49 protein-coding genes (2 of these 49 running past the window's edge) are annotated in these 57,671 nt (G+C 52.4%); 36 read left to right on the forward strand and 13 right to left on the reverse strand.

All coding sequences use genetic code 11. The features are described from left to right. The 6 genes from gatZ to ACK8NJ_RS08835 all read left to right on the forward strand — a co-directional run. Window positions 1-1,185, forward strand: partial view of a tagatose-bisphosphate aldolase subunit GatZ gene (gene gatZ, locus ACK8NJ_RS08810; RefSeq protein ID WP_411962361.1) — the 3' portion only. It extends 78 nt beyond the left edge of the window; the window shows 1,185 of its 1,263 coding nt (coding positions 79-1,263); its start codon lies off the left edge, out of view; the stop codon is at window positions 1,183-1,185. Window positions 1,186-1,194: 9 nt separating this feature from the next. Beyond that, window positions 1,195-1,647 carry a PTS galactitol transporter subunit IIA gene (gene gatA, locus ACK8NJ_RS08815; RefSeq protein WP_089567850.1) on the forward strand — a complete coding sequence of 151 codons (453 nt, stop codon included), beginning with the start codon at window positions 1,195-1,197 and terminating at the stop codon, window positions 1,645-1,647. A gap of 30 nt (window positions 1,648-1,677) precedes the next feature. Then, the gene (gene gatB, locus ACK8NJ_RS08820; protein WP_000823282.1) at window positions 1,678-1,962 is read left to right on the forward strand and encodes a PTS galactitol transporter subunit IIB; all 285 of its coding nucleotides are present in this window, start codon (window positions 1,678-1,680) and stop codon (window positions 1,960-1,962) included. Window positions 1,963-1,965: 3 nt separating this feature from the next. Further along, on the forward strand, window positions 1,966-3,321 hold the full coding sequence (locus ACK8NJ_RS08825; RefSeq protein WP_411962362.1) for a PTS galactitol transporter subunit IIC: 1,356 nt from the start codon (window positions 1,966-1,968) through the stop codon (window positions 3,319-3,321). 47 nt (window positions 3,322-3,368) lie between these two features. Then, complete coding sequence (gene gatD / locus ACK8NJ_RS08830; RefSeq protein WP_411962363.1) at window positions 3,369-4,409, forward strand: galactitol-1-phosphate 5-dehydrogenase; 1,041 nt, start codon at window positions 3,369-3,371, stop codon at window positions 4,407-4,409. Window positions 4,410-4,514: 105 nt separating this feature from the next. Continuing rightward, entirely contained in the window at window positions 4,515-5,288 is a 774-nt protein-coding gene (locus tag ACK8NJ_RS08835) for a DeoR/GlpR family DNA-binding transcription regulator (RefSeq protein WP_001295426.1), read from the forward strand. 81 nt (window positions 5,289-5,369) lie between these two features. On the opposite strand, the gene yegS is transcribed toward ACK8NJ_RS08835, so the two are convergent. Further along, the gene (yegS, locus tag ACK8NJ_RS08840; RefSeq protein ID WP_000807362.1) at window positions 5,370-6,269 is read right to left on the reverse strand and encodes a lipid kinase YegS; all 900 of its coding nucleotides are present in this window, start codon (window positions 6,267-6,269) and stop codon (window positions 5,370-5,372) included. 405 nt (window positions 6,270-6,674) lie between these two features. On the opposite strand from yegS, the gene yegR reads away from it, so the two are divergent. Beyond that, window positions 6,675-6,992, forward strand: coding sequence for a protein YegR (gene yegR / locus ACK8NJ_RS08845; protein WP_001308758.1), 318 nt, complete (start codon window positions 6,675-6,677; stop codon window positions 6,990-6,992). A 329-nt stretch (window positions 6,993-7,321) separates the two neighbouring features. Here yegR and yegQ read toward each other — a convergent pair whose 3' ends face one another. The 8 genes from yegQ to mdtA form a co-directional block, all read right to left on the reverse strand. Next, a complete protein-coding gene (yegQ, locus tag ACK8NJ_RS08850) occupies window positions 7,322-8,683 on the reverse strand; it encodes a tRNA 5-hydroxyuridine modification protein YegQ (protein ID WP_000476012.1) in 1,362 nt (453 codons plus the stop codon). A gap of 147 nt (window positions 8,684-8,830) precedes the next feature. Next, the gene (locus ACK8NJ_RS08855) at window positions 8,831-9,163 is read right to left on the reverse strand and encodes a YegP family protein (RefSeq protein ID WP_000929408.1); all 333 of its coding nucleotides are present in this window, start codon (window positions 9,161-9,163) and stop codon (window positions 8,831-8,833) included. Between the two features lie 179 nt (window positions 9,164-9,342). Beyond that, window positions 9,343-10,065 (reverse strand): two-component system response regulator BaeR, encoded by a 723-nt coding sequence (baeR, locus tag ACK8NJ_RS08860; protein ID WP_000137877.1) that lies wholly within the window; start codon window positions 10,063-10,065, stop codon window positions 9,343-9,345. Beyond that, a complete protein-coding gene (gene baeS, locus ACK8NJ_RS08865; protein ID WP_059328004.1) occupies window positions 10,062-11,465 on the reverse strand; it encodes a two-component system sensor histidine kinase BaeS in 1,404 nt (467 codons plus the stop codon). The genes baeR and baeS overlap by 4 nt, the downstream gene beginning before the upstream one ends. Beyond that, window positions 11,462-12,877, reverse strand: a complete 1,416-nt coding sequence (locus ACK8NJ_RS08870) for an MFS transporter (protein WP_370925865.1) — start codon at window positions 12,875-12,877, stop codon at window positions 11,462-11,464. The genes baeS and ACK8NJ_RS08870 overlap by 4 nt, the downstream gene beginning before the upstream one ends. Then, window positions 12,878-15,955 carry a multidrug efflux RND transporter permease subunit MdtC gene (gene mdtC / locus ACK8NJ_RS08875; RefSeq protein WP_255377625.1) on the reverse strand — a complete coding sequence of 1,026 codons (3,078 nt, stop codon included), beginning with the start codon at window positions 15,953-15,955 and terminating at the stop codon, window positions 12,878-12,880. Next, window positions 15,956-19,078: a multidrug efflux RND transporter permease subunit MdtB gene (gene mdtB / locus ACK8NJ_RS08880; protein ID WP_247792587.1), complete on the reverse strand. Its 3,123-nt coding sequence runs from the start codon at window positions 19,076-19,078 to the stop codon at window positions 15,956-15,958. Next, window positions 19,078-20,325: a multidrug efflux RND transporter subunit MdtA gene (gene mdtA, locus ACK8NJ_RS08885; RefSeq protein ID WP_411962364.1), complete on the reverse strand. Its 1,248-nt coding sequence runs from the start codon at window positions 20,323-20,325 to the stop codon at window positions 19,078-19,080. The genes mdtB and mdtA overlap by 1 nt, the downstream gene beginning before the upstream one ends. Window positions 20,326-20,603: 278 nt before the next feature. Here mdtA and ACK8NJ_RS08890 point away from each other — a divergent pair, with 278 nt between their 5' ends. The 6 genes from ACK8NJ_RS08890 to yegI all read left to right on the forward strand — a co-directional run bounded on the left by ACK8NJ_RS08890 (window position 20,604) and on the right by yegI (window position 24,895). Then, window positions 20,604-20,660, forward strand: a complete 57-nt coding sequence (locus ACK8NJ_RS08890; RefSeq protein WP_012767742.1) for a type I toxin-antitoxin system Ibs family toxin — start codon at window positions 20,604-20,606, stop codon at window positions 20,658-20,660. A 271-nt stretch (window positions 20,661-20,931) separates the two neighbouring features. Continuing rightward, window positions 20,932-20,988 carry a type I toxin-antitoxin system Ibs family toxin gene (locus tag ACK8NJ_RS08895; RefSeq protein ID WP_100249772.1) on the forward strand — a complete coding sequence of 19 codons (57 nt, stop codon included), beginning with the start codon at window positions 20,932-20,934 and terminating at the stop codon, window positions 20,986-20,988. A 272-nt stretch (window positions 20,989-21,260) separates the two neighbouring features. Continuing rightward, the gene (locus tag ACK8NJ_RS08900) at window positions 21,261-21,320 is read left to right on the forward strand and encodes a type I toxin-antitoxin system Ibs family toxin (RefSeq protein ID WP_106372457.1); all 60 of its coding nucleotides are present in this window, start codon (window positions 21,261-21,263) and stop codon (window positions 21,318-21,320) included. 220 nt (window positions 21,321-21,540) lie between these two features. After that, window positions 21,541-22,200, forward strand: coding sequence for a vWA domain-containing protein (locus ACK8NJ_RS08905; protein WP_000003160.1), 660 nt, complete (start codon window positions 21,541-21,543; stop codon window positions 22,198-22,200). Beyond that, window positions 22,197-22,958 (forward strand): protein-serine/threonine phosphatase PphC, encoded by a 762-nt coding sequence (gene pphC / locus ACK8NJ_RS08910; protein ID WP_411962365.1) that lies wholly within the window; start codon window positions 22,197-22,199, stop codon window positions 22,956-22,958. The genes ACK8NJ_RS08905 and pphC overlap by 4 nt, the downstream gene beginning before the upstream one ends. Further along, window positions 22,955-24,895, forward strand: a complete 1,941-nt coding sequence (gene yegI, locus ACK8NJ_RS08915; protein WP_411962366.1) for a protein kinase YegI — start codon at window positions 22,955-22,957, stop codon at window positions 24,893-24,895. The genes pphC and yegI overlap by 4 nt, the downstream gene beginning before the upstream one ends. A 12-nt stretch (window positions 24,896-24,907) precedes the next feature. On the opposite strand, the gene yegD is transcribed toward yegI, so the two are convergent. Continuing rightward, a complete protein-coding gene (gene yegD / locus ACK8NJ_RS08920; protein WP_411962367.1) occupies window positions 24,908-26,260 on the reverse strand; it encodes a molecular chaperone in 1,353 nt (450 codons plus the stop codon). A 133-nt stretch (window positions 26,261-26,393) separates the two neighbouring features. Here yegD and alkA point away from each other — a divergent pair, with 133 nt between their 5' ends. Beyond that, on the forward strand, window positions 26,394-27,251 hold the full coding sequence (gene alkA, locus ACK8NJ_RS08925; protein WP_411962368.1) for a DNA-3-methyladenine glycosylase 2: 858 nt from the start codon (window positions 26,394-26,396) through the stop codon (window positions 27,249-27,251). 37 nt (window positions 27,252-27,288) lie between these two features. Here the strand turns inward: alkA and ACK8NJ_RS08930 are convergent, their stop codons facing one another. After that, entirely contained in the window at window positions 27,289-30,606 is a 3,318-nt protein-coding gene (locus tag ACK8NJ_RS08930; RefSeq protein WP_282647466.1) for a diguanylate cyclase, read from the reverse strand. Window positions 30,607-30,923: 317 nt separating this feature from the next. Here ACK8NJ_RS08930 and udk point away from each other — a divergent pair, with 317 nt between their 5' ends. From udk to asmA, 3 genes are all read left to right on the forward strand, one after another. Continuing rightward, window positions 30,924-31,565 carry a uridine kinase gene (udk, locus tag ACK8NJ_RS08935; RefSeq protein WP_001295424.1) on the forward strand — a complete coding sequence of 214 codons (642 nt, stop codon included), beginning with the start codon at window positions 30,924-30,926 and terminating at the stop codon, window positions 31,563-31,565. Between the two features lie 91 nt (window positions 31,566-31,656). Continuing rightward, entirely contained in the window at window positions 31,657-32,238 is a 582-nt protein-coding gene (dcd, locus tag ACK8NJ_RS08940) for a dCTP deaminase (protein ID WP_001234777.1), read from the forward strand. 21 nt (window positions 32,239-32,259) lie between these two features. Then, complete coding sequence (gene asmA, locus ACK8NJ_RS08945) at window positions 32,260-34,113, forward strand: outer membrane assembly protein AsmA (RefSeq protein ID WP_059341181.1); 1,854 nt, start codon at window positions 32,260-32,262, stop codon at window positions 34,111-34,113. A gap of 292 nt (window positions 34,114-34,405) precedes the next feature. On the opposite strand, the gene ACK8NJ_RS08950 is transcribed toward asmA, so the two are convergent. Next, the gene (locus ACK8NJ_RS08950) at window positions 34,406-35,989 is read right to left on the reverse strand and encodes a TerC family protein (protein ID WP_001543934.1); all 1,584 of its coding nucleotides are present in this window, start codon (window positions 35,987-35,989) and stop codon (window positions 34,406-34,408) included. A gap of 200 nt (window positions 35,990-36,189) precedes the next feature. Beyond that, window positions 36,190-36,339, reverse strand: a complete 150-nt coding sequence (locus ACK8NJ_RS08955) for a hypothetical protein (RefSeq protein ID WP_158003987.1) — start codon at window positions 36,337-36,339, stop codon at window positions 36,190-36,192. Window positions 36,340-36,647: 308 nt separating this feature from the next. On the opposite strand from ACK8NJ_RS08955, the gene wza reads away from it, so the two are divergent. From wza to wcaL, 19 genes are all read left to right on the forward strand, one after another. After that, on the forward strand, window positions 36,648-37,787 hold the full coding sequence (gene wza / locus ACK8NJ_RS08960) for a polysaccharide export protein Wza (RefSeq protein ID WP_000978094.1): 1,140 nt from the start codon (window positions 36,648-36,650) through the stop codon (window positions 37,785-37,787). A gap of 5 nt (window positions 37,788-37,792) precedes the next feature. Further along, the gene (wzb, locus tag ACK8NJ_RS08965) at window positions 37,793-38,236 is read left to right on the forward strand and encodes a low molecular weight protein-tyrosine-phosphatase Wzb (RefSeq protein WP_072692542.1); all 444 of its coding nucleotides are present in this window, start codon (window positions 37,793-37,795) and stop codon (window positions 38,234-38,236) included. A gap of 2 nt (window positions 38,237-38,238) precedes the next feature. Beyond that, window positions 38,239-40,401 (forward strand): tyrosine-protein kinase Wzc, encoded by a 2,163-nt coding sequence (gene wzc / locus ACK8NJ_RS08970; protein ID WP_411962369.1) that lies wholly within the window; start codon window positions 38,239-38,241, stop codon window positions 40,399-40,401. A 92-nt stretch (window positions 40,402-40,493) separates the two neighbouring features. Next, on the forward strand, window positions 40,494-41,333 hold the full coding sequence (wcaA, locus tag ACK8NJ_RS08975; protein WP_000654503.1) for a colanic acid biosynthesis glycosyltransferase WcaA: 840 nt from the start codon (window positions 40,494-40,496) through the stop codon (window positions 41,331-41,333). Between the two features lie 2 nt (window positions 41,334-41,335). Further along, entirely contained in the window at window positions 41,336-41,824 is a 489-nt protein-coding gene (wcaB, locus tag ACK8NJ_RS08980) for a colanic acid biosynthesis acetyltransferase WcaB (protein ID WP_000888729.1), read from the forward strand. Continuing rightward, window positions 41,821-43,038 (forward strand): colanic acid biosynthesis glycosyltransferase WcaC, encoded by a 1,218-nt coding sequence (gene wcaC / locus ACK8NJ_RS08985; protein ID WP_001023881.1) that lies wholly within the window; start codon window positions 41,821-41,823, stop codon window positions 43,036-43,038. The genes wcaB and wcaC overlap by 4 nt, the downstream gene beginning before the upstream one ends. Further along, entirely contained in the window at window positions 43,013-44,230 is a 1,218-nt protein-coding gene (gene wcaD / locus ACK8NJ_RS08990; protein ID WP_001764680.1) for a colanic acid polymerase WcaD, read from the forward strand. The genes wcaC and wcaD overlap by 26 nt, the downstream gene beginning before the upstream one ends. Before the next feature lie 10 nt (window positions 44,231-44,240). Beyond that, the gene (gene wcaE, locus ACK8NJ_RS08995) at window positions 44,241-44,987 is read left to right on the forward strand and encodes a colanic acid biosynthesis glycosyltransferase WcaE (RefSeq protein ID WP_097481838.1); all 747 of its coding nucleotides are present in this window, start codon (window positions 44,241-44,243) and stop codon (window positions 44,985-44,987) included. A 15-nt stretch (window positions 44,988-45,002) separates the two neighbouring features. Next, complete coding sequence (wcaF, locus tag ACK8NJ_RS09000) at window positions 45,003-45,551, forward strand: colanic acid biosynthesis acetyltransferase WcaF (RefSeq protein WP_001153581.1); 549 nt, start codon at window positions 45,003-45,005, stop codon at window positions 45,549-45,551. Between the two features lie 26 nt (window positions 45,552-45,577). Continuing rightward, window positions 45,578-46,699 (forward strand): GDP-mannose 4,6-dehydratase, encoded by a 1,122-nt coding sequence (gmd, locus tag ACK8NJ_RS09005; RefSeq protein WP_096885066.1) that lies wholly within the window; start codon window positions 45,578-45,580, stop codon window positions 46,697-46,699. A gap of 2 nt (window positions 46,700-46,701) precedes the next feature. After that, window positions 46,702-47,667, forward strand: a complete 966-nt coding sequence (gene fcl, locus ACK8NJ_RS09010; protein WP_000043615.1) for a GDP-L-fucose synthase — start codon at window positions 46,702-46,704, stop codon at window positions 47,665-47,667. Window positions 47,668-47,669: 2 nt separating this feature from the next. Beyond that, on the forward strand, window positions 47,670-48,149 hold the full coding sequence (gene gmm / locus ACK8NJ_RS09015; protein ID WP_179151291.1) for a GDP-mannose mannosyl hydrolase: 480 nt from the start codon (window positions 47,670-47,672) through the stop codon (window positions 48,147-48,149). Continuing rightward, window positions 48,146-49,369, forward strand: coding sequence for a colanic acid biosynthesis fucosyltransferase WcaI (gene wcaI / locus ACK8NJ_RS09020; protein ID WP_034173159.1), 1,224 nt, complete (start codon window positions 48,146-48,148; stop codon window positions 49,367-49,369). Before gmm ends, wcaI begins: the two co-directional genes overlap by 4 nt. A gap of 2 nt (window positions 49,370-49,371) precedes the next feature. Further along, window positions 49,372-50,808 (forward strand): mannose-1-phosphate guanyltransferase, encoded by a 1,437-nt coding sequence (cpsB, locus tag ACK8NJ_RS09025; protein WP_000079265.1) that lies wholly within the window; start codon window positions 49,372-49,374, stop codon window positions 50,806-50,808. Between the two features lie 101 nt (window positions 50,809-50,909). After that, window positions 50,910-52,280: a colanic acid biosynthesis phosphomannomutase CpsG gene (cpsG, locus tag ACK8NJ_RS09030; RefSeq protein ID WP_411962370.1), complete on the forward strand. Its 1,371-nt coding sequence runs from the start codon at window positions 50,910-50,912 to the stop codon at window positions 52,278-52,280. Between the two features lie 54 nt (window positions 52,281-52,334). After that, window positions 52,335-53,729 carry an undecaprenyl-phosphate glucose phosphotransferase gene (wcaJ, locus tag ACK8NJ_RS09035; RefSeq protein WP_000183130.1) on the forward strand — a complete coding sequence of 465 codons (1,395 nt, stop codon included), beginning with the start codon at window positions 52,335-52,337 and terminating at the stop codon, window positions 53,727-53,729. 1 nt (window position 53,730) lies between these two features. Beyond that, on the forward strand, window positions 53,731-55,209 hold the full coding sequence (gene wzxC, locus ACK8NJ_RS09040) for a colanic acid undecaprenyl disphosphate flippase WzxC (RefSeq protein WP_001578583.1): 1,479 nt from the start codon (window positions 53,731-53,733) through the stop codon (window positions 55,207-55,209). A 71-nt stretch (window positions 55,210-55,280) separates the two neighbouring features. Continuing rightward, window positions 55,281-56,561 carry a colanic acid biosynthesis pyruvyl transferase WcaK gene (gene wcaK / locus ACK8NJ_RS09045; protein ID WP_000770798.1) on the forward strand — a complete coding sequence of 427 codons (1,281 nt, stop codon included), beginning with the start codon at window positions 55,281-55,283 and terminating at the stop codon, window positions 56,559-56,561. Continuing rightward, window positions 56,558-57,671, forward strand: the 5' portion of a protein-coding gene (gene wcaL / locus ACK8NJ_RS09050; protein WP_411962371.1) for a colanic acid biosynthesis glycosyltransferase WcaL. 107 nt of this gene lie beyond the right edge of the window; 1,114 of the gene's 1,221 nt are visible here — the first part of the coding sequence; it begins with the start codon at window positions 56,558-56,560; its stop codon lies off the right edge, out of view. Before wcaK ends, wcaL begins: the two co-directional genes overlap by 4 nt.

Consider the following 57,671-nt stretch of genomic DNA (forward strand, 5'->3'; position numbering starts at 1 on the left):
ATCGAAGCGGCGCTGGCATTTGATCGCAACAGCACGCGCAAAGTGCTGATTGAAGCAACGTCAAACCAGGTCAATCAATTTGGCGGTTATACCGGAATGACACCGGCAGACTTTCGCAAATTTGTTTTTACGATTGCCGATAAAGTCGGATTTGCGCGCGAGCGCATTATTCTCGGCGGTGACCATCTGGGGCCAAACTGCTGGCAGCAAGAAAATGCGGATGCGGCGATGGAAAAATCCGTCGAGCTGGTAAAGGCATATGTTCGTGCTGGCTTCAGTAAAATTCATCTTGATGCGTCAATGTCCTGCGCGGGGGATCCCATACCGTTAGCACCAGAAACGGTTGCGGAACGAGCTGCTGTGCTGTGCTTTGCTGCGGAAAGTGTGGCGACAGATTGCCAGCGTGAGCAACTGAGCTATGTCATTGGCACCGAAGTTCCGGTTCCGGGCGGTGAGGCCAGCGCCATTCAGTCAGTACACATCACCCATGTTGAAGATGCCGCCAATACTTTACGTACGCATCAAAAGGCCTTTATTTCTCGTGGGCTGACAGAGGCGTTAACACGCGTGATTGCCATCGTGGTGCAGCCGGGTGTGGAATTTGATCACAGCAATATTATCCATTATCAGGCGCAAGAAGCGCAGGCGCTGGCGCAATGGATAGAAAACACCCGAATGGTTTATGAAGCACATTCTACCGATTACCAGACCCGGACGGCTTATTGGGAATTAGTTCGCGATCATTTTGCAATTTTGAAAGTCGGTCCCGCATTAACCTTTGCTTTACGTGAGGCGATATTTGCGCTGGCGCAAATTGAGCAGGAACTTATCGCCCCCGAAAATCGCAGCGGTTGCCTGGCGGTAATTGAAGAAGTGATGCTCGACGAACCGCAATACTGGAAGAAATATTATCGCCCGGGTTTTAACGATTCATTACTGGATATTCGTTACAGCCTGTCGGATCGTATTCGTTATTACTGGCCGCATAGTCGGATTAAAAATAGCGTCGAAACGATGATGGTGAATCTGCAAGGCATGGAAATCCCTCTGGGCATGATTAGTCAGTATCTTCCTAAACAATTTGAACGCATTCAGTCCGGGGAATTATCAGCAATACCGCATCAGTTGATTATGGATAAAATTTATGATGTTTTGCGCGCCTATCGCTACGGCTGTGCGGAATAAGGACGGTATATGACTAACCTGTTTGTTCGTAGCGGAATTTCTTTTGTCGATCGTAGCGAAGTTTTAACCCATATCGGTAATGAGATGCTCGCGAAAGGTGTGGTTCATGATACCTGGCCACAGGCATTAATTGCCAGAGAAGCAGAATTCCCTACCGGGATAATGCTTGAGCAGCACGCCATTGCAATACCGCATTGTGAGGCGATTCATGCTAAGTCGTCAGCCATTTATCTGTTAAGGCCAACAAATAAAGTTCATTTTCAGCAAGCGGATGATGATAATGACGTGGCGGTATCGTTGGTTATTGCGTTGATTGTGGAAAATCCGCAGCAGCAATTGAAACTTTTACGCTGTTTATTTGGCAAGTTACAACAGCCCGAGATCGTCGAGACACTAATTACTCTTCCTGAAACTCAGTTAAAGGAATACTTCACAAAGTATTTTTTAGATTCAGACGAATAAATCCCTCTGTAACAATAAAAAGGACTATTTATGAAACGCAAGATTATTGTCGCTTGCGGAGGCGCGGTTGCGACCTCCACGATGGCGGCGGAAGAAATTAAAGAGTTGTGTCAGAGTCATAATATTCCTGTTGAATTAATCCAGTGTCGGGTTAATGAAATAGAGACCTATATGGATGGTGTGCATTTGATATGTACTACCGCCAAAGTTGACCGTAGTTTTGGCGATATTCCGTTAGTTCACGGCATGCCTTTTGTTTCTGGTGTCGGTATCGAAGCATTACAAAATAAAATTCTGACTATCTTACAGGGGTGACCTATGTTTTCAGAAGTCATGCGTTATATTCTCGACCTCGGCCCTACGGTGATGCTGCCGATTGTCATCATTATTTTTTCTAAAATATTAGGCATGAAGGCAGGCGATTGCTTTAAAGCGGGTCTGCATATCGGGATTGGCTTTGTTGGCATTGGCCTTGTGATTGGCTTAATGCTGGATTCCATTGGTCCGGCGGCGAAAGCGATGGCGGAAAATTTCGACCTGAATCTGCATGTGGTCGATGTCGGTTGGCCGGGCTCTTCACCAATGACCTGGGCGTCGCAAATTGCGCTGGTGGCGATTCCGATTGCGATTCTGGTTAACGTGGCGATGCTACTGACCCGTATGACGCGGGTGGTAAATGTTGATATCTGGAATATCTGGCATATGACCTTCACCGGCGCGTTGCTGCACCTGGCAACCGGTTCATGGATGATAGGGATGGCAGGTGTGGTAATTCACGCGGCGTTTGTTTATAAGCTCGGCGACTGGTTTGCCCGCGATACTCGAAATTTCTTTGAGCTGGAAGGCATTGCTATTCCGCACGGTACGTCGGCGTATATGGGGCCAATTGCGGTGCTGGTCGATGCTATCATCGAGAAAATCCCAGGCGTTAACCGAATTAAATTTAGCGCCGACGATATTCAGCGCAAATTTGGTCCGTTTGGCGAGCCTGTCACCGTGGGTTTTGTGATGGGGCTGATTATCGGCATCCTCGCGGGTTACGATGTCAAAGGTGTATTGCAGCTGGCGGTAAAAACGGCGGCGGTGATGCTGCTGATGCCACGGGTGATTAAACCCATCATGGATGGTTTAACGCCCATCGCTAAGCAGGCCCGTAGTCGTTTACAGGCGAAGTTCGGCGGTCAGGAGTTCCTGATTGGCCTTGATCCGGCGTTGCTGCTGGGGCATACGGCGGTGGTATCGGCAAGCCTGATTTTTATTCCACTCACCATTTTAATTGCTGTTTGTGTGCCGGGTAATCAGGTGCTGCCGTTTGGCGATCTTGCAACTATCGGCTTCTTCGTGGCGATGGCGGTCGCGGTGCATCGTGGAAATCTGTTCCGCACCTTAATCTCGGGTGTCATCATTATGAGCATCACCCTGTGGATCGCGACGCAAACTATTGGTTTGCACACCCAACTGGCGGCTAATGTTGGGGCGTTAAAAGCCGGAGGTATGGTGGCTTCAATGGATCAGGGCGGTTCTCCCATTACCTGGTTACTGATTCAGCTTTTCTCCCCGCAAAATATTCCCGGTTTCATTATTATCGGCGCAATTTATCTTACCGGTATTTTCATGACCTGGCGTAGAGCGCGTGGTTTTATTAAACAAGAGAAAGCCGTTCTCGCAGAATAATTTTTACCTGAGGGGGAGTTTATCCCCCTTAATAATCAGGAGTTTTTATGAAATCAGTGGTGAATGATACTGATGGTATCGTACGCGTTGCCCAACGAGTCATTCCTGAAATTAAACATCAGGATGAGGTGCGGGTAAAAATTGCCAGCTCGGGCTTATGTGGTTCCGATTTACCCAGGATATTTAAAAATGGTGCACATTATTATCCAATAACGTTAGGCCATGAATTTAGCGGCTATATTGATGCGGTGGGATCCGGTGTTGATGATTTACACCCTGGCGATGCGGTTGCCTGTGTACCGTTATTACCCTGTTTTACTTGTCCAGAGTGTTTGAAAGGGTTTTATTCCCAGTGCGCAAAATATGATTTTATTGGCTCACGGCGTGATGGTGGATTTGCTGAATATATTGTCGTTAAGCGAAAAAATGTCTTTGCTCTACCCACGGATATGCCTATTGAGGATGGGGCTTTTATTGAGCCGATTACCGTTGGCCTGCATGCTTTTCATTTAACGCAAGGTTGTGAGAATAAAAACGTTATTATTATTGGTGCCGGAACCATTGGCCTGCTGGCTATTCAGTGCGCTGTCGCGCTGGGAGCAAAGAGTGTGACGGCGATCGACATTAGCTCAGAAAAACTGGCACTGGCAAAATCTTTCGGTGCGATGCAAACATTTAACAGCCTTGAAATGAGCGCGCCGCAAATGCAGGGCGTTTTACGCGAGTTGCGCTTTAATCAGCTTATCCTCGAGACGGCTGGCGTCCCGCAAACCGTCGAACTGGCGGTAGAGATTGCCGGGCCTCATGCCCAGCTGGCGCTGGTGGGTACGTTGCATCAGGATTTGCATTTAACATCGGCAACGTTTGGCAAAATATTACGTAAAGAGCTGACGGTTATCGGCAGCTGGATGAACTACTCCAGCCCTTGGCCTGGGCAGGAGTGGGAAACGGCGAGCCGGTTGCTGACAGAACGTAAGTTAAGCCTGGAGCCATTAATCGCTCACCGTGGAAGCTTTGAAAGCTTCGCCCAGGCGGTGCGTGACATCGCTCGTAATGCTATGCCGGGCAAAGTGTTGCTCATTCCCTGAAACCGCGGGCCAGCGTGATGCTGGCCCGGTATTGTGCAAAACAGATCATTCACCAATGGTCCCCCTTCGTTTACACTAGCCACAATTGAATATGGGTAAATGACGATGAATTCATTCGAGCGAAGGAATAAGATCATCCAATTAGTGAATGAACAGGGAACCGTGCTTGTTCAGGATCTGGCGGGAGTATTTGCTGCCTCGGAAGCGACAATCCGTGCCGATTTGCGCTTTCTCGAACAAAAAGGCGTGGTTACGCGCTTTCATGGCGGTGCGGCGAAAATAATGTCCGGTAATAGTGAAACCGAGACACAGGAAGTCGGGTTTAAAGAGCGATTTCAGCTCGCCAGCGCGCCGAAAAACAGAATAGCGCAGGCGGCAGTCAAAATGATCCACGAAGGGATGACCGTTATTCTCGACAGCGGAAGTACGACAATGCTTATCGCCGAAGGATTAATGACCGCCAAAAATATCACGGTGATTACCAACAGTCTCCCGGCGGCGTTTGCCCTTTCCGAAAATAAAGACATTACTCTGGTCGTCTGTGGTGGCACGGTCCGCCATAAAACGCGCTCGATGCATGGTTCCATTGCCGAGCGTTCATTACAGGATATTAATGCCGATTTAATGTTTGTCGGTGCTGATGGTATTGATGCGGTTAATGGTATTACGACCTTTAATGAAGGTTATTCGATTAGCGGTGCGATGGTCACAGCCGCTAATAAAGTGATTGCCGTTCTCGATTCATCGAAATTTAACCGTCGCGGTTTTAATCAGGTACTGCCAATCGAAAAAATTGACATTATTATTACCGATGATGCCGTGTCAGAGGTGGATAAACTGGCATTGCAGAAGACACGGGTAAAATTAATTACGGTGTAGTATTGCTCTGTATGCCGGATAAGGTGTTTACACCGCATCCGGCATTACGGATTCTCCCTGGTTCAAGAGAGAATAGTTTGATTAACGCAATAATGGACAATCCGGTGGTAATCGACAACGCAACGCCGCCGGAAGTATTTCAATATGAAAATTTTGCCCACTCAACGGTTCGCCATCAAGATTAAAAGTGATTTCGTGTGGGGCTTGTATATCAAACCACGACGAAGCGCCTTCGATAATATTCGGGTTATCTTCGTCAGATTTTAAGGTTGATACGAGAGCTGGAAGAATTTCATCGCCGGTAAAAATGCGCAGTTGCAGCAGGCCATCGTTAATTAACGCGTTCGGGCACAATTGCTGACCGCCACCGGCCTGACGCCCGTTACCAATACCAATGACCAGGGCGTCACCTTGCCAGTGAAAGTTTTCACCGCGGATCTCACAACGGTCCGGTTGCAGAGTATCCATGCGCATTAAGCCATGAATGATGTAAGAGACGCCACCCAGCGCGGCTTTTAATTTTTCCGGCGTTTCTGTGGTAATACGCGTCCCAAACCCGCCTGTCGCCATATTAATAAAACAGGTTTGTTTGTTGACCTGCGCCATATCTATCGCAATGGCGTTACCGGCAATTGCCAGTTTCAGCGCCTTATCCAGAGCCTCAGGAATCCCTACACTAGTGGCAAAATCATTGGCGGTTCCTAATGGCAAAATTCCCAGCGCGGGTATGTCATCCCCCTCACACTGAATCAACGCCGTAGAAACTTCATTAATGGTGCCATCGCCACCACCGGCAATCACCGTTGCGACGCCCAACTTCCGTGCCTCCTCTACATATCGTGCGGCATCGCCTTTCTCCCAGGTGACCCGCACATGGATCGTCATTCCTTCCTCACGCAACAGCATAATTGCTTCGCGCAAGGGTAGATTGTCAGTACTTTTGCCATTAAGAATCAGTAAGCTGGCGGGAAATTCTGCCATGATCGTATGTGCCTTTATGATTGGTCTGTAGATAGTGTAGAGCAGAAAAGAAAAGGTGGAGTCAGAACAGGATGAAAGTCGGAGGATAAAAAGTCAGTTCAAGTATGGAGGATTCAGTGGTTACCACCAGGAGCTTGCAATGGGGACATTGAATGTTAACGGTAGCCATAGGTAAATTTCAAAAAAGAGCATATACCTAATATTCAACTAAACAGTGGCATCTTCAATATAATATATTAAAGCCCTCATGGGGGTACCTGGGCAGGGCTTCATGTCCGTAATTCCTACTTATGTAGGAAATGTTGTACAGAACATTTATTATAATCCTATTCAATTATAATAATCATGCCATTATTATATTTAAACACCAGAGCGTGTCGTTGGTATTTAATGGGGGAAGGTGAGATGAAAAAGATAGCTGCTATATCATTAATTAGTATTTTTCTTATGTCTGGTTGTGCTGTGCATAATGATGAAACAAGTATCGGTAAATTTGGTCTTGCATATAAAAGTAATATTCAGCGTAAACTCGATAACCAATACTACACCGAAGCCGAAGCTTCTTTAGCCAGGGGCAGAATTTCTGGTGCAGAAAATATAGTAAAAAATGATGCAGCTCATTTCTGTGTTACTCAGGGCAAAAAAATGCAGATAGTTGACCTGAAGACAGAAGGTGCAGGATTACATGGCGTCGCTCGTCTGACATTCAAATGTGGAGAGTGAGAATATTTTTTGGTAAGCGTCAAACATGCGCGTTCTGGTTGTGCTTAGCCGGAACCAGTGCGAGCACGATGCCGTTACGTGAAAGGCATCGTGCTATGAAGGGAGATTCTATCGATGTGGTCAATGGAAGACGGTGACCAGGGATAGGGCTTATGCATAAAAAATAAGCCCGTGTAAGGGAGATTACACAGGCTAAGGAGGTGGTTCCTGGTACAGCTAGCATTTTATGGGTTATGTTTTTCAGCGAAACGGATGATAACCTTAATAAATGCAGCTGTATGTGATCGGTTTCTAAGAATTTTCCATCCGGGAAAAATAATCGAAATTAATCACTTACCGTGGGGGTTACGCGTGGTTTCCCCGGAGAAATTACGCATCAGCAGCGCGTAATTTAGCTCAAGATCCTGCGGCACCGGGATCCACACAGTATAACCATCGCCTGGTGCGACCGGCATAGCTTCACCTTTGGCGTTTTCCATATGCTCAAGGGTAAAGTTAATGTTGCCTTGCGGCGTCATCAGCTCAAGGCTGTCGCCAACGGAGAATTTATTTTTCACCGCTACCGCCGCGAGGTCGCCCTTGCGCTCACCGGTAAACTCACCAACAAACTGCTGGCGGTCAGAAACTGAATAACCGTATTCGTAGTTCTGATAATCGTCGTGAGTATGACGACGCAGGAAACCTTCGGTATAGCCACGATGCGCCAGACCTTCCAGAGTTTCCAGCAGGCTGGTATCGAATGGTTTTCCCGCAGCTGCGTCATCGATAGCTTTACGGTAAACCTGCGCGGTGCGTGCGCAATAGTAGAAAGATTTGGTACGGCCTTCGATTTTCAGCGAATGCACTCCCATTTTGGTCAGGCGTTCTACATGGGCGATGGCGCGCAGATCTTTCGAGTTCATGATGTAAGTGCCGTGCTCATCTTCAAACGCGGTCATATACTCGCCCGGACGCTGGGCCTCTTCGATCATAAACACTTTGTCGGTTGGTGCGCCGATACCCAGCGTCGGCTCAACATTTTGCACCGGAATCGGCTCGTACTTGTGTACGATGTTGCCAACGTCATCTTCTTTCCCTTCCTGGACGTTGTACTCCCAGCGGCAGGCGTTGGTGCAGGTGCCCTGGTTCGGGTCGCGCTTGTTGATATAGCCAGAGAGCAGGCAGCGACCGGAGTAGGCCATGCACAGAGCGCCGTGAACGAAGATTTCGATCTCCATATCCGGCACCTGATTGCGGATCTCTTCAATCTCTTCCAGCGACAGCTCGCGAGAGAGGATCACGCGGGTCAGTCCCATTTGCTGCCAGAATTTCACCGTCGCCCAGTTCACGGCGTTAGCCTGTACCGAGAGATGGATCGGCATTTCAGGGAAGTGCTCGCGCACCAGCATAATCAGCCCCGGATCGGACATAATCAGCGCATCCGGCCCCATCTCCACCACCGGTTTCAGGTCACGGATAAAGGTTTTCAGCTTGGCGTTGTGCGGTGCAATGTTGACCACGACATAAAACTTTTTCCCCAGCGCGTGGGCTTCATTGATGCCGAGCTGAAGATTTTCGTGGTTAAATTCGTTGTTGCGCACACGCAGGGAGTAACGCGGCTGGCCCGCATAAACAGCATCTGCGCCATAAGCGAAAGCGTAACGCATATTTTTCAGCGTTCCCGCCGGGGAAAGGAGTTCCGGTTTAAACATAATTCTCTCGTTCTGATGACAGGTCAGATCCGCTTCACCTGATGAAGCGGTTAGGGGAGTGCCCCCACTTTAAGGGCGGGCATTGTAGCGCTGTAGGGGGGATCTGGTAAAGCGCCGGACGCCAACAACACGCGCCCGGCATCGTAATTACGTATTGTCTTTTACCGTCTGGCTTGTGCCATTGGCTTTAACGGAGGCAATTCCGGTTTCACGAGATTGCGCGGTGGCGTACATCTGGCTGGAGCCGATAATTTGATGATTGGCGGCTTTCAGATTGAAATAGAATTTGCCGTTGCTTGCCGTTTTTTTCTCATAGCGTTCTTCTTGCGGGCTGTTGCTACGCACCGACGCGATACCCTTTTCCGCAGAGGCTTTTGAGGTATATAGCTCGCTGGTGAGGATAGTCTCACCATTGCCCGCTTTTAGCACAAACCGGAACTGATTATCACTGCTCTTACTGAGTTCAAACCAACCAGCCATAATGACTCCTTGATTGAAATTGCGTATCGAAAACAGCATCTAAAAGGACTGTTTACCGATTAAAGTATGAGCGATTTTCAGGCGGTTGCCAGGGCGAAGAGATAATGTCAGATAGCCGACAATGCATGGGATAATGTTGCCGGATGCGGCGTGAATGCCTTCTCCGGCAGGTAAAAATGTTAAACGATGCGGCAGGCGTCGGCTTCCCAGCGGTAACCGACGCCGTAAACGGCACGGATAAAGGACTGTTCGGCGTCGAGAGATTCCAGCTTGCGACGCAGGTTTTTAATGTGGCTGTCGATGGTGCGGTCGGTTACTACGCGGTAGTCGTCATAAAGATGATTGAGCAATTGCTCGCGGGAGAACACTTTTCCTGGTTCATGAGAGAGCGTTTTCAGCAGACGAAATTCCGCAGGCGTCAGGTCAAGCATTTTTCCGCGCCATGAAGCCTGAAAACGACCTTCGTCGATAATCAACGGGCTTTCAGCATCCTGTTGCTGCAACTCACGCTGCGGTTTGCAACGGCGCAAAATGGTTTTGACGCGCGCTACCACTTCCCGTGGGCTGTACGGCTTGCAGATATAATCATCTGCGCCAATTTCCAGCCCGAGCAGGCGGTCGATCTCTTCGATTTTCGCCGTCACCATCACGATCGGAATGTCAGAAAAACGACGAATTTCCCGACACAGCGTCAGGCCATCGGTGCCAGGGAGCATCAGATCCAGCAGGATCAGATCCGGTGGTGTCTGGCGCACATACGGCAGTACCTGATCGCCGTGGCTAATCAACGTTGGCGCATAGCTCGCAGCACGCAGATAATCAATGAGTAACTGTCCCAGCTTCGGTTCATCTTCCACGATCAAAATACGCGGTGTGTTTTCGTCGATTGGTAACTCGGTCATACTTCTCTCTGTAAATCCCGTTCCAGCGGTAACTCTACTGTAATGCTTACCCCGCCAAAAGGCGAATGGGCAGCAATAATGCGACCATTATGTGCTTCAACAATGTTCAGGCAAATCGCCAGCCCCAGCCCGGAACCGCCGCTGGCTCGGTTGCGGGAGCCTTCGGTGCGATAAAAACGTTCAAACAATTTTTGTAGCTGATCGTCACTGACGCCCGGCGCGCTGTCGGCAAAGGTCAGTCGCACCGTTTTGTCGTGCTGCTCGGCAGAGATTTTCAGGCTGCCGCCGCTGTCAGTGTAGCGCAGGCTGTTTTCAAGTAAGTTATTGAATAACTGCATTAAACGGTCGCGATCGCCAAATACGGTAATACTGTCTGGCAGGGAAAATTGCAGTTTCAGGCCACGGCTGGCAAATCGTTCGCGAAATGCGCCGCCCGCCACTTCCAGCAGTGGGATCAAATCTACCGGTGCTTTTTGATAGGCGAGAGCGCCTTCATCAGACATCGACAACTGATGAAGATCGTCAACCAGTTTGGTCAGTGTACCGACCTCCGCCTGTAAAGACGCCACCGTCTCCGGCGTGAATTTGCGCACACCATCCTGAATGGCTTCCAGTTCACCGCGCAGCACCGCTAATGGCGTACGCAGTTCGTGAGAAATATCGGCCATAAAATCGCGCCGCATTTGCTGGTTTTTCTCCAGCGTGCTGGCGAGCTGGTTGAAGTCCTGCGCCAGTTTGCCCAGTTCATCTTCACTGGTGGGCGTTACGCGGGTAGTGAAATCGCCCGCAGCCAGTTTGTGCGTGCCGTCCACCAGCCGTTTTACCGGTGCCAGCAAACCACGCGCCAGCAGAAAAGTAGCGAGTGCCGCGAGTAACGTTGCCAGAGCGACAATCAACCAGCTGGTTTGCCGCTGTTGTTTATCGAAATTGATATCAGTATTGCGCGTTAACCGCTCAACAGGGGAGGCAATCACCGCACCCACTTCCGCACCGTTGACCAGAATGGGTCGCCGTGTACCGTCAGGTGGAATCGGCGCTCGCGGACCAACCAGCACTTTGTTGTTTTGATCGATCACCCAGAACTGAGTACGCCAGCCGTGCGGCGGCATACCCGGGCCGGGTTTATCTTCCGAATTATCGTGTTCAAATGAACGCAGGATCTGAAAGACAAAGCGATCGTTGTTGCGCAGGAAGCGCCAGTTGCCATGCTGCGCATACTGCTCGCCAAGCGCATCACTTAACAGCTGTAATCGCTGTTCATTGCCGTGTTTGATGTAATCAATAAAGCCACGCTCAAAACTGATACGCACCGCCCAGTGCATACTGATCAGCAAGACAATGCAGGTGGCGAAAATCGCCAGAAACAGTTTGCCGGTAATACCGGGTCGCCAGAACTTCATTGCGCGCTCCTTTTTCGCCGCGAAATAGCTACATTTTGATGCGTATCGTTCGGCACTCTGGCAAAGATGAACGCCGGAAGGGCGATGATAAACGCCATGCTAAGCCAGGTGTACATAAAGACGGTTTGTGTGGTGCCGCTGTCGACGCTGACATGCTGCGAACCAAAAAGCCCCAGCAACAGCCCGGCGATGGTGACGCCGATACTCATCGACAATTGCATAATCATCGACAGCAGGCTGTTTCCGCTGCTCGCCAGATTGTCCGGGAGATCTTTCAGCGTCAGGGTGTTCATGGAGGAGAAACGGGTCGAGTTGACCATCCCTTGTAAAAACAGGACGAACGGCAAAACGTAGTACCAGCCCAACAGAGCGGTAGTCATAAACAATAGGGTGACCAGCGACAGACCCAGCGTGGTCGCTACCAGTACCCGACGATAACCAAAGCGATTCACTACCTGTACCACAATTCGCTTCATCCCCATGCTGCCGAGCACCATCGGGATCATCATCAGTCCGGCATGAAACGGTGAGAAGCCAATGCCAATTTGCAGGAAAACCGGCGTCATAAAGGGCAACATGCCGCTACCGATACGTCCGGCAAAACTCCCCGCCAGGCCCAGCGAAAAGGTACGAGTACGGAACAGTTTCAGACTGAAAAGAGCGCGGTTGTTATTTCTGGCGTGCAGCAGATAAAGCACCAGTGCTACCACGCCAACTGCGACCAGGCCAGCAATCGCCAGCGGCGATAAACCTGTACCTTTACTGCCGTCCAGCGCCAGGGTTAATACCGCCATGCCAACCGCCAGCAATAAAAAGCCGGAGAGATCAAAGCGCCGCGTCTGCATGGTGTAGTTCGGCATTAACATCAGTGTGGCGATCGCACCGATAATCCCCACCGGAATGTTGATCAAAAAGATCCAGTGCCAGGAGGCGTACTCCACCAGCAGGCCGCCGAGCGCCGGACCGAGCAGCGGCCCGACCTGACCGGGTAACGTGACAAAGGTCATCGCCGCCATATATTGCTCGCGCGGTACGATTTTCATCACCGTAAGCCTTCCGACCGGCACCATCATCGCACCGCCAACGCCCTGTAACGCGCGTGCCAGCAACAGTTCGTTCAGCGTGCCGGAAAGCGCGCAAAACAGTGAACCGAGAGTAAACAGCACGATGGCGGTAAAGAAAATATTGCGCACGCCGACTTTGTCCGCCAGCCAGCCGCTGGCGGGCAGCATCACCGCCACGGTCAGTACATAAGAGACAATGACCATGTGCATATGCAACGGACTTTCCCCGAGACTTTGCGCCATTGAGGGAAGCGCGGTGTTAACGATGGTGGTGTCCAGCGACTGCATAAAGAAGCCGAAAGCCACAATCCACAATTGCCAGCGGGTGCTGTCGGGAAGATCTGTCATTTACTCGGTTACCGTTTGTTTAGGTTTACGCGAAAAACGCAGCCGCAGACGGTCGAAAAAGAGATACACCACCGGCGTGGTATACAGCGTCAGAAGCTGGCTCATGACCAGACCGCCGACAATGGTGATCCCCAATGGTTGCCGCAACTCCGAGCCGTCACCGCCTGACAATACCAGCGGCAGCGCACCAAACAGCGCCGCCAGGGTAGTCATCATAATCGGGCGAAAACGCAGCAGACAGGCCTGGAAAATAGCTTCCTGCGGCGTCAGGTTACCGTGCCGTTGGGCTTCAAGCGCAAAATCGACCATCATAATGGCGTTTTTCTTCACGATGCCGATTAATAGCATGATCCCTATCAGGGCGATTAGGCTGAACGGGGCATTGAACAGCTCCAGCGCCAGCAGCGCTCCAACGCCCGCCGAGGGCAGGGTGGAGAGAATCGTCAGCGGATGTACGTAACTCTCGTAAAGGATACCCAGCACGATATACACCGTGGCGATGGCGGCGATAATCAGGATCACCTGCGAGTTCATCGTCTCCTGGAACACCTGCGCCGTGCCGGCAAAACTACCGCGCACCGTCGAAGGCACGCCAAGCTGGGTCATTGCGCGATCGATCGCCGCACTGGCGTCCGAGAGCGATTTCCCGGTCGGCAGGTTAAACGAAATGGTCGAGGCCGCCGATAATCCCTGATGATTCACCGACAGCGGAGCATTCGCCGGTTGCCATTTAGCGAAATACGACAGCGGGATCGCTTTTCCTTCGTTATTGATAACGAACATTTTTTCCAGCGCGCTGATGTCCTGGGTATAGCGCGGATCCACTTCCATCACCACTTTATACTGGTTCATCGGCTGGTAAATGGTCGAGATTTGCCGCTGACCGAAGGCGTTATTTAACAGACTGTTGGCGGCTTGCACGTCGATTCCCAGCCGTGCCATAGTGTCGCGGTCGTAAACCAGATTCATCTCCGCGCCGTTATCCTGCTGGTCGGAGTTCACGTCCGCCAGTTCCGGCAACGTCGCCAGTTTTTTGCGAATTTTCGGCTCCCATTCGCGCAGTGCCGCCAGGTCGTCGGACAGTAACGTGTACTGATAGCTGGCGTTCGACTGACGCCCACCAACGCGAATATCCTGTACCGCCATCAGGAACAGATTCGCCCCCGGTTCTTTCGCCAGTTTTACGCGCAGACGGTCGATAATTTGCTGCGCCGTTTCGCTGCGTTCGTCGCGTGGCTTGAGGGTGATAAACATCATCCCACTGTTCACCCGCGAACCGCCGGTAAAGCCGGTGACATTATCCACCGCCGGATCGTCACGGATAATTTTCATAAAATCCTGCAACTTACCGCGCATCGCCTGAAACGAAATACTCTGATCCGCCTGTATCCCGCCCATCAACACGCCGGTGTCCTGCTCCGGGAAGAAGGTTTTCGGGATCGAGATATATAGCCAGATATTCAGCGCAATGGTGCCAAGCAGCACCACGCCCACCAGACGGGTATGATTGAGCACCCATTTCAGCGACTTGCCATAGCCTTGTTGCAGGGCTACCAACATGCGACCAAAACCACGCAGTCGCTTTTGCTCGCGCGGCTTGCTGGCTTTCAGCATCCAGCCACACATCATCGGCGTTAGCGTCAGAGAAACCAGCAACGAAATACCAATGGCGACAGAAAGCGTCACGGCAAACTCGCGTAACAGTCGGCCCGGCAATCCGCCCATCAACAGCAGCGGCAGGAACACCGCCACCAGTGACAGACTCATCGACAGCACCGTAAAACCGACTTCGCGAGTACCTTGCAGTGCGGCTTGCAACGGTTTCATTCCCGCTTCCAGATGACGGGCAATGTTTTCCAGCACCACGATGGCGTCATCCACCACGAAACCAGTAGCGATGGTGAGCGCCATTAACGAAAGGTTATTGAGACTGAATCCGCACAGGTACATCGCCGCAAACGTACCAATCAGCGAAACCGGCACCGCAACGGCGGGAATAATAGTGGCGCGACCCGAGCGCAGGAATAAAAACACCACCAGAATCACCAGCGCCACCGAGATAATCAGCGTTTGCTCGACTTCTTCCAGCGAGGCGCGAATGGTGGGGGAGCGATCCTGAGCAATTTGCAGATCAATCGCCGCCGGAATGGTTTCCTGCAACTCCGGTAATTTTGCCCGGATGCTGTCTACCGTCTGGATAATATTGGCTTCCGGCAGCTTGCGGATCATCAGCAAAATAGCCGGTTTGGCGTTGGTCATCCCGGCGTTGCGCACATCCTGCACTGAGTCGGTCACCGTCGCTACATCGCCCAGACGAACCGCGCCGCCGTTGTTGTAATGAATAATCAGCGGCTGATATTCAGCGGCGGTTTTTAGCTCATCGTTGGTCTGGATCTGCCAGCGGTGAGTGCTATCTTCCAGCGCCCCCTGCGGTTTACGCACGTTGGCATTGCTGATGGCAGTGCGAACATCGTCCAGCGACACGCCCTGATTAAACAGCGCTTGCGGGTTCAGCCCAACGCGCACGGCGGGCAGTGAGCTGCCGCCGACATCGACATCACCGACACCGTCGATTTGCGAAATCGTCGGAGCCAGCTGCGTCGAGGCGAAATCGTACAGTTCACCCTGCGAATAAGTATCGGATGTCAGCGTGAGGATCATAATTGGCGCATCCGACGGGTTCGCTTTGCGATAGGTCGGACGGCTTGGCATCCCGCTGGGCAGCAAACTTTGCGCGGCGTTGATCGCCGCTTGCACATCGCGCGCTGCGCCGTTGATATCGCGGTCAAAATCAAACTGCAAAATAATGCGCGTGCTGCCGAGCGAACTGCTGGAGGTCATTTCACTGACCCCGGCAATGCGCCCAAGCGAACGTTCCAGCGGCGTGGCAACGGAAGACGCCATTGTTTCTGGTGATGCACCGGGCAGCGAGGCGCTGACCATAATCACCGGAAAATCGACCTGCGGCAGTGGGGCGACCGGCAGCATACGGAAGCCCAGTATGCCGCACAGGGTAATGGCGACCGACAGTAAAATCGTCGCCACCGGGCGGTAAATGAAGAGGGCAAAAAACTTCACTTACGCCTCCTCTTCATGACGAGCAAAGCGGCTTTTGGTCCACAATGCCAGGCGGTCGAATAGCAGATAAATCACCGGCGTGGTGAACAGCGTCAGCACCTGGCTGACAATCAGACCGCCGACCATGCCGATACCTAACGGACGACGCAGTTCCGCGCCGACCCCGGTACTCAACATCAGCGGCAGCGCGCCAAGCAGAGCCGCCAGGGTGGTCATCAGGATCGGACGAAAACGCAACAGACAAGCCTGGTAGATTGCATCGCGCGGCGACATGCCTTGCTCGCGCTCAGCAGCCAGCGCGAAGTCGATCATCATGATGGCGTTCTTCTTCACGATACCGATCAGCAAAATAATGCCGATAATGGCAATCACATCCAGTTCGCTACCGGCAATCATTAACGCCAGCAGTGCGCCAACACCTGCCGTGGGTAGCGTCGAGAGAATGGTGATCGGGTGAATAAAGCTCTCGTACAGAATGCCGAGCACGATATACATCGCCACCACCGCCGCGACAATCAGCCAGACAGTGCTGCCCAGCGCCGACTGGAAAGCGAGGGTGCTGCCCTGGAACTGCGTGGTGATATCCACCGGCAGATTCAGCGTCTTTTCGGTGTCCATAATCGCCTGCACCGCATCGCCCAGCGAATAGTTATCCGGCACGTTAAAGGAGATAGTCGTTACCGGAAACTGATCCAGATGGTTGATGGAGAGCGGCGCAAAACGCTGCTCAATTTTGGCAATTGAGCTTAGCGGCACCACGCCGCCGTCGCTGCTGGTCAGGCGAATGGTATCCAGCGCCGCGAGGCCTGGGGTATTTTCGGTGTTGTGTTCCAGCACCACGCGATACTGGTTAGCCTGAGTATAAATAGTGGAAATCAGCCGCTGACCAAACGCGTTGTACAGGGCGTTATCGACATCCGCCATGCTGATCCCCAGACGGCTGGCGCTGTCGCGATCAACATTGACATACGCCACCAGCCCTTGGTCCTGCCAGTCGCTGGAGACATCAGAAAGCTGTGGCAACTGCTGGAGTTTTTCCATCAACTGTGGCACCCAGGTACTGAGCGCATCCAGTGACGTGGCCTGCAAGGTAAACTGGTACTGGGTGCGGCTGACCTGAGTATCGATGGTCAGGTCCTGCGTTGGTTGCAGGAAGAGATCGACGCCCGGCACTTTATCCACCGTCGTTTGCAGACGGGCGATGACTTTTTGCACCCGGTCATCTCGTTCATCCAGTGGTTTGAGATTGATCTGTAAACGCGCACTGTTCAGCGACGGGTTAGTGCCATCAACGCCAACAAATGAGGTCAAACTTTGCACTGCCGGATCCTGCAAAATCACGTCCGCGACCTGGCGTTGCCGCTGGGCCATATTGGCAAAGGAGCTGGATTGCGGTGCCTGCAAAGTGCCCTGAATAATGCCGTTGTCCTGCACCGGGAAGAAACCTTTCGGAATGAACACCCACAGCAGCACGCTAAGCAGCAGCGTGCTGAGTGCCACGCTTAAGGTCAGCCACGGATGATTCAGCACTTTCGCCAGTCCACGACCATAGGCGGCGATTATCCTGTCGAACATTTTCTCCGAGGCTCGGGAGAAGCGATTCTGTTTACGCAGTGACTCCTGGCTGAGCATCCGCGCGCACATCATCGGCGTCAGAGTCAGCGACACCACGGCTGAGATCAAAATTGCTACCGCCAGGGTAATGGCAAACTCGCGGAACAGTCGCCCGACGATATCGCCCATAAACAGTAGCGGGATCAGCACTGCAATCAGCGAGAAGGTCAGCGAGATAATGGTAAAACCGATTTCACCTGCGCCTTTGAGCGCCGCCGCCAGCGGTTTTTCGCCTTTTTCGATATAGCGGGAAATATTTTCGATCACCACGATGGCGTCATCGACCACAAATCCGGTGGCGATAGTTAACGCCATCAGCGTCAGGTTATTGATTGAAAAATCGAGAAACACCATGACCGCGAAGGTGCCGATTAACGACAGCGGCACTGCGACGCCGGGAATGATGGTCGCCGGAATATTACGCAAAAACAGGTAGATAATCATGACTACCAGCGCGATAGCCATCATCAATTCAAACTGAGTATCGTCGACCGATGCGCGGATGTTGGTGGTGCGGTCAGAAAGCACCGTCACTTTTACCGATTTCGGCAAACTCTCGGTGAGTTGTGGCAGCATCTGCCGGATGCTGTCGGCGGTGGAGATAATGTTAGCACCGGGCTGGCGCTGAACATTCATCACAATGGCCTGTTCTTTGTTCGCCCACGCGCCGAGCCAGCTGTTTTCTGCTCCTTGCTCTACGGTTGCGACATCGCCCAGACGAATCGGCGCGCCGTTCTGGTAGGCGATGATCAGCTGGCGATACTCTTCGGCGGATTGCATCTGGTCGTTCGCGGAAAGTGTGACCGCACGGGAAGGGCCGTCGAGGCTACCTTTTGCCGAGTTAACGTTAGCGCCGGTAATAGCGGTGCGCACGGTTTCGCTGGTCAGGCCGAGGGCGGCAATCGCCTGAGCGTTAAGTTTGACACGAACAGCCGGACGCTGGCCGCCGGAAAGCGTCACCAGGCCGACGCCGGAAATCTGCGAGATTTTCTGCGCGACGCGGGTTTCCACCATATCTTCCACTTGCGTCATTGGCATGGCGGTTGAGGTGACGGCGAGCGTCATGATTGGTGGATCTGCCGGGTTCACTTTGCTGTAAACCGGCGGGTTAGGCAGATCGCTCGGCAACAAGTTGGTCGCAGCGTTAATCGCGGCCTGCACTTCCTGCTCGGCGACATCGAGCGGTAATGTTAGCTGGAACTGTAAGGTGATAACTGACGCACCGCCGGAACTTTGCGACGACATCTGTTTCAGGCCGGACATCTGCCCGAACTGGCGTTCGAGCGGCGCGGTAACGGCAGAGGTCATGACATCCGGGCTGGCACCAGGGTAGAGGGTGACCACCTGAATGGTTGGATAGTCCACTTCCGGCAGCGCCGAAACGGGCAGGGCACGATAACCGATAATCCCGGCGAGTAAGATCGCCACCATCAGCAGCGTGGTGGCGACAGGACGCATAATAAACAGGCGCGATGGGCCGCCTGTGCTGCTCGGGGGTAACACCTGCATCAGGAGCGTGCTCCTTTTTTCGCGTATTCGCGGCTGGTGGCTTTCTCTTCCGTAGTGGTGGCGCTCTGGGCTTCCACTACTTCCACTTTCGCCCCTTCGGTCAGGCGATCAATGCCGTCTGTCACTACGCGGTCGCCCGCAGAAATACCTGCGCGGATCACCACTTTCTGACTGTCCTGAATGCCCGGCGTCACCAGATGTTTGCTGACCTTGTTTTCGCTATTCAGCACCCAGACAAAATGGCCTTCGTTGCCCATTTGCAGAGCGGCGGTGGGGATCACCACGGCGTTTTGTTCGGTGTCGACTAACATACGCGCGTTAACAAACTGATTGGGAAACAGCGCATCATCCTGATTATTAAAGCGGGCTTTCACTTTAATCGTACCGGTAGTGGCATCGATTTGGTTATCGAGACTTAACAGCTTGCCTTCACTTAATTTCTTCGAGTTGGTGCGATCCCAGGCTTCAACAACCAGCGGTTTTCCGGCTTTTTGCGCCTGTACTACGGTAGTGATATCGCTTTCCGGCAGGGTAAAGAGCAAATCGATAGGATGCGTCTGGGTGATCACCACAATCCCGGTGGTATCACCACTGGAGATTTGGTTACCAACATCAACCTGCTTGAGACCAACGCGACCATCGACTGGTGCGGTGATGCGGCTCCAGTCGAGTTGCAGCTGCGCGCTGGCGACGCTTGCTTCATCAGCCTTAATGGTGCCTTCGGTTTCACTGACCAGCGCTTGTTGGGCATCCAGCTCCTGGCGGGAGACGAGATTGGTTTTTACCAGTTGTTGATAACGCGCCAGGTCACGGCGGGCGTTGGCAAGCGTGGCTTTATCTTTTGCCAGTTGGCCCTTGGCTTGTGCTAATGCAACTTTGAACTGGCTGGGGTCAATTTCTGCCAGTAAATCGCCTGCTTTGACCTGCTGGCCTTCCTGGAAATGTAACGCCATCAGTTGACCATCTACGCGACTGCGCACCGTAACGGTGTTAGCAGCGGTAATCGTGCCAAGCCCGGTGAGGTAACGCGGAACAGCCTGTTCTACGGCGGTCGCCGCCTGAACCGGGGCTAATGGGCCGGACCGCATACCACGGCGACCACCCGCTGGCGATTGCTGCGCTTGTTTCGTCGCCCCTGGGGCTGCACTCCGGGAGTCATTGCGGCCTTGCCAGAACCAGAATGCGGCGATGGCGGCGATAACCACCACGATTACGATTACCCAACGGGATTTATAACTGCCTTTCATCGTTAAGAGTTTCTCTTCCTGAAACGTTTCGCGGAATGATACTAGTGTAGCCAGCCAATAAGGGAGAAAAATGGAGGAATTATGAAACACTATCGGGAATCGTCTGAATGGCGGGCACATTTGCGAGCACGCATCCAGTAATAACACATGAAACTATTTTATCTACGCGTTAGCGATAGACTACGTGCATGGCGAAAGGAGGTAAGCCGATGATTTCAGCGGGACGCTGAAACGGGAAAGCCCCTCCCGAGGAAGGGGCCATAAATAAGGAAAGGGTCATGATGAAGATACTCATCATCGTGGTGCTCTTAGTGATTAGCTACCCAGCATACTAAGACTACCAGGGCGGGGGAAACCCCGCTCTACCCTCACTCCTGAAAGTATGCCTTCACGATAAGATTGTCAATCTGCAGGCTTTGCAGTCTGCGATCCTGCCAGCAAATATTCTTTGCGAGACGTTACGCAATAATCACACTGGAAACTATTTTATCCGCAAGTCAGCGATAGACTGCATACAGGGCGAAAGGAGGTAAGCCGACGATTTCAGCGGGACGCTGAAACGGGAAAGCCCCTCCCGAGGAAGGGGCCATAAATAAGGAAAGGGTCATGATGAAGCTACTCATCATCGTGGTGCTCTTAGTCATTAGCTGGCCAGCTTACTAAGACTACCAGGGCGGGGGAAACCCCGCTCTACCCTCACTCCTGAAAGTATGCCTTCACGATAAGATTGTCAATCTGCAGGCTTTGCAGTCTGCGATCCTGCCAGCAAATATTCTTTGCGAGTCGTTACGCAATAATCACAGAGGAAACTATTTTGTTCACGCGTTAGCGATAGACTGCATTCAGGGCGAAAGGAGGTAAGCCGACGATTTCAGCGGGACGCTGAAACGGGAAACCCTCTCCCGGAGAAGAGGGCTTTTAATAAGGAAAGGGTTATGATGAAGCACGTCATCATACTGGTGATACTCTTAGTGATTAGCTTCCAGGATGACTAAGAACACCTGGGGGAGGGGGAAACCTCTCCCTAACCCTCACTCTTGAAATTATGTCACTCCGCCCTTAGTGTCAATCGACGGCTCTCCGTTCTTGCGAGGCGAATAGCAAAATTTTCTGCGCCGCCGGGCCTAATTCTGAAAGTTTCTTCGTTTGCTCTTATTTCATTATTGCAATCGGTATGATACCGGACCTCAATAATTCTCTAAGAAAGGATTTCTTATGAGCGAACAAATCACGTTTGCCACCAGCGATTTTGCCAGTAACCCGGAACCACGTTGCCCCTGCATTTTGCTGCTGGATGTTTCTGGTTCTATGAACGGTAGACCTATTAATGAACTTAACGCCGGATTGGTTACCTTTCGCGATGAGCTGCTTGCCGATTCGCTGGCCTTAAAAAGAGTGGAACTCGGCATTGTGACGTTCGGCCCGGTGCATGTGGAACAACCCTTTACCAGCGCCGCTAATTTTTTCCCGCCCATCCTGTTTGCCCAGGGCGATACACCAATGGGCGCTGCCATTACCAAAGCCCTGGATATGGTAGAGGAGCGCAAACGTGAGTATCGTGCAAATGGTATTTCGTATTATCGCCCGTGGATTTTCCTGATCACCGATGGCGCTCCAACCGATGAGTGGCAGGCTGCCGCCAACAAAGTGTTTCAGGGGGAAGAAGATAAGAAGTTTGCCTTCTTTTCCATCGGTGTTCAGGGGGCGGATATGAAGACGCTGGCCCAAATCAGCGTTCGTCAGCCTTTGCCACTGCAGGGATTACAATTCCGTGAACTGTTTAGCTGGTTATCCAGTTCGCTGCGTTCGGTTTCCCGCTCCACGCCGGGAACGGAAGTTGTGCTGGAAGCGCCAAAAGGCTGGACGTCAGTGTGAGCTGGCGTCTGGTCTATGCATCAACCGTTGGAACGTCGCACATCAGCGCGGACTTGCCTTGCCAGGATGCCTGCCAGATGCAGGTTGCCTGGTTAAATGACCAGCAGCCATTATTGTCGGTATTTGTCGCTGATGGCGCAGGCAGTGTCTCGCAGGGTGGCGAAGGCGCGATGCTCGCCGTCAATGAAGCGATGGCTTATATGTCGCAAAAAGTGCAGGGCGGGGAATTGGGGCTTAATGATGTCCTCGCCACGGATATTGTGCTGACCATTCGTCAGCGACTTTTTGCCGAGGCAGAGGCAAAAGAATTAGCGGTTCGCGATTTTGCCTGCACATTTCTGGGACTGATTTCATCGCCTGACGGCACCTTGATTATGCAGATTGGCGATGGCGGCATGGTGGTAGATTTGGGGCACGGTCTGCAACTGCCGCTCACGCCGATGGTGGGTGAATATGCCAACATGACGCACTTCATTACCGACGAAGATGCCGTTTCCAGACTGGAAACTTTCACCAGCTCTGGGCGTGCGCATAAAGTTGCAGCATTTACGGATGGTATCCAGCGACTGGCGTTAAATATGCTGGATAATTCTCCTCATGTGCCTTTCTTTACCCCGTTTTTCAATGGACTGGCGTCAGCAACGCAGGAACAACTCGATTTATTACCTGAATTGTTAAAGCAGTTTTTGTCCAGCCCGGCGGTAAACGAGCGTACCGATGATGATAAAACGTTGGCACTGGCGCTGTGGTTACCATGAAACCCACTTTATATACTGCTACTGGTGAGTGCGTTACGCCAGGCCGTGAACTGGGCAAAGGTGGCGAAGGCGCGGTTTATGATATCGAGGAGTTTGTCGATTGCGTCGCCAAGATTTATCACACGCCGCCACCCGCCTTAAAACAGGACAAACTTGCCTTTATGGCTGCGACAGCTGACGCGCAATTGTTGAATTATGTCGCCTGGCCGCAGGCAACGCTTCACGGTGGACGAGGCGGAAAAGTTATCGGTTTTATGATGCTAAAAGTTTCTGGTAAAGAACCGATTCATATGATCTATAGCCCGGCACATCGTCGCCAGAGTTACCCTCATTGTGCGTGGGATTTTCTACTCTATGTTGCGCGCAATATTGCTTCATCTTTTGCTACGGTTCACGAGCACGGGCATGTCGTGGGTGACGTAAACCAGAACAGCTTTATGGTAGGCCGTGACAGCAAAGTGGTGTTGATTGATAGCGACTCCTTTCAGATTAACGCCAATGGCACGCTGCATTTATGCGAAGTCGGCGTGTCGCATTTTACGCCGCCAGAGCTGCAAACATTGCCATCATTTGTCGGTTTTGAACGTACCGCGAATCACGATAATTTTGGCCTTGCGTTGCTGATTTTTCACGTCTTGTTTGGTGGGCGGCATCCTTATTCCGGTGTACCGCTTGTCTCTGATGCGGGTAATGCACTGGAGACGGATATTGCCCATTTCCGTTATGCCTACGCGTCAGATAATCAGCGACGTGGTTTAAAACCGCCGCCACGATCGATTCCGCTGTCGATGTTACCGGGCGATGTTGAAGCCATGTTTCAGCAGGCATTCACGGAAAGTGGCGTGGCAACCGGGCGTCCGACGGCAAAAGCGTGGGTAGCGGCACTTGATTTACTACGCCAACAGTTAAAGAAATGTACCGTTTCGGCAATGCATGTTTATCCTGCTCATTTGACCGACTGCCCGTGGTGTACGCTGGATAATCAAGGCGTTATCTATTTTATTGATCTCGGCGAAGAGGTCATTACCACCGGCGGTGATTTTGTGCTGGCGAAAGTCTGGGCAATGGTGATGGCGTCAGTAGCACCACCAGCATTGCAACTGCCATTACCCGATCATTTCCAGGCTGCTGGCAGGCCGCTTCCTTTAGGCCTGTTACGGCGTGAATACATCATTCTGATTGAGATCGCACTGTCAGCGTTATCGCTGCTGCTTTGCGGCCTTCAGGTAGAACCGCGTTATATCATTTTGGTTCCTGTGCTGGCGGCTATCTGGATTATTGGCAGCCTGACAAGCAAAGCGTACAAAGCAGAAATCCAGCAACGTCGTGAGGCGTTTAATCGCGCGAAAATGGACTATGACCATTTAGTCAGCCAGACCCAACGGTTGGGCGGGCTGGAAGGTTTTATAACCAAACGGACGATGCTCGAAAAAATGAAGGACGAAATTCTTGGGTTACCGGAAGAAGAAAAGCGCGATCTGGCAGCACTTCAGGACACCGCAAGGGAACGGCAGAAGCAGAAGTTTCTGGAGGGATTTTTTATTGATGTTGCCTCTATTCCCGGCGTTGGCCCTGCGCGTAAAGCGGCGTTACGGTCCTTTGGTATTGAAACGGCGGCAGACGTTACCCGACGGAGCGTTAAGCAAGTGAAAGGTTTTGGTGATCATCTGACCCAGGCGGTTATCGACTGGAAAGCGAGTTGCGAACGCCGTTTTGTTTTCAGGCCGAACGAAGCGGTAACGCCTGCAGACAGACAAGCGGTAATGGCAAAAATGGCCGCCAAACGACATCGGCTGGAATCGGCGCTGACTGTCGGTGCGACAGAGTTGCAGCGATTCCGCCTTCATGCTCCAGCACGGACCATGCCGTTGATGGAACCGTTACGTCAGGCGGCAGAAAAACTGGCTCAGGCGCAGGCAGATTTAAGCCGCTGCTGAGCCATTTTTCAATTAACGAAACACCACTTCCGCCCAGCGTGCCAGCCCGGCGGTGACGGAGCCAAAGTCATCGCCGCCTGTAATCGGAATGCCCGGCAACTGTTCTGCCAGCGCTTTTTTAATCAGCGGTGAACGGGCGCTACCGCCGGTCAGATAGATAACATCCGGTTTTTCCTGGGCGTTATCCAGCGCCAGTTGCACCTGTTCCAGAATCCGCGCCAGTGGCTGGTTGAGGGCGCTTTCCAGCCCTTGCTGGCTAATCAGCGTAGCCAGTTCATCGCTGATAAACGGCAGTGAGGCGCGGGTTTCCGCTACGCTTGAAAGCGCAATTTTGCTCTCTTCTGCGCTACGTACCAGGCGATAGCTTAAACGCTGACGCCAGACTTTCTGTAACAGGGCCACTTTATCCGGTTCGCGGGCATCGCGTACCAGATCGTTAAGCAAACGACCGTTGGCACTACTGTAGAAATCACTTTGCGCAGGTACGTCGTTGATGGCAACCGCATTCCACCACGGCAGAATTGGCAGGGCGATGCCTTTTTCGGTTTCGCCACCCATGCCCAGTAACGGCATCAGGTTTTTAAACGCCAGTGCGATATCCAGATCGTTACCGCCAATACGGCAACCACTGTGACCCAGCAGGCTGGCTTCACGATCGAGACGCGAACGCCACTGCGGCCCCATCAGCAGCAATGAACAGTCAGTCGTACCACCGCCGATATCCACCACCAGCACCCGTTTTTCTTCCTGCAAGGTGGCTTCGTAATCCAGCCCAGCCGCGACCGGCTCGTACTGGAATACCACATCCTTAAACCCGGCACGCTTCGCCGCGCGTTCCAGAATCCCCTGCGCCTGGGTGTTTGCTTCATCGCCGCCAAGCCCCTGGAAGTTGATAGGGCGACCAATCACCGCCTGAGTAATCGCATCCGGCAGCTGTGCCTGCGCCTGCTGGCGAATGTGCAACATCATTGCGCAGACCAGATCCTCAAACAGCGCTACCTGCTGCGGTTTTAAGCCGCTGGCACCGAGGAACGATTTTGGTGATTTCACAAACCACACTTCATCTGGATCATCAATGTACTGTGCCAGTGAGGAAAGACCGAACTGCACGCTTTTCGCCGTAACATCGATATCTTCTTCGCGGTTATAACGAATCGCCCGACGCAACAGCGCCTGCGTTTCATCGTCGTCTGCCGGAACATCATGATGGCGGTACAGCCATTCGCTTACCGCTTCACGCGTTGGCGCGCAAAGCATTGAAGGCAGCAGCGTGCTGTCGTTTTCCATTTTCAGTAATTGCGGCTTACCGTCGCGCATGACCGCCACTGAACAGTTTGCTGTACCGTAATCAAAACCAATAAACACGAAATAATCCCCATGCCGGTGAAGAAGGGGCGTGACTTTAGCGAAATGTTGCCGTCGCGACAACCGGAATATGAAAGCAAAGCGTAACGTCTGAATAACGTTTATGCTGAAAGCGGATTAACAAGGAGATGCGATGTATACCCTGAACTGGCAGCCGCCGTATGACTGGTCGTGGTTGTTGGGATTTCTCGCCGCCCGTGCGGTGAACGGTGTGGAAACGGTCGCTGACGATTATTATGCCCGTAGTCTGGCGGTGGGCGAATATCGCGGCGTGGTGACTGCTATTCCGGATATAGCCCGCCATACTCTGCACATAAATTTAAGTGCAGGTTTAGAACCTGTTGCCGCAGAGTGTCTGGCGAAAATGAGCCGCCTGTTTGATCTGCAATGTAACCCGCAGATTGTTAACGGTGCGTTGGGCAAGTTAGGCGCGGCGCGGCCCGGATTGCGTTTACCCGGCAGTGTTGATGCTTTTGAGCAGGGCGTGCGGGCGATTTTAGGCCAGCTGGTGAGCGTGGCGATGGCGGCAAAATTGACCGCCAGAGTGGCACAGCTTTATGGCGAACGGCTGGATGATTTTCCGGATTATGTCTGCTTCCCCACGCCTCAGCGGCTGGCAGCAGCCGACCCGCAGGCATTAAAAGCGTTAGGTATGCCGTTGAAACGGGCAGAGGCGCTGATTAATCTGGCAAATGCGGCGCTGGAGGGCACCTTACCAATGACAATTCCGGGCGACGTAGAGCAAGCGATGAAAACGCTGCAAACTTTTCCGGGTATCGGGCGCTGGACGGCGAATTATTTCGCCTTACGTGGCTGGCAGGCGAAAGATGTTTTCCTGCCGGATGATTATCTGATTAAACAGCGATTTCCGGGAATGACACCGGCACAAATCCGCCGTTATGCCGAACGCTGGAAGCCCTGGCGTTCTTATGCGCTGTTGCATATCTGGTATACGGAAGGCTGGCAACCAGACGGAACGGACGAATTGTAGGCCTGATACGCCGCATCAGGCGATGGGGAAGCACGCCTTAGTTAATCGCGAAATAACTGCTATTCACCAGCAAATCCAGCGGTTGGGCATCGGCAATCACATCGCCATAAATCAGATCGACGCCGATGCCAGAAAGCGTATCCATCACCAGGGGTAAAACTACTGGCCCGGCGATGGTCTTCATCCCGAGCCGCTGAGCGTGCCCCTGAATGATCGTAATCAGCATCTCATCCATCAAATTTCCCTGCACGTTGGCGCATAACTCACCATCAAGTAGCAGGTAATCTGCCATATTCGCTTTCAGCGAGTTGAAGATTTGCAGATCGCGGCCCACCTGACTGAATACGATCCGACATCCCGCCAGCCGCAGTTTTTGCACGTTTTCTGCGTGATCTAAAATCGCGTCTGCCGGAATAATCAGATGTAATAACCGTGGTGGTAGAGGGCTATTTTCCAGCTGCTCAATTAGTTCATTCACCAGCGTGGCGCTACTCAAACCGGCAACGGAAAGCGGGAGGGCGATGCTTATACCTTTACTGGCAACCGCTTTGGCGGCCTGCTGGAAAAAATCGTGGAATATCCGTCGGTCAAGAGCATGGCTAAGTGCCGGATCGCTGAAGCTACGACGAAATGTTTGTTCATCAATAATCTCGCCTTCGCAACTCCAGAGCTTAAGTGAAATCAGCCACAAATTACGCGCTTGCGGGATCCGCGGCGAAGCGACACCGTGGGCGATCATCATCAACTGATTCTCTTTAATCATCCGCCACTGTTCATCAAGCGACATCGCCGCCCGTTCGCTATGTGCGGTAGCTTGCTGCGGTTCGTAAATCGTCACCCGGCCCCGGCCACCATTTTTGGAGGCATAACAGGCGATATCAGCCTGCGACATCACTTCAGCCGCCTGATGATTGTTGTCATCAATCAAGGTAATCCCGGCACTGGCACCTACCCGATGTACACGTCCTTCCCAGATAAAGTGATAGTCATTCACGGCGCTGATAATGCGTGTAGCGATAAAACGCGCACTTTCGACATTACAATCTGGCAGCAGCAGACCAAATTCATCGCCACCGAGTCGCGCCAGCACGTCGCTGGAGCGCAGCATACTCAGCATCAACGACGCCAGTTCGCGCAGTAAAGCATCGCCAGCGGCGTGCCCGGCGCTGTCATTCACCGCTTTAAAGCGATCAAGATCGATAAACACCAGTGCATGTCGCTGATGTGTACTGTTTACCGTTTGCAGCAGGATACGCAGTTGCTTCTCAAAACTGGCGCGATTGGCGAGATGCGTCAGTGCATCATGGGAGGCGCTGTAGCTCAGCTGGCGCAGCATTTTGCGTGATTCGGTGACGTCCTGAATCACCAGAACCGAGCCTATATTGCTGCCGTCCAGAGTACTTAACGGCGTAATACTGTAATGCACGTCGTAGCTGCCGCCGCTCCGGCAGTGCAACACCACATCTTGTTCAATCGCGGAACGTGAGGTGTCGGCACTGTAAATGTTCTCCATTAATGGTCCGTTGTCGCCAAAAGTAATATGCAACACCGTCAGGAGCGGAACACCTAATGCTTCTTCCTGCGTCCAGCCGCTCATCTTCTCCGCTACCGGATTCATAAAGGTAATTTTCATCGCCATATCAATACAGACCACGGCTTCGCCGATGGAATCCAGCGTAATGTGCAGGCGCTCTTTTTCCTGAAACAATGCCTCGTTAAGCTGTTTCACTTCGGTCATATCCATATTAATGCCGAGCAGGCGTTCGACTTCGCCTTCTTTATTCAGTACCCGGTTAGCGAGGGCGCGGATATGGCGAATGCCGTCTTTCACGGTAATGCGAAATTCCAGTTTAAAGGGAGAGCGTGATTGCAATGAATCGCGAATCACTTTTTCGGCGTGCTGGCGATCTTCCGGCAGCACGCACTCGTACCACACCTGCCAGTTCGGTTTGATATGCGGAGGAATTTCATACAGCTCGAACATCCGCTTATCCCAGCTAAAAATATTCGGCTTAAGCTCCCACTCCCAGATGCCAATTCCGCCCGCTTCGTTAGCCAGCGTGATGCGCTCCATCAGTTGCTGGTTCACCTGTTCGGTGCGTTTTAGCTCGTTTATGTCTTCAATCTGAGCGATAAAATAGAGCGGCGTACCATCGGTGTGGCGCACCAGTGAGACGGCAAGCAACGCCCAGACAACATCGCCATTGCGGTTGTAGTAGCGTTTTTCCATTGAATAGGTGTTTATTTCACCGCTGATCAGCTTTTCAACCTGTTGCAGATCTTTATTGAGATCCTCCGGCCAGGTCAGTTGCTGAAAGGTGAGTCCGCGCAGTTCTTCCTGACTGTAACCGAGAAACTGGCAGAGCGCTTTGTTGGATTGCAGCCATTGTCCCTCGGTGCCCACTAATGCCATGCCAATAGCGGAATATTCCATCGCGTTCCGAAAGCGGGTTTCGCTTTCAGAGATGTGTTTGCGTTCCGCACGAAAGGCATACATCACCATGGTCATGATGTTGGCGGGCAGCAGGATCAGCAAAAACGGTAGCCACGGCATATGGCTCATCAGGTATGTACGCGGCGTAGCAAGCAGGGAGGGATCAGCGGCCATCATCAGTGACACCATCATCACCGTGGTAAGGAAGATCAAAAAGGCTTCCATTCGTGGCAGGCGCACGGCGCTCCACATCAACAGCACAATAATGAAAGTAAAAGGCCACGGCAGATACAGCATCGAAAGCCAGCTTAACGTCAGTGTGATGGCTAACGTGAGCAGCGACTCAAAAAGCAACCGTGGGTTGCGATGGCGCAGCAGATAGTGTGGTTTAAATAACAACCCCAGCGGCACCAGTGCCAGTGCGCCGATGGATTCTGAAAGTACCCATATCAAAAATGCCCTGAGAGGATCGTCTCCGGGCGTCAGCAGGACAACCAGAACACCCCCCAACAGAGGCGGAACAATGGCGCTGCCGAGTGCCAGACGCAGCCAGTCAGCCAGATTTTGCAATGGGTTATACCACGGCAGCAATTTACGCAGTAGCACTGCCCCGACCACGGCTTCAACAATATTGATGGTCGTCCAGGTCATGTTCAGCGAGCTGGTGGAAAAAAGCAGGATGGATGCGGCGATATTTCCCAGCGAGCAGCTCAGCGCAATCCCCGGCCACATGCGCCCGGCATGGCGATAAAACGCCACCATCATGATGGACGTCGGGAACCACAATGGGGCGAGTTGGGTGCCAAACTGCGAAAGCTCAAGCGAGAAAAGGGTAAAGATAAACGAGACTAAACCTAAACTGACCAGGTGAAGCAGCGGGTGGGGCAGGGCAATTAATACATGCTGTGATTGTTTGCTCATTACCGCTTTATCCGCAAGACCAGGTCGCCAGTATTCGTTTCTGTGTTTATGCTAGTACAAAAGTTTTACATTTTATATGCGAATTGCTCATAAAGTGACGTAAAGGCGGATAATTTGCGCAACTTCGTATAACAATTTTTACCTTGCATTAAAACTGAACAACGTAATTTGCCACCGGGAATTATTCGTCAACAATTACTCTGAGCGCGCGGCAACGCTATTCGACTGGTATCAGGCGGATGAAATCCCTATAATTGCCGCGTTTGGCGCTTCGTCGCCCCCTTCCTAACATCCAGGTTAATCAGGTCGCTAAATATATGACTGATCAGTCTCATCAGTGCGTCATTATCGGTATCGCTGGCGCATCGGCTTCCGGCAAGAGTCTTATTGCCAGTACCCTTTATCGTGAATTACGTGAGCAAGTCGGTGATGAACACATCGGCGTAATTCCCGAAGACTGCTATTACAAAGATCAAAGCCATCTGTCGATGGAAGAACGCGTTAAGACCAACTACGACCATCCCAGCGCGATGGATCACAGCCTGTTGCTTGAGCATTTACAAGCGTTGAAACGCGGCTCGGCAATTGACCTGCCGGTTTACAGCTATGTTGAACATACGCGTATGAAAGAAACGGTGACGGTTGAGCCGAAGAAAGTCATCATTCTCGAAGGCATTTTGCTGCTAACGGATGCGCGTTTGCGTGACGAACTTAACTTCTCAATTTTCGTTGATACCCCGCTGGATATCTGCCTGATGCGCCGCATCAAGCGTGACGTTAACGAGCGTGGGCGTTCAATGGATTCAGTGATGGCGCAATATCAAAAAACCGTGCGTCCGATGTTCCTGCAATTCATTGAGCCTTCTAAACAATATGCGGACATTATCGTGCCGCGCGGCGGGAAAAACCGCATCGCCATCGATATATTGAAAGCGAAAATAAGTCAGTTCTTTGAATAAGCTTGATAAATTGTGTACCGTTCAGTGATAACCTGGTATGCCCTTGACGTAATTGGCGTTAAGGGAGTGATGCGCGAAAGGAGAAAATGCCATGCGTCTGTGTGACCGAGATATTGAAGCCTGGCTTGATGAAGGCCGTTTGTCGATCAACCCACGTCCGCCAGTGGAGCGTATTAATGGCGCGACGGTGGATGTGCGCCTGGGCAATAAATTTCGTACCTTCCGTGGTCACACGGCAGCGTTTATCGATCTGAGCGGTCCCAAAGATGAAGTGAGCGCCGCGCTTGACCGCGTGATGAGCGATGAGATCGTACTCGATGAAAGCGAGGCGTTTTATCTTCACCCAGGAGAGCTGGCGCTGGCGGTGACGCTGGAGTCGGTGACGCTGCCAGCCGATCTGGTGGGATGGCTGGACGGTCGTTCCTCACTGGCGCGTCTGGGGCTTATGGTGCACGTCACCGCGCACCGTATCGATCCGGGCTGGTCTGGCTGCATTGTGCTGGAGTTCTACAACTCCGGTAAGTTGCCGCTGGCGCTGCGTCCGGGCATGTTAATTGGTGCGCTGAGCTTTGAGCCGCTTTCCGGCCCGGCGGCGCGACCTTACAATCGCCGTGAAGATGCGAAATATCGCAACCAGCAGGGCGCGGTAGCCAGCCGAATCGATAAAGACTAATTCAGGCCCATTGAGGATACCATGAGACGATTTCTGACGACGCTGATGATACTCCTGGTCGTGCTGGTGGCCGGGTTATCTGCGTTAGTGTTGCTGGTGAATCCGAATGATTTCCGCGACTATATGGTCAAGCAAGTTGCTGCACGTAGCGGTTATCAATTGCAGCTCGACGGGCCACTGCGTTGGCACGTCTGGCCGCAGCTTAGTATCCTCTCCGGGCGAATGTCTCTCACCGCCCAGGGCGCGAGCCAGCCACTGGTTCGCGCCGACAACATGCGTCTGGACGTGGCGCTTTTACCACTACTGAGTCATCAACTGAGCGTTAAGCAGGTGATGCTAAAAGGGGCAGTGATCCAACTGACGCCGCAGACGGAAGCGGTGCGCAGTGAAGACGCTCCGGTTGCACCGCGCGACAATACCTTGCCGGATCTGTCAGACGATCGCGGATGGTCGTTTGATATATCCAGTCTTAAGGTGGCGGACAGCGTGCTGGTGTTCCAGCATGAAGATGACGAGCAGGTGACAATCCGCAATATCCGTCTGCAAATGGAACAAGATCCCCAACATCGTGGCTCATTTGAGTTCTCCGGGCGGGTTAATCGCGATCAGCGCGATCTCACGATATCCCTTAACGGTACGGTAGATGCTTCTGATTATCCGCATGATTTAACGGCGGCTATTGAACAAATTAACTGGCAGTTGCAGGGTGCAGATTTACCAAAACAAGGTATTCAGGGGCAGGGGAGTTTCCAGGCCCAGTGGCAGGAGTCACATAAACGCCTTTCATTTAACCAAATTAGTTTGACCGCCAATGACAGTACGCTGAGCGGGCAAGCACAGGTCACGCTGACAGAGCAACCGGAATGGCAGCTGAGACTGCAATTTCCGCAACTGAATCTTGACAACCTCATCCCGCTTAATGAAACAGCGAACGGTGAAAACGGTGCCGCGCAGCAGGGGCAGAGCCAATCAACGTTGCCGCGCCCGGTCATTTCTTCGCGTATTGATGAACCGGCCTATCAGGGACTGCAAGGCTTTACGGCTGATATTTTGTTGCAGGCCAGTAACGTGCGCTGGCGCGGAATGAATTTTACAGATGTTGCCACGCAAATGACCAACAAGTCGGGTTTGCTGGAAATTACTCAACTGCAGGGCAAACTTAACGGTGGACAGGTTTCACTGCCGGGCACGCTGGACGCGACATCAATAAATCCGCGGATAAACTTCCAGCCACGGCTGGAAAACGTTGAGATTGGTACCATTCTGAAGGCGTTTAACTATCCGATTTCGTTGACCGGAAAGATGTCACTGGCTGGTGATTTCTCCGGTGCTGACATAGATGCCGACGCATTCCGCCATAACTGGCAAGGACAGGCACATGTCGAAATGACCGACACGCGCATGGAAGGGATGAACTTCCAGCAGATGATTCAGCAAGCGGTAGAACGTAATGGTGGTGATGTGAAGGCCGCTGAAAACTTCGATAACGTAACGCGTCTTGACCGCTTTACCACCGATTTGACGTTGAAGGATGGCGTCGTGACGTTAAACGACATGCAAGGTCAATCGCCCATGCTGGCGCTTTCCGGGGCTGGTACGTTGAATCTGGCGGAGCAAACCTGTGACACCCAGTTTGATATTCGGGTCGTGGGGGGCTGGAACGGGGAAAGCAAACTGATTGATTTCCTCAAAGAAACGCCAGTACCGCTGCGGGTTTATGGCAACTGGCAGCAACTCAATTACAGTCTGCAAGTGGATCAGTTACTGCGCAAACATCTACAGGACGAAGCGAAACGTCGCCTGAATGACTGGGCCGAGCGGAATAAAGATTCCCGCAATGGCAAAGATGTGAAGAAGTTACTGGAGAAGATGTAGGTTACCAGGTGACCTGTCCTGTAGGCCTGATAAAACGCGTAAAGCGTCGCATCAGGCGTTCGTGGCGGCACCATTATATTCTGAATATGTAAGATCGAAGGCTGTTCCGTTCACTTGATGTTCCTCGCTACTATGGAACGCTCAAGCCGGTGAACGTGCCAGGGTGGCTCAATCTCCACCACCCTGGCAACCCGGACCCACCCCCCCGCTGTGATGTCCGTTTACCACAGACAATGCTTCATTGCTGAAGTTATAAGGCGTTACGCAGCATTGGGTAAAATGGCCGATACCATCACACCTCGTACTCCATCTCGCTATCCTTACGCAGCGGTATAATCTGCACCTTCTGCACGCGATGGCTTTCCACCTGCAACGTTTTAAGCAAATAATCCCCCACCTGAACTTCTTCGCCAGGTTTTGGAATACGCTGCAAATATTCCATCAGCAGCCCGGCAATGGTGTGATATTCGCGTTTCTCATCCAGCGGTAGCGGCACATATTGCACCAGATCTTCCAGTGGCATATGACCATTCGCCGTCCAGGAACCGTCGGCGTTTTTCTGAATATCATGGCGGGCGTCGATCTCTTCCACTTCGTTCGGCAAGTTACCGGCAATAGTTTCCGTGACGTCACTTAATGTCACAATCCCTTCCACCGAGCCAAACTCATCCACTACAAAAGCAAAGTGCGTGCGGGCATTACGGAACTGCTCCAGGGCAGGTAACAACGGCAAGGTTTCAGGGAACACCAGCGGCTGGCGAATCAATACCCGCAGGTTGAGCGGTTCGCCGCGCAGTGACTGTTGTAGCAGGTCGATAACGTGAACAACACCGAGCAAATCTTCTGCGTCATCGCCATCAGTAACGACAAGCCGCGTATGCTGATTTCGCTCCAGCAACTGGCGGATCTCGTCTTCCGGCGCGTTGAGATCGATATGCTCAATATCGTGGCGCGAGGTCATAATGCTGCTGACGGTACGCTGATTAAGATTAAGTACCCGCTCAATCATCCGCCGTTCCTGCGGATTAAAGATCTGCTGGTTACCATGATCCACCAGCATGGACGCGGTTTCGGCGTCCAGTTCCGCATCTTCTTTTTGCCCGCTAAGCAGGCGCATTACCGCTTCGGTAGTCCGCTGGCGCAGTGTCTGGTTAGCGGAAAGAAAACGTCGCCGGTTAAAGATAGCCAACTGATTGAGCGCCTCGATCATCACCGAGAAACCAATAGCAGCGTACAGGTAGCCTTTCGGAATGACGAAGCCGAAACCTTCTGCCACCAGGCTAAAGCCAATCATCAACAGGAAGCTTAAGCAGAGAATAACGATGGTCGGGTGACTGTTAACAAATTGCGTTAACGGCTTGCTGGCCATCAACATCAGGCTAATAGCGATAACGACGGCGGCCATCATGACCAGTAAATGGTCGACCATCCCGACGGCGGTAATCACCGAGTCGAGTGAGAAGATGGCGTCCAGTACCACAATTTGTGTCACCACCCCCCAGAACTTCGCACCTTTGCGTTGCGTGGGGTTATTGCTGTCTTTCCCTTCCAGCCGTTCGTTCAGCTCCATCGTGGCTTTGAACAGCAGGAAGAAACCACCAAACAGCATGATTAAGTCGCGGGCGCTAAAGGTAAACGAGCGAAAGCTGAATAGCGGTTGTGTCAGGGTGACCAGCCAGGAGATTGACGCCAGCAGTAACAGGCGCATTAACATCGCCAGCAGCAGCCCGGTAACCCGTGCGCGGTCGCGCTGCTTCGGCGGTAGTTTTTCGGCGAGGATGGCAATAAAGACCAGGTTATCAATGCCGAGGACCAGTTCGATCACAATCAGCGTGATTAACCCGGCCCAGATAGACGGATCGGCAATCCATTCCATAGTAAGTACAAAACCTATTCGTTGTATGACAAATGTCACAATTCGATCATGGATAAATCGGGGCAAAAATGCAATGTTGCAGCACTATTTATCTCATATTATTTGAGGTTTATAACCTCACATTATCCCTGAATTAAAAGTGGTAATAATAAAACATTATTTAAGAAATATCGCATGTGGAGACACTATATTAAATATTGTCAACCTAAAGAAACTCCTAAAAACCATATTGAATGACACTTAATATAATTCTTAAAAATAGCCAATTGCCGAATTGTTACCTTGCCTACTATTCCGTTAGCTGTAACACTTCCTCCTGCATTATTGGAGAGCCAATATTCAATTACCATAATGTCACCTTATATTCGGAAGTTAATTTCCGCAATAACCCTTTCTCATCAACGACTGTATGTTGAGAGGGTTTTAAAAATTAAGCTAAATCAGTGTATTGGTAGCTAAAAAGCCAGGGGCGGTAGCGTGTCTGGATGCCTGAAAGACCAGTCTGAATTATTCTGTCAATAGCCTGCGGATGAAATCAATTTTTTTAGGACTGATGCCAGTTATATTTTTATTCAATTAACTGCAAGGTAAATGTGCATGGCGACATTGCTATTAACAGTGCACAGGATAATTACTCTGCCAAAGTGATAAATAAACAATGATGAAATCCAAAATGAAATTGATGCCATTATTGGTGTCAGTAACCTTGATAAGCGGTTGCACAGTACTTCCGGGCAGCAATATGTCGACGATGGGCAAAGACGTCATCAAACAGCAGGACGCTGATTTCGATCTCGACAAAATGGTGAATGTTTATCCGTTGACCCCGCGCCTGATTGATCAATTACGCCCACGACCCAACGTAGCGCGCCCCAATATGACGCTGGAAAGCGAGATCGCGAATTACCAGTATCGCGTCGGGCCGGGGGACGTTCTTAATGTCACCGTCTGGGATCACCCGGAACTTACCACGCCAGCCGGTCAGTACCGCAGCTCCAGCGACACCGGCAACTGGGTACAGCCTGACGGCACCATGTTCTACCCGTATATCGGCAAAGTTCACGTGGTGGGGAAAACGCTCGCTGAAATCCGCAGTGATATTACCGGGCGCTTAGCGACGTACATCGCTGACCCGCAGGTGGACGTTAATATCGCCGCCTTCCGCTCGCAAAAAGCGTATATCTCAGGTCAGGTGAATAAATCCGGTCAACAGGCCATCACCAACGTACCACTGACCATTCTCGATGCCATCAACGCCGCAGGTGGCCTGACCGACACCGCTGACTGGCGCAACGTGGTGCTAACACACAATGGTCGTGAAGAACGCATTTCTTTGCAGGCGCTGATGCAAAACGGCGACCTCAATCAGAACCGACTGCTTTATCCCGGCGATATTCTCTACGTGCCGCGTAATGATGATCTGAAAGTATTTGTGATGGGTGAAGTGAAAAAACAGAGCACCCTGAAAATGGACTTTAGCGGCATGACCCTGACTGAAGCCCTGGGCAATGCTGAAGGCATCGACATGACCACCTCCAACGCCAGCGGCATCTTTGTCATTCGTCCGCTGAAAGGCGAGGGCGGGCGTAACGGCAAGATTGCCAATATCTATCAGCTGGATATGTCCGATGCCACGTCGCTGGTGATGGCGACAGAATTCCGCCTGCAACCTTATGACGTGGTGTATGTCACCACCGCACCGGTTTCCCGCTGGAACCGTCTGATCAATCAGTTGCTGCCAACTATTAGCGGTGTCCGTTACATGACGGATACAGCCAGCGACATTCATAACTGGTAATCGTCATGTTTAACAACATCTTAGTTGTCTGTGTCGGCAATATTTGCCGTTCCCCGACGGCGGAACGCTTACTGCAACGTTATCACCCGGAGCTAAAAGTGGAGTCCGCTGGACTCGGCGCGCTGGTCGGAAAGGGCGCTGATCCTACCGCTATCAGCGTCGCCGCAGAACATCAACTGTCTCTGGAAGGTCATTGCGCACGGCAAATCAGCCGCCGTCTGTGTCGCAACTACGACCTGATTTTGACCATGGAAAAGCGCCATATCGAACGCTTATGCGAGATGGCACCGGAGATGCGCGGCAAAGTGATGCTGTTTGGTCACTGGGATAACGAACGTGAAATCCCCGATCCGTATCGCAAAAGCCGGGAAACGTTTGCAGCGGTGTACACATTACTTGAACGGTCTGCCCGCCAGTGGGCGCAGGCATTGAACGCAGAGCAGGTATAAGAATGACAGAAAAAGTAAAACAACATGCCGCTCCGGTAACGGGCAGTGATGAAATCGATATTGGTCGCCTGGTCGGCACCGTCATTGAAGCGCGCTGGTGGGTGATTGGCATCACCGCTGTATTTGCCCTCTGTTCCGTGGTTTACACTTTCTTCGCCACGCCGATTTATAGTGCCGACGCACTGGTACAAATCGAGCAAAACAGCGGCAATTCGTTAGTGCAGGACATTGGTTCGGCATTAGCCAACAAACCGCCAGCATCGGACGCCGAGATCCAGTTGATTCGTTCACGTCTGGTGCTTGGTAAAACGGTGGACGATCTCGACCTCGATATTGCAGTGAGCAAAAACACGTTCCCGATTTTCGGTGCGGGCTGGGATCGCCTGATGGGACGCCAGAACGAGACGGTAAAAGTGACCACCTTTAACCGCCCGAAAGAGATGGCGGAACAGGTGTTTACGCTTAATGTGCTGGACGATAAAAACTACACTCTGAGCAGCGATGGCGGCTTTAGCGCCCGTGGGCAAGCGGGTCAGATGCTGAAAAAAGAAGGCGTCACGCTGATGGTTGAAGCCATTCACGCCAGCCCGGGTAGTGAGTTTACCGTCACCAAATACTCCACGCTGGGGATGATCAATCAACTGCAAAACAGCCTGACGGTAACGGAGAACGGCAAAGACGCAGGCGTACTGAGCCTGACTTATACCGGTGAAGATCGCGAACAGATCCGCGACATTCTTAACAGCATCGCTCGTAACTATCAGGAACAAAATATTGAGCGCAAATCGGCGGAAGCGTCGAAAAGCCTCGCTTTCCTCGCGCAACAGTTACCGGAAGTACGTAGCCGCCTTGATGTTGCCGAAAACAAACTGAATGCCTTCCGTCAGGATAAAGATTCTGTTGATCTGCCGCTGGAAGCGAAAGCGGTGCTCGATTCGATGGTGAACATCGACGCGCAGTTGAACGAACTGACCTTTAAAGAAGCGGAAATCTCCAAGCTGTACACCAAAGTTCACCCGGCGTATCGCACGCTGCTGGAGAAACGGCAGGCGCTGGAAGACGAAAAAGCCAAACTTAATGGTCGCGTAACGGCGATGCCGAAAACCCAGCAGGAAATTGTCCGTCTGACCCGCGATGTCGAGTCTGGGCAGCAGGTCTATATGCAACTGCTGAATAAAGAACAGGAGCTGAAAATCACCGAAGCCAGCACCGTCGGCGATGTGCGCATTGTTGACCCGGCAATCACCCAGCCTGGCGTGCTGAAACCCAAGAAAGGGCTGATTATCCTCGGCGCGATTATCCTCGGCCTGATGCTCTCTATCGTGGGTGTGCTGCTGCGCTCGTTGTTCAATCGCGGCATCGAAAGCCCACAGGTGCTGGAAGAACACGGTATTAGCGTCTATGCCAGCATCCCGCTGTCGGAATGGCAGAAAGCGCGCGATAGCGTCAAAACCATCAAAGGGGTTAAACGCTATAAACAGAGCCAGCTACTGGCGGTGGGGAATCCAACCGATCTGGCGATTGAAGCCATCCGCAGTCTGCGTACCAGTCTGTACTTCGCGATGATGCAGGCGCAGAACAATGTGTTGATGATGACCGGGGTTAGCCCGTCAATCGGTAAAACCTTTGTCTGCGCTAACCTGGCGGCGGTGATCAGTCAGACCAATAAACGGGTGTTGTTGATCGACTGCGATATGCGCAAAGGCTACACCCACGAGCTGTTGGGCACCAATAACGTCAATGGCCTGTCGGAAATTTTGATTGGTCAGGGCGATATTACTACCGCTGCTAAACCGACCTCTATTGCCAAATTTGACCTGATCCCGCGCGGTCAGGTGCCGCCAAATCCTTCTGAACTGTTGATGAGCGAACGCTTTGCCGAACTGGTGAACTGGGCGAGTAAAAACTATGACCTGGTGTTGATTGATACGCCGCCGATTCTGGCAGTGACCGATGCGGCAATTGTTGGTCGTCATGTCGGAACGACGTTAATGGTGGCGCGTTATGCGGTCAACACCTTGAAAGAAGTGGAAACCAGTCTGAGCCGCTTTGAGCAAAACGGTATTCCGGTGAAAGGGGTGATTTTGAACTCCATCTTCCGCCGCGCCAGCGCGTATCAGGATTATGGCTATTACGAATACGAATATAAGTCGGACGCGAAATAACGACGCCTGCATTCGCACCGCCCCGTAGGCCGGATAAGGCGTTCACGCCGCATCCGGCAAGCAAACCAGCTCATAAGCCGGGAGAACAACCTATGAAAGACAATCCGCTGATCTCAATCTATATGCCGACCTGGAACCGCCAACAACTGGCGATTCGGGCGATAAAATCGGTCCTGCGCCAGGACTACAGTAACTGGGAGATGATCATCGTGGATGATTGCTCCACCTCCTGGGAACAGCTGCAACAGTACGTCACCGCCCTCAACGACCCGCGTATCACCTACATTCACAACGACATTAACAGCGGGGCGTGCGCGGTACGTAACCAGGCGATTATGCTGGCGCAAGGGGAATACATCACCGGGATCGATGATGATGATGAATGGACACCCAACCGCCTGAGCGTCTTCCTCGCCCATAAACAGCAACTGGTCACACACGCCTTTTTGTACGCTAACGACTACGTTTGCCAGGGCGAAGTCTATTCCCAACCGGCAAGTTTGCCGCTGTATCCCAAATCGCCGTATTCACGCCGCCTGTTCTACAAACGCAATATCATTGGCAATCAGGTCTTTACCTGGGCGTGGCGTTTCAAAGAGTGTTTGTTCGATACCGAACTGAAAGCGGCACAGGATTACGACATTTTCCTGCGGATGGTGGTGGAGTACGGCGAACCGTGGAAAGTAGAAGAGGCGACGCAGATCCTGCATATCAATCACGGCGAAATGCAGATCACCTCGTCACCGAAAAAATTCTCCGGATACTTCCACTTTTACCGCAAGCACAAAGACAAATTTGACCGCGCCAGCAAAAAATATCAGCTGTTTACCCTCTACCAGATCCGCAATAAACGCATGACCTGGCGCACCTTGCTGACGCTGCTGTCGGTGCGTAACGGCAAACGTCTGGCTGATGGTATTCGGGGGCGCTAAAGATGCTGGAAGATCTGCGTGCCAACAGCTGGAGTTTACGCCCGTGCTGCATGGTCCTTGCCTATCGCGTCGCTCATTTTTGTTCAGTGTGGCGCAAAAAGAACGTCCTCAACAATATTTGGGCGGCCCCGCTGCTGGTGCTGTATCGCATTATCACCGAATGCTTTTTCGGTTATGAAATCCAGGCAGCCGCAACCATTGGTCGCCGTTTCACTATCCATCACGGCTATGCCGTAGTGATCAATAAAAACGTGGTAGCGGGGGATGATTTCACCATTCGCCACGGCGTCACTATCGGCAATCGTGGTGCCGATAACATGGCATGTCCACACATTGGCAACGGCGTCGAGCTCGGTGCCAACGTCATTATTCTTGGTGATATCACGCTTGGTAACAACGTCACCGTGGGCGCGGGCAGCGTGGTGCTCGACTCTGTCCCGGATAACGCGCTGGTGGTGGGAGAAAAAGCGCGAGTGAAGGTAATTAAATGAATATTCTGCAATTTAATGTGCGACTGGCGGAAGGCGGGGCGGCAGGTGTGGCGTTAGATCTCCACCAGCGTGCGCTGCAACAGGGGCTGGCGTCACATTTTGTCTACGGTTACGGCAAAGGCGGCAAAGAGAGCGTCAGCCATCAGAACTATCCGCAGGTCATCAAACATACGCCGCGGATGACCGCGATGGCGAACATTGCCCTGTTTCGTCTGTTTAATCGCGATCTGTTTGGCAATTTCAATGAGTTATATCGCACCATTACTCGCACACCGGGTCCGGTGGTCCTGCATTTTCATGTGCTGCACAGCTACTGGTTGAATCTTAAGAGCGTGGTGCGCTTTTGCGAAAAAGTGAAAAACCACAAACCGGATATCACTTTGGTCTGGACGTTACACGATCACTGGAGCGTTACCGGACGCTGCGCCTTTACCGACGGTTGTGAAGGCTGGAAAAAGGGCTGCCAGAAATGCCCGACCTTAAATAATTATCCGCCGGTGAAGATTGATCGCGCACACCAGCTGGTGGCGGGCAAACGCCAGTTATTCCGTGAGATGCTGGCGCTGGGCTGTCAGTTTATTTCCCCCAGCCAGCATGTGGCTGATGCTTTCAATAGTCTGTACGGTCCAGGGCGTTGCCGGATTATCAATAATGGCATTGATATGGCAACCGAAGCGATTCTGGCGGACTTGCCTCCGGTGCGCGAAACTCAGGGCAAGCCGAAAATCGCGGTGGTAGCGCATGACCTGCGTTACGACGGCAAGACTAACCAGCAACTGGTGCGTGAGATGATGGCGCTGGGCGACAAAATCGAACTGCATACCTTTGGTAAGTTCTCGCCGTTCACCGCTGGCAACGTGGTTAATCACGGCTTTGAAACTGACAAGCGCAAGTTGATGAGCGCGCTCAATCAGATGGATGCGCTGGTATTCAGTTCTCGCGTCGATAACTACCCGCTGATTTTGTGTGAGGCGCTATCGATTGGCGTGCCGGTGATTGCCACCCATAGCGACGCGGCGCGGGAAGTGCTGCAAAAATCCGGCGGTAAAACCGTCAGCGAAGAAGACGTGCTGCAACTGGTGCAGTTAAGCAAACCGGAAATCGCGCAGGCGATATTTAGTACCACGCTGGCTGAGTTCAGCCAGCGCAGCCGCGCCGCCTACAGTGGACAACAGATGCTGGAGGAGTATGTCAACTTCTATCAGAATCTGTAGCTACCTGCTGCTGCCGCTGATTTACCTGCTGGTTAACGTCAAAATCGCCCAGCTTGGCGAAAGTTTCCCCATCACCATCGTCACTTTTTTACCTGTCTTGTTACTGCTGTTTTTAGAGCGCATCAGCGTTAAAAAATTGATGATTGCCTTGGGGATTGGCGCGGGGCTCACGGCGTTCAACTATCTGTTTGGTCAGTCGTTGGATGCCAGTAAATATGTCACTTCAACCATGCTGTTTGTCTATATTGTGATCATTATTGGCATGGTGTGGAGTATTCGCTTTAAAACGATTTCGCCACACAACCATCGCAAGATATTACGTTTCTTTTATCTGGTGGTCGGGCTGGTGGTGGCGCTGGCGGCAGTGGAGATGGCGCAAATTATCCTCACCGGTGGCAGCAGTATTATGGAGTCGATTTCGAAATATCTGATTTACAGCAACAGCTATGTGCTGAATTTCATCAAATTCGGCGGCAAGCGCACGACAGCACTTTATTTCGAACCGGCATTTTTCGCTCTGGCATTAATCTCAATTTGGCTCAGCATCAAACAGTTTGGTATCAAAACGCCTAAAACCGATGCTATGATTCTCGCAGGGATAATATTATCCGGATCGTTTTCAGGGGTTATGACCTTTATCCTGTTTTATTTGCTGGAGTGGGCATTTCAATATCTGAATAAAGAGGCGATTAAGAAAAAGTTACCGTTAGCATTGATTTCTATGGCTGTATTCCTGGTTGGTGTGGTAATTGCATTTCCTTATATTTCCACCCGTCTGGGCGATTTAGGTACGGAAGGATCGTCATCATATTATCGTATTGTCGGTCCGCTGGTGATGGTCGGTTATTCTTTGACCCATATTGACGGTGTAGTCAGATTTGGCTCACTTTATGAATATGTCGCATCATTCGGAATATTTAACGGTGCGGATGTCGGAAAAACCATAGACAATGGTTTGTATCTGCTGATTATTTATTTTTCCTGGTTCGCGGTGTTTTTATCACTGTGGTACATGGGGAAAGTGATAAAAATGATGATCAACGCTTTTGGTGATAACCGCAATTTTCGCGTGCAATTATATCTTTTTACTCCGGTATCGCTGTTTTTTACCGGTTCGATATTTAGCCCGGAATATGCATTTTTAATCGTCTGTCCGTTTATTTTGCGAAAAGCGTTAAATATTACGAGGTAAGAATAAGAACATGTTGCTTAGCATAATCACTGTCGCGTTTCGTAACCTCGAAGGGATAGTCAAAACACATGCCTCGCTGGCGCATCTGGCGCAGGTGGACGATATCAGCTTCGAATGGATTGTTGTCGATGGCGGTTCCAACGACGGTACCCGTGAGTATCTGGAAAATCTCAATGGTATCTATAACCTACGCTTTGTCAGTGAGCCAGATAACGGTATCTACGATGCCATGAATAAAGGCATTGCGATGGCACAAGGCAAGTTCGCGTTGTTTCTCAATTCGGGCGATATTTTTCATCAGGATGCCGCAAATTTTATCCGTAAGTTAAAAGTGCAAAAAGATAACGTGATGATCACCGGCGATGCGCTGCTGGATTTTGGCGACGGGCATAAAATTAAACGTAACGCCAAACCGGGTTGGTATATTTACCACAGCCTGCCCGCCAGTCATCAGGCGATATTTTTTCCGGTATCCGGCTTGAAAAAATGGCGTTATGACCTGGAATATAAAGTTTCTTCCGATTACGCGCTGGCAGCCAAAATGTATAAAGCTGGTTATGCATTTAGAAAACTCAATGGCCTGGTGTCTGAATTTTCTATGGGTGGAGTATCTACCACCAATAATATGGAATTATGTGCTGACGCCAAAAAAGTCCAACGGCAGATATTACATGTGCCTGGCTTCTGGGCAGAATTATCCTGGCATTTACGCCAACGTACTACCTCAAAGACGAAAGCCTTATATAACAAAAGCTGAATATAAGGGAAAACGATGCAGGATTTAAGTGGTTTCTCGGTGCCGAAAGGGTTCCGGGGCGGCAACGCTATTAAAGTGCAATTGTGGTGGGCAGTACAGGCAACATTATTTGCCTGGTCGCCACAAGTATTGTATCGCTGGCGGGCTTTTTTATTACGTTTATTCGGCGCAAAAATAGGAAAAAACGTAGTTATTCGTCCGTCAGTAAAAATTACCTATCCGTGGAAATTAACCTTAGGTGATTACGCGTGGGTCGGCGATGAGGTCAATTTATATACCCTCGGTGAAATAACCATTGGCGCACATTCGGTGATATCGCAAAAAAGTTATTTATGCACCGGTAGCCACGACCATGCAAGTCAACATTTCACCATTAACGCCACGCCTATTGTGATTGGCGAGAAATGCTGGCTGGCAACCGATGTCTTTGTTGCCCCAGGCGTCACAATCGGCGACGGCACCGTCGTGGGGGCGCGAAGCAGTGTTTTTAAATCGCTTCCGGCAAATGTGGTTTGCCGGGGGAATCCCGCAGTGGTGATACGCGAACGCGTTGAAACTGAATAAATTCAAAAAATACAGAGGAATAAGACATGTCAAAAGTCGCTCTCATCACCGGTGTAACCGGACAAGACGGTTCTTACCTGGCAGAGTTTCTGCTGGAAAAAGGTTACGAGGTGCATGGTATTAAGCGTCGCGCATCGTCATTCAACACCGAGCGCGTGGATCACATTTATCAGGATCCGCACACCTGCAACCCGAAATTCCATCTGCATTATGGCGACCTGAGTGATACCTCCAACCTGACGCGCATTTTGCGTGAAGTGCAGCCGGATGAAGTGTACAACCTGGGCGCAATGAGCCACGTTGCGGTTTCTTTTGAGTCACCGGAATATACCGCAGACGTCGATGCGATGGGTACGCTGCGCCTGCTCGAGGCGATCCGCTTCCTCGGTCTGGAAAAGAAAACCCGTTTTTATCAGGCTTCCACCTCTGAACTGTACGGTCTGGTGCAGGAAATTCCGCAGAAAGAGACCACGCCGTTCTACCCGCGATCTCCGTATGCGGTCGCCAAACTGTACGCCTACTGGATCACCGTTAACTACCGCGAATCCTACGGCATGTATGCCTGTAACGGTATTCTCTTCAACCATGAATCCCCGCGCCGCGGCGAAACCTTCGTTACCCGCAAAATCACCCGCGCAATCGCCAACATCGCCCAGGGGCTGGAGTCGTGCCTGTACCTCGGCAATATGGATTCCCTGCGTGACTGGGGCCATGCCAAAGACTACGTAAAAATGCAGTGGATGATGCTGCAACAGGAACAGCCAGAAGATTTCGTTATTGCCACCGGCGTTCAGTACTCCGTGCGTCAGTTCGTAGAAATGGCGGCGGCACAGTTGGGTATCAAACTGCGCTTTGAAGGCACGGGCGTTGAAGAGAAGGGTATTGTGGTTTCCGTCACAGGGCATGACGCGCCGGGCGTTAAATCGGGCGATGTGATTATCGCCGTTGACCCGCGTTACTTCCGTCCGGCAGAAGTTGAAACGCTGCTCGGCGACCCGACCAAAGCGCACGAAAAACTGGGCTGGAAACCGGAAATCACCCTCAGAGAGATGGTGTCTGAAATGGTGGCTAATGACCTCGAAGCGGCGAAAAAACACTCTCTGCTGAAATCTCACGGCTACGACGTGGCGATCGCGCTGGAGTCATAAGCATGAGTAAACAACGCATTTTTATTGCTGGCCATCGCGGGATGGTCGGTTCCGCCATCAGGCGGCAGCTCGAACAGCGCGGTGATGTGGAACTGGTATTACGCACCCGCGACGAGCTGAACCTGCTGGACAGCCGCGCTGTGCATGATTTCTTTGCCAGCGAAAGCATTGACCAGGTCTATCTGGCGGCGGCGAAAGTGGGCGGCATTGTTGCCAACAACACCTATCCGGCGGATTTCATCTACCAGAACATGATGATTGAGAGCAACATCATTCACGCCGCGCATCAGAACGACGTGAACAAACTGCTGTTTCTCGGATCGTCCTGTATCTACCCGAAACTGGCAAAACAGCCGATGGCAGAAAGCGAGTTATTGCAGGGTACGCTGGAGCCGACCAACGAGCCTTATGCCATTGCCAAAATCGCCGGGATCAAACTGTGCGAATCTTACAACCGCCAGTATGGACGCGATTACCGCTCGGTCATGCCGACCAACCTGTACGGGCCACACGACAACTTCCATCCGAGTAACTCGCATGTGATCCCTGCATTGCTGCGTCGCTTCCACGAGGCGACGGCACAGAATGCGCCGGACGTGGTGGTGTGGGGCAGTGGTACACCGATGCGCGAATTTCTGCATGTCGATGATATGGCGGCGGCAAGCATTCATGTGATGGAGCTGGCGCACGAAGTCTGGCTGGAGAACACCCAGCCGATGCTGTCGCACATTAACGTCGGCACGGGCGTTGACTGCACTATCCGCGAGCTTGCGCAAACCATCGCCAAAGTGGTGGGTTACAAAGGTCGGGTGGTTTTTGATGCCAGTAAACCGGATGGTACGCCGCGCAAACTGCTGGATGTGACGCGCCTGCATCAGCTTGGCTGGTATCACGAAATCTCACTGGAAGCGGGGCTTGCCAGCACTTACCAGTGGTTCCTTGAGAATCAAGACCGCTTTCGGGGGTAATGATGTTTTTACGTCAGGAAGACTTTGCCACGGTAGTGCGCTCCACTCCGCTTGTCTCTCTCGACTTTATTGTCGAGAACAGTCGCGGCGAGTTTCTGCTTGGCAAAAGAACCAACCGCCCGGCGCAGGGTTACTGGTTTGTGCCGGGAGGGCGCGTGCAAAAAGACGAAACGCTGGAAGCCGCATTTGAGCGGCTGACGATGGCGGAACTGGGGCTGCGTCTGCAGATAACAGCAGGCCAGTTTTACGGTGTCTGGCAGCACTTTTATGACGATAACTTCTCTGGCACGGATTTCACCACTCACTATGTGGTGCTCGGTTTTCGCTTCAGAGTAGCGGAAGAAGAACTGTTACTGCCGGATGAGCAGCATGACGATTACCGCTGGCTGACGCCGGACGCACTGCTCGCCAGTGACAATGTTCACGCTAACAGCCGCGCCTATTTTCTCGCTGAGAAGCGTGCCGGAGTACCCGGATTATGAAAATACTGGTCTACGGCATTAACTACTCGCCGGAGTTAACCGGCATCGGCAAATACACCGGAGAGATGGTGGAATGGCTGGCGGCGCAAGGTCATGAGGTGCGGGTTATTACCGCACCGCCTTACTACCCGCAGTGGCAGGTGGGCGAGAACTATTCCGCCTGGCGGTACAAACGAGAAGAGGGGGCCGCCACGGTGTGGCGCTGCCCACTGTACGTACCAAAACAGCCAAGCACCCTGAAACGCCTGTTACATCTCGGCAGTTTTGCCGCCAGCAGTTTCTTTCCTCTGATGGCGCAACGTCGCTGGAAGCCGGATCGCATTATCGGCGTGGTGCCAACGCTGTTTTGCACGCCGGGAATGCGCCTGCTGGCGAAACTCTCTGGTGCGCGTACCGTGCTGCATATTCAGGATTACGAAGTGGACGCCATGCTGGGGCTGGGCCTTGCCGGAAAAGGCAAAGGCGGCAAAGTGGCACAGCTGGCAACGGCGTTCGAACGTAGCGGACTGCATAACGTCGATAACGTCTCCACGATTTCGCGTTCGATGATGAATAAAGCCATCGAAAAAGGCGTGGCGGCGGAAAACGTCATCTTCTTCCCCAACTGGTCGGAAATTGCCCGTTTTCAGCATGTCGCAGACGCCGATGTTGATGCCCTTCGTAACCAGCTTGGCCTGCCGGATAACAAAAAAATCATTCTTTACTCCGGCAATATTGGTGAAAAGCAGGGGCTGGAAAACGTTATTGAAGCTGCCGATCGCCTGCGCGATGAACCGCTGATTTTTGCCATTGTCGGGCAGGGCGGCGGCAAAGCGCGGCTGGAAAAAATGGCGCAGCAGCGTGAACTGCGCAACATGCAATTTTTCCCGCTGCAATCGTATGACGCTTTACCCGCACTGCTGAAGATGGGCGATTGCCATCTGGTGGTGCAAAAACGCGGCGCGGCAGATGCCGTATTGCCGTCGAAACTGACCAATATTCTGGCGGTAGGCGGTAACGCGGTGATTACCGCGGAAGCCCACACAGAACTGGGGCAGCTTTGCGAAACCTTTCCGGGCATTGCGGTTTGCGTAGAACCGGAATCGGTCGAGGCGCTGGTGGCGGGGATCCGTCAGGCGCTCCTGCTGCCCAAACACAACACGGTGGCACGTGAATATGCCGAACGCACGCTCGATAAAGAGAACGTGTTACGTCAATTTATAAATGATATTCGGGGATAATTATGGCGCAGTCGAAACTCTATCCAGTTGTGATGGCAGGTGGCTCCGGTAGCCGCTTATGGCCGCTTTCCCGCGTACTTTATCCCAAGCAGTTTTTATGCCTGAAAGGCGATCTCACCATGCTGCAAACCACCATCTGCCGCCTGAACGGCGTGGAGTGCGAAAGCCCGGTGGTGATTTGCAATGAGCAGCACCGCTTTATTGTCGCGGAACAGCTGCGCCAACTGAACAAACTCACCGAGAACATTATTCTCGAACCGGCAGGGCGAAACACGGCACCAGCCATTGCGCTGGCGGCGCTGGCGGCAAAACGTCATAGCCCGGAAAACGACCCATTAATGCTGGTGCTGGCGGCGGATCATGTGATTGCCGATGAAGACGCGTTCCGCGCCGCCGTGCGTAACGCCATGCCGTATGCCGAAGCAGGTAAGTTGGTGACCTTCGGCATTGTGCCGGATCTACCAGAAACCGGTTATGGCTATATTCGTCGCGGTGAAGTATCTGCGGGTGAGCAGGATACGGTGGCCTTTGAAGTGGCGCAGTTTGTCGAAAAACCGAATCTGGAAACCGCTCAGGCCTATGTGGCAAGCGGCGAATATTACTGGAACAGCGGCATGTTCCTGTTCCGCGCCGGACGCTATCTCGAAGAACTGAAAAAATATCGCCCGGATATTCTCGACGCCTGTGAAAAAGCGATGAGCGCCGTCGATCCGGATCTCGATTTTATTCGCGTGAATGAAGAAGCGTTTCTCGCCTGCCCGGAAGAGTCGGTGGATTACGCGGTCATGGAACGTACGGCAGATGCCGTTGTGGTACCGATGGATGCGGGCTGGAGCGATGTCGGCTCCTGGTCCTCTTTATGGGAGATCAGTGCCCACACCGCGGAAGGCAACGTTTGCCACGGCGATGTGATTAATCACAAAACCGAAAACAGCTATGTGTACGCCGAATCAGGCCTGGTCACCACCGTCGGGGTGAAAGATTTGGTGGTAGTGCAGACCAAAGATGCGGTGCTGATTGCCGATCGTAACGCGGTGCAGGATGTGAAAAAAGTGGTCGAGCAGATCAAAGCCGACGGTCGCCATGAGCATCGGGTGCATCGCGAAGTGTATCGCCCGTGGGGCAAATATGACTCTATCGACGCGGGCGACCGCTACCAGGTGAAACGCATCACCGTGAAACCGGGCGAGGGCTTGTCGGTACAGATGCACCATCACCGCGCGGAACACTGGGTGGTTGTCGCGGGAACGGCAAAAGTCACTATTGACGGTGATATCAAACTGCTTGGTGAAAACGAGTCGATTTATATTCCGCTGGGGGCGACGCACTGCCTGGAAAACCCGGGGAAAATTCCGCTCGATTTAATTGAAGTGCGCTCCGGCTCTTATCTCGAAGAGGATGATGTGGTGCGCTTCGCGGATCGCTACGGACGGGTGTAGCAGTTGCATAATCAACCGGATTAATTCTTCGGTAAATAACGACAAAAACAAAATTGGCCGTTTCGGTCAGGGCCAACTATTGCCTGAAAAAGGGTAACGACATGAAAAAATTAACCTGCTTTAAAGCCTATGATATTCGCGGGAAATTAGGCGAAGAACTGAATGAGGATATTGCCTGGCGCATTGGTCGCGCTTATGGCGAATTTCTCAAACCGAAAACCATTGTGTTAGGCGGTGATGTCCGCCTCACCAGCGAAACCTTAAAACTGGCGCTGGCGAAAGGTTTACAGGATGCGGGCGTCGATGTGCTGGATATTGGTATGTCCGGCACCGAAGAAATCTATTTCGCCACGTTCCATCTCGGTGTGGATGGCGGCATTGAAGTTACCGCCAGCCATAACCCGATGGATTACAACGGCATGAAACTCGTGCGCGAGGGGGCCCGCCCGATCAGCGGGGATACCGGACTGCGCGATGTCCAGCGTCTGGCAGAAGCCAACGACTTCCCTCCCGTTGATGAAAACAAACGCGGTCGCTATCAGCAAATCAATCTGCGTGACGCTTACGTTGATCACCTGTTCGGTTATATCAACGTCAAAAACCTCACGCCGCTCAAGCTGGTGATTAACTCCGGGAACGGCGCAGCAGGTCCGGTGGTGGACGCCATCGAAGCCCGCTTTAAAGCCCTCGGCGCACCGGTGGAAATGATCAAAGTGCACAACACGCCGGACGGCAATTTCCCCAACGGTATTCCTAACCCGCTGCTGCCGGAATGCCGCGACGACACCCGTAATGCGGTCATCAAACACGGCGCGGATATGGGCATTGCCTTTGATGGCGATTTTGACCGCTGTTTCCTGTTTGACGAAAAAGGGCAGTTTATCGAGGGCTACTACATTGTCGGCCTGCTGGCAGAAGCGTTCCTCGAAAAAAATCCCGGTGCGAAGATCATCCACGATCCGCGTCTCTCCTGGAACACCATCGATGTGGTGACTGCCGCAGGCGGCACCCCGGTAATGTCGAAAACCGGACACGCCTTTATTAAAGAACGTATGCGCAAGGAAGACGCCATCTACGGTGGCGAAATGAGCGCCCACCACTATTTCCGTGATTTCGCTTACTGCGACAGCGGCATGATCCCGTGGCTGCTGGTGGCCGAACTGGTGTGTCTGAAAGGAAAAACGCTGGGCGAACTGGTGCGCGACCGGATGGCGGCGTTTCCGGCAAGCGGTGAGATCAACAGCAAACTGGCGCACCCCATTGAGGCGATTAACCGCGTCGAACAGCATTTTAGCCGTGAGGCGCTGGCGGTGGATCGCACCGATGGCATCAGTATGACCTTTGCCGACTGGCGCTTTAACCTGCGCTCCTCCAACACCGAACCGGTGGTGCGGTTGAATGTTGAATCGCGCGGTGATGTGCCGCTGATGGAAGCGCGAACGCGAACTCTGCTGACGTTGCTGAACGAGTAATGTCGGATCTTCCCTTACCCCATTGCGGGTAAGGGGCTAATAACAGGAACAACGATGACAAATCTAAAAAAGCGCGAGCGAGCGAAAACCAATGCATCGTTAATCTCTATGGTGCAACGCTTTTCAGATATCACCATCATGTTTGCCGGGCTATGGCTGGTTTGCGAAGTCAGCGGACTGTCATTCCTCTACATGCACCTGTTGGTGGCGCTGATTACGCTGGTGGTGTTCCAGATGCTGGGCGGCATCACCGATTTTTATCGCTCATGGCGCGGTGTTCGGGCAGCGACAGAATTTGCTCTGTTGCTACAAAACTGGACCTTAAGCGTGATTTTCAGCGCCGGACTGGTGGCGTTCAACAATGATTTCGACACGCAACTGAAAATCTGGCTGGCGTGGTATGGGCTGACCAGCATCGGACTGGTGGTTTGCCGTTCATGTATTCGCATTGGGGCGGGCTGGCTGCGTAATCATGGCTATAACAAGCGGATGGTCGCGGTGGCGGGGGATTTAGCCGCCGGACAAATGCTGATGGAGAGCTTCCGTAATCAGCCGTGGTTAGGGTTTGAAGTGGTGGGTGTCTATCACGATCCGAAACCGGGCGGCGTTTCTAACGACTGGGCGGGCAATCTGCAACAGCTGGTCGAGGATGCGAAAGCGGGCAAGATTCATAACGTCTATATCGCGATGCAGATGTGCGACGGCGCGCGAGTGAAAAAACTGGTCCATCAACTGGCGGACACCACCTGTTCGGTGCTGCTGATCCCCGACGTCTTTACCTTCAACATTCTCCATTCACGTCTCGAAGAGATGAACGGCGTTCCGGTGGTGCCGCTGTACGACACGCCGCTTTCCGGGGTTAACCGCCTGCTCAAACGTGCGGAAGATATTGTGCTGGCAACGCTTATCCTGCTGCTGATCTCCCCGGTGCTGTGCTGCATTGCGCTGGCGGTGAAACTCAGTTCACCTGGGCCGGTTATTTTCCGCCAGACTCGCTACGGCATGGACGGCAAGCCGATCAAAGTGTGGAAGTTCCGTTCCATGAAAGTGATGGAGAACGACAAAGTGGTGACCCAGGCGACGCAGAACGATCCGCGCGTCACCAAAGTGGGGAACTTTCTGCGCCGCACCTCGTTGGATGAACTGCCGCAGTTTATTAATGTGCTGACCGGGGGGATGTCGATTGTCGGTCCGCGTCCGCATGCGGTGGCGCATAACGAACAGTATCGCCAGCTCATTGAAGGCTACATGCTGCGCCATAAGGTGAAACCGGGCATTACCGGCTGGGCGCAGATTAACGGCTGGCGCGGCGAAACCGACACGCTGGAGAAAATGGAAAAACGCGTCGAGTTCGACCTTGAGTACATCCGCGAATGGAGCGTCTGGTTCGATATCAAAATCGTTTTCCTGACGGTGTTCAAGGGCTTCGTTAACAAAGCGGCATATTGATATGAGCTTACGTGAAAAAACCATCAGCGGCGCGAAGTGGTCGGCGATTGCCACGGTGATCATCATCGGCCTCGGGTTGGTGCAGATGACCGTGCTGGCGCGGATTATCGACAACCACCAGTTCGGCCTGCTGACTGTGTCGCTGGTGATCATCGCGCTGGCAGATACGCTTTCTGACTTCGGTATCGCTAACTCGATTATTCAGCGAAAAGAAATCAGCCACCTTGAACTCACCACGTTGTACTGGCTGAACGTCGGGCTGGGGCTTGTGGTGTGTGTGGCGGTGTTTTTGTTGAGTGATCTCATCGGCGACGTGCTGAATAACCCGGACCTGGCACCGTTGATTAAAACATTGTCGCTGGCGTTTGTGGTGATCCCCCACGGGCAACAGTTCCGCGCGTTGATGCAAAAAGAGCTGGAGTTCAACAAAATCGGCATGATCGAAACCAGTGCGGTGCTGGCGGGCTTCACTTTTACGGTGGTTAGCGCCCATTTCTGGCCGCTGGCGATGACCGCGATCCTCGGTTATCTGGTCAATAGTGCGGTAAGAACGCTGCTGTTTGGCTACTTTGGCCGCAAAATTTATCGCCCTGGTCTGCAGTTCTCGCTGGCGTCGGTGGCACCGAACTTACGCTTTGGTGCCTGGCTGACGGCGGACAGCATCATCAACTATCTCAACACCAACCTTTCAACACTCGTGCTGGCGCGTATTCTCGGCGCGGGCGTGGCAGGGGGATACAACCTGGCGTACAACGTGGCCGTTGTGCCACCGATGAAGCTGAACCCAATCATCACCCGCGTGTTGTTTCCGGCGTTTGCCAAAATTCAGGACGACACCGAAAAGTTGCGCGTCAACTTCTACAAGCTGCTGTCGGTGGTGGGGATTATCAACTTTCCGGCGCTGCTGGGGCTGATGGTGGTGTCGAATAACTTTGTACCGCTGGTCTTTGGTGAGAAGTGGAACAGCATTATTCCGGTGCTGCAATTGCTGTGTGTGGTGGGGCTGCTGCGCTCAGTGGGTAACCCGATTGGTTCGCTGCTGATGGCGAAAGCGCGGGTCGATATCAGCTTTAAATTCAACGTATTCAAAACCTTTCTGTTTATTCCGGCGATTGTTATTGGTGGGCAGATGGCGGGCGCAATCGGCGTCACGCTTGGCTTCCTGCTAGTGCAGATTATCAACACCATTCTGAGCTATTTCGTGATGATTAAACCGGTGCTCGGTTCCAGTTATCGCCAGTACATCCTGAGTTTATGGCTGCCGTTTTATCTCTCGCTGCCGACGCTGGTGGTCAGTTATGCGCTGGGCATTGTGCTGAAAGGGCAACTGGCGCTGGGGATGCTGCTGGCGGTGCAAATAGCCGCGGGCGTGCTGGCGTTTGTAGTGATGATTGTGCTGTCGCGCCATCCGCTGGTGGTGGAAGTGAAGCGTCAGTTTTGTCGCAGCGAAAAAATGAAAATGCTTTTACGGGCGGGGTGAATGGTTGTTTTAGGCTACGGCAATAAAAACAACAACATAACCTCACCTGGCATCAAATTTATGAGGAAAAAATGAAATTACTTATTCTGGGTAACCACACTTGCGGCAACCGCGGCGACAGCGCCATCCTGCGCGGCTTACTTGATGCCATCAACATCCTCAATCCACACGCCGAAGTGGACGTAATGAGCCGCTATCCGGTCAGTTCTTCCTGGCTGCTCAACCGCCCGGTGATGGGCGATCCGCTGTTCCTGCAAATGAAACAACACAACAGCGCGGCGGGCGTTGTCGGGCGCGTTAAAAAAGTCCTCCGTCGCCGCTATCAGCACCAGGTATTGCTCTCACGCGTCACCGACACTGGCAAGCTGCGTAATATCGCGATCGCCCAGGGATTCACTGACTTCGTGCGCCTGCTGTCAGGTTACGACGCCATTATTCAGGTCGGCGGATCGTTTTTTGTCGATCTCTACGGCGTGCCGCAGTTTGAGCACGCGCTTTGCACATTTATGGCGAAAAAGCCGCTGTTTATGATTGGTCACAGCGTCGGCCCCTTCCAGGATGAGCAATTTAACCAACTGGCGAACTACGTTTTTGGTCACTGTGACGCGCTGATCCTGCGCGAGTCGGTTAGCCTCGATCTAATGAAACGCAGCAATATCACCACTGCAAAAGTGGAACATGGCGTCGATACCGCGTGGCTGGTCGATCACCACACCGAAGATTTCACCGCCAGCTATGCCGTTCAACACTGGCTGGACGTTGCCGCACAACAGAAAACGGTGGCAATTACCCTGCGCGAACTGGCACCGTTCGACAAACGCCTCGGCACCACTCAACAAGCGTATGAAAAAGCCTTTGCCGGGGTGGTCAATCGCATTCTCGATGAAGGGTATCAGGTGATTGCGCTTTCCACCTGTACGGGCATCGACAGCTATAACAAAGACGACCGCATGGTGGCGCTCAACCTGCGCCAGCACATCAGCGATCCTGCCCGTTACCACGTGGTGATGGATGAACTCAACGATCTGGAAATGGGCAAAATTCTTGGTGCCTGTGAACTCACCGTCGGTACGCGCCTGCACTCCGCCATTATCTCAATGAACTTTGCCACTCCGGCGATTGCCATCAACTATGAACATAAATCCGCCGGGATTATGCAGCAGCTGGGGCTGCCAGATATGGCGATTGATATCCGTCATTTACTGGACGGCAGCTTACAAGCGATGGTTGCGGATACCTTAGGCCAACTTCCGGCGCTGAACGCACGACTTAGCGAAGCCGTCAGTCGCGAACGTCAGACGGGAATGCGGATGGTGCAATCTGTGCTTGAACGCATTGGGGAGGCGAAATGAAGGTCGGCTTCTTTTTACTGAAATTTCCGCTGTCTTCGGAAACCTTCGTCCTCAACCAAATCACTGCGTTTATTGATATGGGCTTTGAGGTGGAGATTGTCGCGCTGCAAAAAGGCGATACAGAGAACACCCACGCGGCATGGACGAAATACAACCTTGCCGCCAGAACCCGCTGGTTACAGGACGAACCTACGGGCAAAGTGGCGAAGCTGCGCCACCGAGTCAGTCAGACCTTACGCGGCATTCATCGTAAAAATACCTGGCAGGCGCTCAACCTCAAACGCTATGGCGCAGAGTCGCGGAATCTGATTTTGTCTGCCATTTGCGGCCAGGTCGCAACACCATTTCATGCCGATGTCTTTATCGCTCATTTTGGTCCAGCGGGGGTAACCGCAGCAAAACTCCGCGAACTGGGTGTCATTCGCGGCAAAATTGCCACTATCTTCCACGGCATTGATATCTCCAGTCGGGAAGTTCTCAGCCACTACACCCCCGAATATCAACAACTGTTTCGCCGTGGCGACCTGATGCTACCGATAAGCGATCTGTGGGCCGGAAGGCTGCAAAAAATGGGCTGCCCCAGAGAAAAAATCGCCGTATCGCGTATGGGCGTGGACATGACGCGCTTTAGCCCGCGTCCGGTGAAAGCGCCCGCAACGCCGCTGGAAATCATTTCCGTCGCACGCTTAACCGAGAAAAAAGGCCTGCATGTGGCGATCGAAGCCTGCCGTCAGTTGAAAGAGCAGGGCGTGGCATTTCGCTATCGCATCCTCGGCATTGGCCCGTGGGAACGACGCCTGCGCACCCTCATCGAACAATATCAACTTGAAGATGTGGTAGAGATGCCGGGCTTTAAACCGAGCGATGAAGTGAAAGCGATGCTCGACGACGCGGATGTTTTCCTGCTGCCATCGGTAACGGGTGCGGACGGTGATATGGAAGGTATTCCGGTGGCACTAATGGAAGCGATGGCGGTCGGCATTCCAGTAGTTTCCACTCTGCATAGCGGAATACCGGAACTGGTAGAGGCCGATAAATCCGGCTGGCTGGTGCCTGAGAACGATGCTCGCGCACTGGCGCAACGACTGGCAGCGTTTAGCCAACTGGACA

Source organism: Escherichia sp. F1 (assembly GCF_046764225.1).
GTDB lineage: Bacteria > Pseudomonadota > Gammaproteobacteria > Enterobacterales > Enterobacteriaceae > Escherichia > Escherichia coli.

Excerpts from the sequence above, each read along its gene's own strand:
- gatA (WP_089567850.1), top strand. The coding sequence starts at position 1,195 with ATGACTAACCTGTTTGTTCGTAGCGGAATTTCTTTTGTCGATCGTAGC.
- gatB (WP_000823282.1), top strand. The coding sequence starts at position 1,678 with ATGAAACGCAAGATTATTGTCGCTTGCGGAGGCGCGGTTGCGACCTCC.
- ACK8NJ_RS08825 (WP_411962362.1), top strand. The coding sequence starts at position 1,966 with ATGTTTTCAGAAGTCATGCGTTATATTCTCGACCTCGGCCCTACGGTG.
- gatD (WP_411962363.1), top strand. The coding sequence starts at position 3,369 with ATGAAATCAGTGGTGAATGATACTGATGGTATCGTACGCGTTGCCCAA.
- ACK8NJ_RS08835 (WP_001295426.1), top strand. The coding sequence starts at position 4,515 with ATGAATTCATTCGAGCGAAGGAATAAGATCATCCAATTAGTGAATGAA.
- yegS (WP_000807362.1), bottom strand. The coding sequence starts at position 6,269 with ATGGCAGAATTTCCCGCCAGCTTACTGATTCTTAATGGCAAAAGTACT.
- yegR (WP_001308758.1), top strand. The coding sequence starts at position 6,675 with ATGAAAAAGATAGCTGCTATATCATTAATTAGTATTTTTCTTATGTCT.
- yegQ (WP_000476012.1), bottom strand. The coding sequence starts at position 8,683 with ATGTTTAAACCGGAACTCCTTTCCCCGGCGGGAACGCTGAAAAATATG.
- ACK8NJ_RS08855 (WP_000929408.1), bottom strand. The coding sequence starts at position 9,163 with ATGGCTGGTTGGTTTGAACTCAGTAAGAGCAGTGATAATCAGTTCCGG.
- baeR (WP_000137877.1), bottom strand. The coding sequence starts at position 10,065 with ATGACCGAGTTACCAATCGACGAAAACACACCGCGTATTTTGATCGTG.
- baeS (WP_059328004.1), bottom strand. The coding sequence starts at position 11,465 with ATGAAGTTCTGGCGACCCGGTATTACCGGCAAACTGTTTCTGGCGATT.
- ACK8NJ_RS08870 (WP_370925865.1), bottom strand. The coding sequence starts at position 12,877 with ATGACAGATCTTCCCGACAGCACCCGCTGGCAATTGTGGATTGTGGCT.
- mdtB (WP_247792587.1), bottom strand. The coding sequence starts at position 19,078 with ATGCAGGTGTTACCCCCGAGCAGCACAGGCGGCCCATCGCGCCTGTTT.
- mdtA (WP_411962364.1), bottom strand. The coding sequence starts at position 20,325 with ATGAAAGGCAGTTATAAATCCCGTTGGGTAATCGTAATCGTGGTGGTT.
- ACK8NJ_RS08905 (WP_000003160.1), top strand. The coding sequence starts at position 21,541 with ATGAGCGAACAAATCACGTTTGCCACCAGCGATTTTGCCAGTAACCCG.
- yegI (WP_411962366.1), top strand. The coding sequence starts at position 22,955 with ATGAAACCCACTTTATATACTGCTACTGGTGAGTGCGTTACGCCAGGC.
- alkA (WP_411962368.1), top strand. The coding sequence starts at position 26,394 with ATGTATACCCTGAACTGGCAGCCGCCGTATGACTGGTCGTGGTTGTTG.
- ACK8NJ_RS08930 (WP_282647466.1), bottom strand. The coding sequence starts at position 30,606 with ATGAGCAAACAATCACAGCATGTATTAATTGCCCTGCCCCACCCGCTG.
- udk (WP_001295424.1), top strand. The coding sequence starts at position 30,924 with ATGACTGATCAGTCTCATCAGTGCGTCATTATCGGTATCGCTGGCGCA.
- dcd (WP_001234777.1), top strand. The coding sequence starts at position 31,657 with ATGCGTCTGTGTGACCGAGATATTGAAGCCTGGCTTGATGAAGGCCGT.
- asmA (WP_059341181.1), top strand. The coding sequence starts at position 32,260 with ATGAGACGATTTCTGACGACGCTGATGATACTCCTGGTCGTGCTGGTG.
- ACK8NJ_RS08950 (WP_001543934.1), bottom strand. The coding sequence starts at position 35,989 with ATGGAATGGATTGCCGATCCGTCTATCTGGGCCGGGTTAATCACGCTG.
- ACK8NJ_RS08955 (WP_158003987.1), bottom strand. The coding sequence starts at position 36,339 with ATGGTAATTGAATATTGGCTCTCCAATAATGCAGGAGGAAGTGTTACA.
- wza (WP_000978094.1), top strand. The coding sequence starts at position 36,648 with ATGATGAAATCCAAAATGAAATTGATGCCATTATTGGTGTCAGTAACC.
- wzb (WP_072692542.1), top strand. The coding sequence starts at position 37,793 with ATGTTTAACAACATCTTAGTTGTCTGTGTCGGCAATATTTGCCGTTCC.
- wzc (WP_411962369.1), top strand. The coding sequence starts at position 38,239 with ATGACAGAAAAAGTAAAACAACATGCCGCTCCGGTAACGGGCAGTGAT.
- wcaA (WP_000654503.1), top strand. The coding sequence starts at position 40,494 with ATGAAAGACAATCCGCTGATCTCAATCTATATGCCGACCTGGAACCGC.
- wcaB (WP_000888729.1), top strand. The coding sequence starts at position 41,336 with ATGCTGGAAGATCTGCGTGCCAACAGCTGGAGTTTACGCCCGTGCTGC.
- wcaC (WP_001023881.1), top strand. The coding sequence starts at position 41,821 with ATGAATATTCTGCAATTTAATGTGCGACTGGCGGAAGGCGGGGCGGCA.
- wcaD (WP_001764680.1), top strand. The coding sequence starts at position 43,013 with ATGTCAACTTCTATCAGAATCTGTAGCTACCTGCTGCTGCCGCTGATT.
- wcaE (WP_097481838.1), top strand. The coding sequence starts at position 44,241 with ATGTTGCTTAGCATAATCACTGTCGCGTTTCGTAACCTCGAAGGGATA.
- wcaF (WP_001153581.1), top strand. The coding sequence starts at position 45,003 with ATGCAGGATTTAAGTGGTTTCTCGGTGCCGAAAGGGTTCCGGGGCGGC.
- gmd (WP_096885066.1), top strand. The coding sequence starts at position 45,578 with ATGTCAAAAGTCGCTCTCATCACCGGTGTAACCGGACAAGACGGTTCT.
- fcl (WP_000043615.1), top strand. The coding sequence starts at position 46,702 with ATGAGTAAACAACGCATTTTTATTGCTGGCCATCGCGGGATGGTCGGT.
- gmm (WP_179151291.1), top strand. The coding sequence starts at position 47,670 with ATGTTTTTACGTCAGGAAGACTTTGCCACGGTAGTGCGCTCCACTCCG.
- wcaI (WP_034173159.1), top strand. The coding sequence starts at position 48,146 with ATGAAAATACTGGTCTACGGCATTAACTACTCGCCGGAGTTAACCGGC.
- cpsB (WP_000079265.1), top strand. The coding sequence starts at position 49,372 with ATGGCGCAGTCGAAACTCTATCCAGTTGTGATGGCAGGTGGCTCCGGT.
- cpsG (WP_411962370.1), top strand. The coding sequence starts at position 50,910 with ATGAAAAAATTAACCTGCTTTAAAGCCTATGATATTCGCGGGAAATTA.
- wcaJ (WP_000183130.1), top strand. The coding sequence starts at position 52,335 with ATGACAAATCTAAAAAAGCGCGAGCGAGCGAAAACCAATGCATCGTTA.
- wzxC (WP_001578583.1), top strand. The coding sequence starts at position 53,731 with ATGAGCTTACGTGAAAAAACCATCAGCGGCGCGAAGTGGTCGGCGATT.
- wcaK (WP_000770798.1), top strand. The coding sequence starts at position 55,281 with ATGAAATTACTTATTCTGGGTAACCACACTTGCGGCAACCGCGGCGAC.